Source organism: Cyanobium sp. Alchichica 3B3-8F6 (genome assembly GCF_024346435.1).
GTDB lineage: Bacteria > Cyanobacteriota > Cyanobacteriia > PCC-6307 > Cyanobiaceae > Cyanobium_A.
On sequence record NZ_JAGQCZ010000004.1, the window covers coordinates 54,073 to 108,076 of the forward strand.

Sequence of the window (54,004 nt, forward strand, 5' to 3'; positions counted from 1 at the left end):
CCTGGGGCTGCGGGTGGAGGTGCAGGACGGCTGGGTGGAGGATCTGATGGGCTTGTTCAACAGCGCCACGGTGGTGCTCTACGACTCCGCCGACCACTGGCGTTGCAGCGGTGTGAGCGAGGGATTCGGCCTGCCACCGGTCGAGGCGCTGGCCTGTGGCTGCGTGCTGTTCAGCAGCTTCAACCACGCCCTGGCCGACACGCTCGATCCCGGCGGCCTGGCCCACCAGATCGGGGCGGGCACCCTGGCTGCCGATGTGGCGCGGATCACGGCGGCTGTGGCTGATCCCGCGGCCTGGCTGCCGCCGCTGCGCCAGTTGGAGGAGCTGCTGGAGGAGCTCAGCGAACCGCGGCTGCGGGAGCGCTGGCGCCAGGCCCTCATCGCCATCAACGCCCATCTCGATCGCCTGCAGGCGGGAGAACCGCCGCTGCGAGCTCCCTCGCTGGCACGGTTGCGGCTGGAGCGCTGGCGGCAGCGGTTGGGCAAGCGGCTTCCCGCAGGACTGGCTCGCCGGCTTGCCTAGGGTCGGGCCCATGAGTGCTTTCCTCGCCGGCCTGAATGACGCCCAGCGCAAGGCGGTGGACCACCACACCGGCCCGCTGTTGGTGGTGGCCGGCGCCGGCAGCGGCAAGACGCGGGCCCTCACCCATCGCATCGCCCACCTGATCGGCCACCACGGCGCCGATCCCGCCCATCTGCTCGCCGTCACCTTCACCAACAAGGCGGCCCGCGAGATGAAGGAGCGGCTGGAGCTGCTGCTGGCCCAGAAGTTGGCCCAGAGCCAGTTCGGTCAGCCGTGGAGCACCTTGCCGGCGGTGGAGCAGCGCCAGCTGCGCTCGCGCATCTACCGCGAGGTGATCAAGGAGCTGTGGATCGGCACGTTCCACGCCCTGTTCGCGCGGCTGCTGCGCTTCGACATCGACAAGTTCAAGGATCCCGAGGGGCTCAGCTGGACCCGCCAGTTCTCGATCTACGACGAGAACGACGTGCAGAGCCTGATCAAGGAGATCGTCACCCAGGAGCTGCAACTCGATCCCAAGCGCTTTGAGCCCAAGAAGGTGCGCTGGGCGATCAGCAACGCCAAGAACCAGGGCTGGATGCCTGAGCAGCTCGAAGCCGATGCCGGCGGCCAGCGGGGCCGGTTGATGGCGGAGACGTACCGGCGCTATCGCCGAGCTCTGGCCGCCAACAACGCCCTCGATTTCGACGACCTGCTGCTGCTGCCGGTGCAGCTGCTGCGCCAGAACGAGCAGATCCGCGACTACTGGCACCGGCGTTTCCGCCACGTGCTCGTTGACGAATACCAGGACACCAACCGCACCCAGTACGACCTGATCAAGCTGCTGGTGACCAACGGTCGCGATCCGGCCGCCTACGACGACTGGGACGGGCGCTCGGTGTTTGTGGTGGGGGACGCCGACCAGAGCATCTACAGCTTCCGCGCCGCTGACTTCACCATCCTGATGGGCTTTCAGGACGACTTCGGCGATGGCGCCGCCGCCGATGCCACCGCCACGATGGTGAAGCTGGAGGAGAACTACCGCTCCACCGCCACGATCCTGGAGGCGGCCAACGCCCTGATCGCCCACAACTCCGAGCGCATCGACAAGGTGCTGCGGCCCACCCGCGGCGAAGGCGAGCTGATCTCCCTCACCCGCTGCGATGACGAGATCGCCGAGGCGGAAGCGGTGGTGCACCGCATGCGCATGCTGGAGGCTGCCCACCCCGATCTCAGCTGGGGCGACATGGCTGTGCTGTATCGCACCAATGCCCAGAGTCGGGCGATGGAGGAGTCGCTGGTGCGCTGGGGCATCCCCTACATCGTGGTGGGTGGGCTGCGCTTCTACGACCGGCGCGAGATCAAGGACGTGCTCGCCTACCTCAAGTTGCTGGTGAATCCGGCCGATACGGTCAGCCTGCTGCGGGTGCTCAACACCCCCAAGCGCGGCATCGGCAAAACCACGATCGAGCGGCTCACCGACGCCTCCAACCAGCTCGGCATTCCCCTTTGGGATGTGGTGAGCGATGCCGAGGCAGTGCGCTCCCTGGGGGGACGGTCGGCCAAGGGGCTGCTGCAGTTCTGCGAGCTGATCAATGGCCTGCAGGCCTGCGCCCAGGACATCGCCCCCTCCGAACTCGTGCAGCGGGTGATGGAGCAGAGCGGCTACGTGGCGGAGCTGATCGCCGATGGCACCGACGAAGCCGAAGATCGGCGCCGCAACCTCAACGAACTGGTGAACGCCGCCCTGCAATACCAGGAGGAAAACGAGGAGGGCTCCCTGGAGGATTTCCTGGCCTCCGCTGCCCTGGCCAGTGATGCCGACAGCAAGGACACGGAACAGGACAGGGTCACCCTGATGACCCTGCACGCCAGCAAGGGCCTGGAGTTTCCGGTGGTGTATCTGGTGGGGATGGAGCAGGGGCTATTCCCCAGCTACCGCTCCCTCGAGGATCCCTCCGCCCTTGAGGAGGAGCGCCGCCTCTGCTATGTGGGCCTCACCCGGGCTAAGGAGCGGTTGTTCCTCTCCCATGCCAGTGAGCGGCGCCTCTGGGGCGGCATGCGTGAGCCGGCGGTGCCGTCGGTGTTTCTCTCGGAGCTGCCCAGCGCCCTGATCCAGGGCGACATTCCCCACAGCGGCGGTGCCGCCATCCGCCGCGAGCAGCGCCTCGATCGCCTCACCCGCGTCGATCGCGACGAGGCCCGTCAGGTGGCCGCTGGCGGTGCAGCCGGGGCCCCCGCCAATGCGGTGCGGCGCCGGGCGGTCAGCAAAACCTGGGCCGTCGGCGATCGGTTGCGCCACAGCAGCTTTGGTGAGGGTCAGGTGACCCACCTGTTCGGCAGTGGTGAGAAGGTGTCGATTGCGGTGAAATTCCAGGGGATGGGGCCCAAAATCCTTGACCCGCGCCTGGCACCGATCGAACCCGTTTGATGCCCCTCGCCGCTGAGGCCTAGGTGGAGATTCCCGGCATCCCCGCCCCTGTGTTGCTGGCCCTGCGCGCGGCCCATGCGGGCCGGGTGGCGTTGGTGGGCGGTGCGGTGCGCGACCTGCAGCTGCACCGGGTGCACAACGATCCCTGGCGGGGCCTGCCCGATCTGGATCTGGTGGTGGAAGGCCGAGCCGCCGACCTGGTGGCGGCGCTGCTTGAGCAGCTGGGGCCCGGGGTGGTGCAGCGCTGCCAGGAGCACGGCGCCTACGGCACGGTGGAGCTGGAGCTCAGCGTGGCCGGCGAGCCGGTGCTGCTGGATGTGGCCACGGCCCGGCGGGAGACCTACCCGGTGCCGGCCGAAAATCCCCAGGTGAGCTTTGGCTGCCTGGCCGACGACTTGGCCCGCCGCGACTTCAGCATCAATGCCATGGCCCTGGAGCTGGCCAGTGGCACCCTGCTCGATCCCCACGGCGGCCGCGAGGATCTGGAGCGGCGCCAGCTGCGCTTCCTGCATGGCGGCAGCGTTCGCGACGATCCCACCCGCCTGGTGCGGGGTGCCCGCTATGCGGCCCGGCTCGGGCTGGAGCTGGAGCCCGCCAGCGCCGCGCAGGCCCGCGCCACCCTGGCCGCCTGGCCCTGGGGCTGGCGGCTGGGGGATCCGCCGGGTCAGGCTCCGGCGGCCCTGGGCACCCGGCTGCGGATGGAGCTGGAGCTGCTGTTGGAGCGGGAGCCCTGGTTGGCGGCGCTCACGGCCTTGCAGCGCTGGGGCGCGCTGGCGTTGCTGGATCCGGCCCTGCAGGCCGATGGGACGTGGCCGCGGCGGCTGCGCTGGGCCGAGCGGCTGGGGCTGCCTCCGCTGGCGGCACTGGTGGCCGCTGCACGCGATCCGCTGGCGCTAGCGGAGCGGCTGCAGCTGCCCCATCGCCAGCATCGGTTGCTGGTGCAGTGGCTGGAGCTGCGGCGCTGGCTGCAGGAGCGGCAGGGGGAGGCCCTGCCGGTGTTGGCAGAACACTGGTGTGCCCTGCTGGAGGCCCCGGGCTGCAGCCCTGACGCGGTGGCCCTGGCCCTCGCCTGCGGCACCGGCCCGCGCCGGCCCTTGCTGCGCTGGTGGCTGCGTTGGCGCCAGGTCAAGGCCGCGTCGACCGCCGCAGACCTGTTGGCAGCTGGCATGCGGCCAGGGCCTGAGCTGGGCCAGAAGCTGCGGGAGCTGCGGGCCGAGCGGCTGCGGCTGGAGCGCCTTTAGCGTGAGCAGATGACTGATCCGGTGCTTGATCCCTGCGTCGTGGTGGCCGTGCCAGCCCGCCTGGCATCAGCGCGGCTGCCGGGCAAGGTGCTGGCCGACATCGCCGGCAAACCGATGCTCCAGCACGTGCTCGAGCGCTGCAGCCAGGCCAAGGGCGTGGCGGCGGTGGTGGTGTGCACCGACAGTGATCAGGTGCGCGCTGACGCCGAAGCCTGGGGGTTTCCGGTGCTGATGACCTCCCCGGATTGCAGCTCGGGCAGTGAGCGCCTGGCCAGTGTGGTGAGGGAGTTGGTGGCCGCCGCGGGTGGCTTGCCTTCGGACCCTGCGCTCTCGGACACGCTGGTGATCAATGTGCAGGGCGATCAGCCCCTGCTGGATCCGGGTATCATCGAGGCAATGGTGGCCCAGTTTGTGGCGCTGCTGCGGCCGCCGGTGCTGACGCCGGTGTATCCGCTGATGGCCGACAAGCTTCACGATCCCAATGTGGTGAAGGTGCTGCGGGCCCGTGACGGCCGCGCCATCACCTTCTCCCGCAGTGCTCTGCCCCACCTGCGCGGCGTGCCGCCGGAGCAGTGGGCCGACCACACCACCTACTGGGGCCATGTGGGCCTCTACGGCTACCGGGCCGATGTGCTGGCCAGCTGGACGGCGCTGCCCGTCTCCCCCCTCGAGCAGCTGGAGAAATTGGAGCAGCTGCGGCTGATCGATGCCGGCATTCCCCTGCTCACCTTCGCGGTGGATCAGGACTGCCTCTCGGTGGACACCCCGGAGCAGCTGGAGCAGGCCCGGGCCCTGGCGCCTTAGGCGTTGCCGTCCCGCCAGCCCTCCCGGTTGAGCTCACGCCACAGCCCCCGGTGCTGCAGCAGCGACTCCGCCAGCTCGCGCACGGCGCCATCGCCCCCCCGGCGCCGCAGCACCCAGTCGGCCTGGCGCCGCAGGCCCGCGGCCCCATCGGCGGGGCTGATCAGCAGGCCTGTGGCGGGGCGCACCGTGAGGTCGTTGAGGTCGTCGCCGATGAAGGCGGTGTGCTCCCGCTCCAGCTGAAGCGTGGCCTGGAGTTGGCGCAGGGCGCTGAGTTTGTCGCCCACCCCCACCAGGCAGTGGCTCACCTGCAGGTGCCGGGCCCGCTGCTCGATCGCACCGCTGCGGCCGCCACTGAGAAAGGCCACCTCGATGTCAGCCCGCTGCAGCATCCGGATCGCCAGGCCGTCGCGCACGTCGAAGCGCTTCACCACCCGGCCCTGCTCGTCGTAGTGCAGCCCCCCGTCGGTGAGCACGCCATCCACATCGCACACCAGCAGTTGGATCTGGCGCAGGCGGGGGCTGAGCAGGCGCCGTTGCAGGCGAAACCGCAAACCAAGCCGGCTCACAGCGTGCTCACCGCCAGGCCATCGGCCACCGCTGCGCGGATGGCCAGCAGCTGGCTCAGCAGGGCCTCCAGGCGATGCAGCGGCACCATGTTGGGTCCGTCGCTGAGGGCTTTGTCCGGGTTGGGATGCACCTCCAGGAACAAGCCATCCACGCCCACCGCAACCGCTGCTCTGGCGAGGGGTGCCACGAATTCCCGCTGGCCGCCCGAGGTGGTGCCCTGGCCGCCGGGCTGCTGCACCGCGTGGGTGGCATCGAAGATCACCGGGCAACCCAGGGCCTGCATCTGGGGGATGCCGCGGTAATCCACCACCAGGGTGTTGTAGCCAAAGCTGCTGCCCCGCTCGGTGAGCCAGAGGTGGCCGCTGGCGGGATCCAGCCCGCATTCGCTGAGCTTGTTCACCACCTGGGCCATGTCCCAGGGCGCCAGGAATTGCCCCTTTTTCACATTCACCACCTTGTTGGTGCCGGCCACGGCCTTGGCCGCGGCCTCCAGCAGGTCGGTCTGGCGGCAGAGAAAGGCCGGGATCTGCAGCACGTCCACCGCCTGGGCGGCGGCGGCGGCCTGGTGGCTTTCGTGGATGTCGGTGAGCACCGGCAGGCCGAAGGTCTGCCCCACCTCCTGCAGGATCGCCAGGCCCTCCTCGGGGCCGGGCCCACGAAACGATTTGCCGGAGCTGCGGTTGGCCTTGTCGAAGCTGGCCTTGAACACATAGCGGATGCCGAGGCGATCGGTGATCGCTTTCACCTGCTCGGCCACCTGCAGCACCAGATCGCGACTTTCGATCACGCAGGGGCCGGCGATCAGGGTGAAGGGGATGGCCGTCATGGGCGCTCAGCGGCGGTGCTGGTGGTGAACCCAGCCTGCACCAGATCGTGCAGCCGCAGCAGACCCAGCAGCTGGCGGGGCCGGGTTGGATCCACCACCGGCAGCACCGAAATCGCCTGGCGGGGATTGCGCTCCATCAGCTCCAGCGCCGCGATGGCCAGGGTGTCGGGCGCCACCGTGATCGGGTTGGCGGTCGCCATGGCGCCGGCTCGCAGGGCAGCCCAGTGCTCGGGAGCATGGCGTTGCAGGGTGCGGCGCAGATCGCCATCGGTGATCAGCCCGGCCAGCTCGGCGGGGTTGTGAGCCGCCTGCACCCAGGCGGCGCCAAGGCTGCCCTTGCCGTTGCTGCCCTCGGTGAGCCGGCCGATCACCTCAGCTAGGGGAGCTTCGGGTGAGAGGCCCGCCAGATCGCTGGCCGGCACCATCAGATCGGCCACGGTGAGGGTGAGCTGGCGGCCGAGGGAGCCGGCGGGATGGTTGATGGCGAAGTCTTCCGGCGAGATGCCAGCCCGCTCCATCCACACGGCCGCCAGGGCATCGCCGATCGCCATCGCCACCGCCGTGCTCGCGGTGGGGGCCAGGTTCAGCGGGCACACCTCCCGATCCACCGCCCCATCGAGCACCACGTCGCAGCCCAGCGCCAGGCTGGAGGCCAGGCGACCCACCAGGGCGATGCGAGCGGTGCCGCGGCGGCGCAGGTGGGGAAGGATGGCCAGCAGCTCTTCGGTTTCGCCGCTGTTCGAGAGCAGCAGGGCCACGTCGTCGGAGGCGACGATGCCCAGGTCGCCATGCAGGGCGTCGACCGGGTTGAGAAACACGGCCGTCAGGCCGATCGAGGAGAAGGTGGCGGCGATCTTGCGGGCAACGATGCCGCTTTTGCCCACCCCCGTCAGCACCAGCTTGGCGCGGCGCTGCCGGCAGCCCTCCAGCAGCTCCAGGGCGGCTTCCACCTGCTCGCTGCTGAGGCGCTGGGCGACGGCGGCAATGGCAGCAGCCTCTTCCTCCAGGCAGCGGGTGAGGGCAGACAACAGGCGGGGATCAGCAGTGAAGCCATTCTCCCTGCCGGGTCGCTGTGGCGGTGCTCAGGTGTGCACCTGGCCGATCACGGCGGCCTGGGGGAAGCCCGCCTGCTGCAGCGCCCTGAGGGCGGCCTGGCATTGATCGGCGGGAATCGCTGCCAGGAGGGGGCCGCAGGTCTGGGGATCGATCAACAAGCCCTGCTGCGCCGCGCTGGCTATTCCCTGCAGCTGCACCCGTTCCCCCAATAGGGCCAGGGCGCTGGCGTTGGAGGGGGCCAGGCTGCTGGCCCAGCCCTGCTCCAGCAGCTGCAGCGCCCCGGGCAGGGCTGGGATCGCGGCAGCCTTCAGCGTCGCGCGGCAGGGGTCGGGGCTGGCGGCCAGCATCTCGCCCAGGTGGCCCAGCAGCCCGAAGCCGGTCACGTCGGTGCAGGCCCGGCAGCCGTGGCGGGCCAGGAGCTCCACCAGGGCCGCCTGGCTCTGCTGCATCTGGAGCAGGGCGGCGTCGATCCACTGGGGCGCGGCGGCCCCGGCCATGGCGGCGGCAAACAGCACGCCGCTGCCGATCGGCCGGCTCAGCAGCAGGCCATCGCCCGGGCGCAACGGCCCCTTGCCCCAGGGTTCACCGGCGCCAGTGCGGCCATTCACGCTCAGCACCAGGCACAGACCACCCCCTGCGGGCTCTGGCTGGTTTTGGGTGTCGCGGGCCTCCAGGGTGTGGCCGCCGATCAGCCGGGCCCCCAGCGGCGCCAGCACCGATTGGATCCCCGCCAGGGTGTCGCTGAGCAGGTCGGCCTGCACTGGAGCCGCCAGCTCGGGCAGGGTGACCACCGCCTGCACGCTCTCCACCCGGGCGCCGCAGGCCCAGAGGTCGCTGCAGGCGTGCAGGGTGGTGAGCCGGGCATTGAGCCAGGCGTCAGCCACCAGGGCCGGGAAGCCATCCACGCTCTGCAGCAGCAGCGTCCCATCCGGCGTGGGGCCGATCACGGCGGCGTCCTCGGCGCTCGCCGGTGTGCCGCCGCCCAGGCTGTTGCGTGCCAGGGCGTCCTGCAGCGGACTGGCGGCCAGCTTGGCGGCGCAGCCCCGGCAGGCCATCGGCGCGGCCCCGTTTTGATCCATGGCCTTCAGGCGGCTGAAGCGAGCCATGAAGCGCTGATCGAGGTGGTGCTTCCAGCGCCAGAGCAGGGGGCTCGGCCCGAAGGCCCAGGGGCCCCAGAAGGCCACGGCTTGGGGCTGCCGCATCAGGCTGCCGCCATCCCCCAGCAGTTGCAGGGCCCAGCGCTGGGGCCGCCAGGGCCGCAGCGGCCGGCCCGCCACTGCGGAGGTCAGGTTGCGGGCCAGGGTCGGGGCGCAGCGCACGGCCCAGACGCCGGCGGGAGGGCGTGGGTGGCCTGTGATGACGCCGCAGTCGCCGCTGGCAAACAGCCTGGGGTGGCCCTGCACCCGCAGGCTCGCTTCGGTGAGCAGCCGCCCCTGGGCGTCGCAGGGCAGTCCACTGGCGGCCAGCCAACGGGGCCCGCGGCTGCCGGTGCAGGCCAGGTCGGCCGCCGCACCTGCGGGGCTGTTCGTCTCAACGGTGATGCCTGCGCCCTGGAGCAGCCGTTCGCCGAGCCGGTTGGCCGCTGCCGAGCCCAGATGCAAAGCGTGCCCCCGCAACAGCAGCTCGGGTTGCAGCCCCCGGCCCCGCAGGGCCAAGGCCACCTCCACGGCCGCCGCGCCACCGCCCCGGATGCGCAGAGAGCCCTGCTCCTGCTGGGCGCACCACTGCAGGAAGGGCTCCAGGGGCTTGACGGCCACCGCCGCGTGCTCGCTGTCGACGGTTTCCGCCCCCACATCGAGGCTGAGCCAGTCCCAGCGCAGGCTGGGCCGGCCCTCCAGCTGCAGCTCCCGTGCCTGGACATCGAGGCCCGTGATCTCTGCCTGCATGAAGGTCACCTTGGCCAGCCGGCAGAGGCGACGCAGGTCGATGCTGCAGGCCTGGGTGTCGTAGAGGCCGGCCACCAGCCCCGGCACCATGCCCGAATACAGGGCGGTGCTGCACCGACTCACCAGCGTGATCTGGGCTGGTGGGCGCAGACTGGGCCGGCGCCTGGCCATGCCCCACATTCGCAGCAGCAGCGCATGGCTATGGCCGCCACCGGCCAGCACCAGTCGGGCATCAGCCGCCATAGCCCTGGGGGTTGGCCTGCTGCCAGCACCAGCCGTCGCGGCACATGTCGGACAGGCTGCGGCGGGTGCGCCAGCCAAGCCGCTCGGCGGCCAGGGCCGGATCGGCCACCGTGCTGGCGGCGTCGCCATCACGCCGCGGCACTACGCTGTAGGGCACCGGGCGGCCACTGGCCGCTTCGAATGCGTGTACCACCTCCAGCACGGAGTGACCCACCCCGCTGCCCAGGTTGAGGGTGAGCAGCTGGGGTGGCTCCGCCAGCAGCACATCGAGGGCGGCCCGGTGGCCGTCGGCCAGGTCCATCACGTGGATGTAGTCGCGGATGCCGCTGCCATCGGGGGTGGGCCAATCGCCGCCGAACACCTGCAGCCGCTCGCGCCGCCCCACCGCCACCTGGCTCACGAATGGGAACAGGTTGTTGGGGATGCCGCTGGGGTCTTCGCCGATCCGCCCGCTGGGGTGGGCTCCGACGGGGTTGAAGTAGCGCAGCCGGGCGATGCGCCAGCCGGGCTCACTGGCGGCCAGATCGGCCAGCAGCTGCTCCACGGCGGCTTTGCTGTGGCCGTAGGGATTGATCGGCTGAATCGGCGCTGTCTCCGGGATCGGCACCGCCTCGGGGTAGCCATAGAGAGTGGCGCTGCTGCTGAACACCAGGGTGCGGCAGCCGCGGGCCTGCATGGTCGCCAGCAATTGCCGCGAGCCCGCCAGGTTCACATCCCAATAGCGCAGCGGTTCGCGCACCGATTCCCCCACCGCCTTGAGCCCGGCGAAGTGGATCACAGCCGCGATGGGCTGGTCGCCGGGGGCGGCGGCGAAGGCCCGCTCCAAATCCCCAGCGGAACGGATGTCGCCCTCCACCACCGTGAGCCGGCCGGCTGCCTCAGGGCCGGCCAGCTCCTGCACCCGCCGCAGCGCTTCTGGGGAGCTGTTGGTGAAGTTGTCGAGCACCACCAGGCTGTGGCCGGCCTCCAGCAGCACCAGGGCGGTGTGGCTACCGATGAAGCCGGCGCCTCCCGTGATCAGCAGTTGGGCCAAGCGGGGCATCCCGTGCTTCAGGGATAGTCTCTCGCTATCGGCCTGCCGCGTTCCATGGCGTCATCAACCATTCGCAGCATTTGCTGTATCGGCGCGGGCTATGTGGGCGGTCCGACGATGGCGGTGATTGCTGATCGTTGCCCGCAGATCCAGGTGAGCGTGGTGGATCTCAATGCCGAGCGCATCGCCGCCTGGAACGATCCCGATCTCAGCCAGCTGCCGGTCTACGAGCCGGGTCTGGATGCGGTGGTGGGCCGCTGCCGTGGCCGCAATCTGCACTTCTCCACGGCGGTGGAGGCGGCGATCGCCGCGGCCGACATGGTGTTCCTGTCGGTGAACACGCCCACCAAGACCAAGGGTTTGGGCGCTGGTCAGGCCAGCGATCTCAAGTGGGTGGAGGCCAGCGCCCGCACGGTGGCCCAGGCGGCCCGGGGTCACACGATCGTGGTGGAGAAGAGCACCCTGCCCGTGCGCACCGCAGCGGCGGTGAAGGCGATCCTGGATGCGGGCCCGGCGGGCAAGAGCTTTGCGGTGCTCTCCAACCCCGAGTTTCTGGCGGAGGGCACGGCGATCGGTGATCTGGAGGGTCCCGATCGGGTGCTGATCGGTGGCGAGGATCCGGAGGCGATCGAGGCCCTGGCAGGGATCTATGGCCAGTGGGTGGCCCCCCAGAAGATCCTGCGCACCAACCTCTGGAGCAGCGAGCTCTCCAAGCTCACGGCCAATGCCTTTCTGGCCCAGCGGATCAGCTCGATCAACAGCATTGCGGCCATCTGCGAAGCCACGGGTGCCGATGTGCGCGAGGTGGCCAAAGCGATCGGTGCCGACAGCCGTATTGGCGCGAAGTTTCTGCAGGCGGGCCCTGGTTTTGGTGGCAGCTGCTTCCAGAAAGACATCCTTAACCTGGTGTATCTCTGCCGCCACTACGGCCTAGAGGAGGTGGCGGCCTACTGGGAGCAGGTGGTGCTGCTCAACACCTGGCAGCAGCACCGCATCGCCAAGCTGGTGGTCAACAAGCTGTTTGGCACGGTGACGGGGAAACGGATCGGGGTGCTGGGCTTTGCCTTCAAGGCCGACACCAACGACACGCGCGAATCGCCGGCGATCCGCATCTGCCGGGATCTGTTGGAGGAGGGGGCGGTACTGGCGATCATTGACCCCAAGGTGAGCGAGCGGCAGATGGCGCGCGACCTGGGTCAGCCGGCTGGCGCGGCAACCGGCGATCACACTGCCGAGGGGAGCTGGCACCCGGTGAGCGATGTGCAGCAGGCGGCCAGCGGAGCCGATGCCCTGCTGCTGCTCACCGAATGGCAGCAATTCGCAGCGATCGATTGGCCAGCGGTGGCGACGGGGATGCGACAGCCGGCCTGGCTGTTTGATGCCCGGGCTAAGGCGGACGCCAGCGCCGCCCGGGCGGCGGGTCTCAACGTCTGGACCGTGGGGGAGGGCTGAGCGATGCCGGCTTCGATCACGCGCAACCTGGTCACCGGCGGCGCCGGCTTCGTCGGCTCTCACCTCGTCGATCGCCTCATGCAGGCCGGTGAGGAGGTGATCTGCCTCGACAACATCTTCACCGGCCGCAAAGCGAACATCGCCCAATGGATCGGCCATCCGCGCTTTGAGCTGATCCGCCACGACGTCACCGAGCCGATCAAGCTGGAGGTGGACCGGATCTGGCACCTGGCCTGCCCGGCATCTCCGGTGCACTACCAGTTCAACCCGATCAAGACCGCCAAAACCAGCTTCCTGGGCACCTACAACATGCTGGGCCTGGCCCGCCGCGTTGGTGCCCGGCTGCTGCTCGCCAGCACTTCCGAGGTGTATGGCGATCCGGAGGTGCATCCCCAGCCCGAGAGCTACCGGGGCTGCGTCAACACCATCGGCCTGCGCAGCTGCTACGACGAGGGCAAGCGCATTGCCGAAACGCTCTGCTTCGACTACCGGCGCATGCATGGCACCGAGATTCGCGTGGCGCGGATCTTCAACACCTATGGCCCGCGCATGCTCCCCGACGACGGTCGGGTGGTGAGCAACTTCATCGTGCAGGCCTTGCGGGGCGAACCGCTCACCCTCTATGGCGACGGCAGCCAGACCCGCAGTTTTTGCTATGTGGATGACTTGGTGGAGGGCTTGATCCGGCTGATGAATGGCAGCCACACCGGCCCGATCAACATCGGCAACCCGGGAGAGTTCACGATCCGCCAGCTGGCCGAGCTGGTTCGCGCCCGCATCAATCCCGACCTGCCGTTGACCTGTGAACCGCTGCCGGCCGACGACCCGCTGCAGCGGCAACCGGTGATCGAGCTGGCCCAGCAGGAGCTGGGCTGGCAGCCCACGGTGCCGCTGGAGCAGGGCCTGGACCCCACGATCGCCTACTTCCGCGAGGCGATCGGCTGAATGTCCAAGGCCCCGTTCCGCAAGCTGCTCTCCCTGATTCCGTACTGGTTGTACAGAATCCGGCACAGGACGCCGTGGAGCTTGCAGGCCGTTCCCCCCGCAGGTCCGGAGCCCCTTCCGTGACTATTTTCTTGACTGGTGCTGCCGGCTTCATCGGTGCAGCCGTGTGCGAGCGCTTGTTGGCTCGCGGCGAGCGGGTGGTGGGGTTCGACAACTTCAATCCCTATTACGACCCCGCCCTGAAACGGGCCCGGATTGCCCAGCTCCAGGCCACGGCGGCCACCACGGGCACCTCCGGCACCCCCTTGGCGCTGATCGAAGCCGATCTGGAGGATCGGGCGGCGGTGGAAGCGGCCTTCGCGCAGCACAAGCCCACCACGGTGATCCATCTGGCGGCCCAGGCAGGGGTGCGCCACTCGATCGAAAACCCGGCCGCCTACATCCAGGCCAATCTGGTGGGCTTCGGCCACATCCTCGAGGGCTGCCGCCACCACGGCATTGAGCATCTCGTCTATGCCTCCAGCAGCTCGGTGTATGGCGGCAACACCAATCTGCCGTTTGCCGAGCATCAGCCGGTCAACCATCCGGTGAGCCTCTATGCGGCCACCAAGAAAGCCAATGAGCTGATGGCCCACACCTACAGCCACCTCTACGGGCTGCCCGCCACCGGCCTGCGCTTCTTCACGGTGTACGGCCCCTGGGGCCGGCCCGACATGGCGCCGATGCTGTTTGCCCGGGCGATCCTGGCGGGGAAGCCGATCCGGGTGTTCAACCAGGGGCGCATGCGCCGCGATTTCACCTACATCGACGACATCGTGGCCGGGGTGATCGCCTGCGCCGATAAGCCGGCGACCGCCAATCCCGCCTTCGACGCCACGGCGCCCGACCCAGCCACCAGCTGGGCGCCCCACCGCCTGTTCAACATCGGCAACAGCGAGCCGGTGGAGCTGCTGCGCTTCATCGAGCTGCTGGAGCAGGCCCTGGGCCGGCCGGCGATCCGGGATCTGCAGCCAATGCAGCCCGGCGATGTGGAAGCCACCGCCGCCGACACAGCTCTGCTGGAGGCCTGGGTGGGCTTCCGGCCCGCCACCCCGATCGCCGTGGGGGTGGAGCGCTTCGCCCGCTGGTACCGCGCTACCTACGCCGCCACCGACGGCTGAGCGCCGGCAGGCAGACTCACCCCACTCGCTCCTTTCGCCTTGGCGTCGCTGCAGAGCCTGCGTGGCATGGTCGATCTGCTGCCCGAGCAGATCGGCCTGTGGCAGCACGTGGAGGCCACGGCCCGGGAGCAGTTCCGCCGCGCGGGGATCGCCGAGATCCGAACGCCGCTGCTGGAGGTCACTGAGTTGTTTGCCCGCGGCATCGGCGAGGCCACCGATGTGGTGGGCAAGGAGATGTACACCTTTCTCGATCGCGGTGAGCGCAGCTGCACCCTGCGGCCGGAGGGCACCGCATCGGTGGTGCGGGCGGCGATCCAGCACGGTCTGTTGAGCCAGGGGCCGCAGCGGCTCTGGTATGGCGGGCCGATGTTCCGCTACGAGCGCCCCCAGGCGGGCCGCCAGCGCCAGTTCCACCAGATCGGACTGGAGCTGCTGGGCTTTGCCGATGCCTGCAGCGATGCGGAGGCCATTGCCGTGGCCTGGGATCTGCTGGCCGCGCTGGGCGTTGGTGGCTTGGCCCTGGAGCTCAATTCCCTCGGCAGCGCTGAGGATCGGGCGCGCTACCGCGAGCTGCTGGTGGCTTGGCTTGAGCAGCGGCGCGAGCTGCTCGATGCCGATTCCCAGGCCCGTATCCACAGCAACCCCCTGAGGGTGCTGGATTCCAAACACCCAGGCACCCAGGCGCTGCTGGCGGAGGCCCCCAGCCTGGCGTCAGCCCTCAGCGACGACAGCCAGGCCCGCTTCGCCGCCGTGCAGCAAGCCCTCGCGGCCCTGGGGATCCCCTTTGTGCTCAATCCCCGCCTGGTGCGGGGCCTCGACTACTACAGCCATACGGCCTTCGAGATCACCAGCGGCCAGCTGGGCGCCCAGGCCACCGTGTGTGGCGGCGGCCGTTACGACGGCCTGGTGCAGCAGCTGGGCGGGCCGGCCACTCCCGCGATCGGTTGGGCCCTCGGCATGGAGCGACTGGTGCTGCTGCTCAGCCAGCTCGAGCGGCCGCTGGCGGCCGCTCCGGCGTTGGATCTCTACGTGGTGAGTCGTGGAGAGGCGGCGGCCACGCAGGCGCTGGCGCTAGCGCGGCTCTGCCGTCAGGCTGGCCTGGCGGTGGAGCGCGATGCCAGTGGCGCGGCCTTTGGCAAGCAGTTCAAACGGGCCGACCGCTCCGGGGCCCGCTGGGCGGCGGTGATCGGTGAGCAGGAGGCGGTTGATGGCCTGGTGGGGCTCAAGGATCTGCGCGCCGCAGCCAGCGGTCAGGAGGGTGCCCAGCCCGATCAGCGGCTCAGCCCCGCGGCCCTGCTCCAGGCGCTGCAGGCTGCCCTGAAGAGGCCATGACGCCGCAGGACCTGTCCACCACAGCCAGCCACTCCAGGGTGTTGGGCCTTTGACTGCCCATACCACTGAGCGCGGAGCAGTTTCGGCCCTGATGGGTGATCCGACCCTCGCGATCATTGCCGGTGAGGGCGCGCTGCCGAGGATGCTCTCGCAGGCCCTCGCCCGGGCGGGCCGCTCCCACATCGCCTGCTACCCCCATGGGTTGGAGGTGGATGTACCAGCGGCGGAGGAATTCTTCTTCGAGCGCTCGATCGCTTTCATCAAGTCGCTGCAGCAGCGGGGCATCGAGCAGATCGTGATGGTGGGCAAGTTTGTGCGGCCGCGCTCGCTCAACCTGCTGCGCTTCGAGGGTTCCACCTTGATGGCCGCTCCGCGCATCCTGGCATCGCTGCGCAACGGCGATGACGCCTCCCTGCGGGCCCTGGCCCAGATCATCGAGGAGCACGGTTTGCGGGTGGTGGGCATCGAGGATGTGGCGCCGAACCTGCTGCCGGAGCCCGGGCTCTACGCCAGCACCGTGCCCAGCGACATGGACCGGGCTGATGTGGAGCGCGCCGCTTACATCGTGGAGGCCATCTCCCAGGTGGATGTGGGGCAGGGAGCGGTGGTGGCCAAGGGGCTGTGCCTGGCCACCGAAGCCCTGCCGGGCACGGACGCCATGCTCGAGTGGGTGGCGGCCACGCGCACCGATCGGCCGGATACGGGCCGCTCCGGCGTGCTCTACAAGGCCCCCAAGCTCAACCAGGACAGGCGCATGGACCTCCCCGGCATCGGTCCCACCACCGTGGCCAAGGCCGCGGCGGCGGGCCTGGCCGGCATCGCCTGGGAAGCGCGCAGCGCCCTGTTGCTCGATGCGGAGCAAACGATGGCGGATGCCGAGCGGCTGGGGCTGTTTCTGTGGTCGCGGGAGTCGGATCCGGGCTAGTGGGCTAGTGGTCCCGGCAGTGGCCTTCCTCAGCTCCCTGCCTGCTCCAGCACGCCTTTGCTGCTCGGCACGGCGCCGGCGCGGCGTGGATCCACTTCCACGGCCAGGCGCAGCGCCCGCGCAAACGCCTTGAAGCAGGCCTCCACGATGTGGTGGGAGTTCACCCCATCCAGCTGGCGGATGTGCAGGGTGAGGCCACTGTTGTTGGCCACGGCCACGAAGAACTCCTTCACCAGCTCCGTGTCGTAGCTGCCGATCTTCTGGGCCGGGATCTGCAGCCCGTAGCTGAGGTGGGGCCGGCCGGAGCAGTCGAGCGCCACCTGCACCAGCGCTTCATCGAGGGGCGCCACGAAGTGGCCGAAGCGGTGGATGCCGCGCCGGTCGCCCAAGGCCTGGGCCAGGGCCTGGCCCACGGCGATGCCCACGTCTTCGTTGGTGTGGTGGTCGTCGATGTGGGTGTCACCCCTGGCGCTGATCTCCAGGTCCACCAGGCCGTGGCTGGCCAGCTGGTGGAGCATGTGGTCGAGAAACGGCACGCCGGTGTTCACCGTGCAGCGGCCGCTGCCGTCGAGCCCCAGCGTCACGCGCACGTCGGTTTCGCCGGTAACGCGGTGGATGGTGCCGGTGCGCATGGGACAACCGCGCCTGCGGGCGCCTGAGCAAGATGAACCGATCATGCCGAAGCCAGGCCCTTCGCCGCCAAGCATCTTGATGCCATGATGTCTTAGGCGTAAGCACTTTGATGCCATGCGCACCACGCTCACCATTGACGACCGCCTGCTCCGCCAGCTGCGTCAGAAGGCGCTCGACAGCGGCAGGCCTTTCAAGCAGGTGGTCAACGAGGTCCTCCAGGCCGGTCTCAACGCGCCTCCGGTGGGTATGCGGGAGCCCTATCGCTGCCCCACGTTTTCCATCGGTGCCCTGGCTCCAGGGGTGGATCTCACCAGGGCCAATCAACTGGCGGCAGCCCTGGAGGATGAACTCCTGATCGAGAAACTGCGGCAGGGCCGGTGATCCTGATCGACACCAACCTGTGGCTGTATGCCGCCCTGCAGGAGAGTTCCCAGCACCAGCAAGCCAAGGCCTGGCTGGAGGCCAGCTTCAACGGCGATGAAGCGATTGCCCTGCCCTGGAGTGTGGTGTTGGCCGTGCTGCGGATCAGCACCCAGAGCCGGTTGATGCAATCGCCGCTCACTGCCGTCCAGGCCCTGGAGCTGGTTGAGGGCTGGCGGCAGCATGCCCTGGTGGCGGAGCTGCAGCCGGGCCCGAGCCATTGGAGTGTGCTGCGATTGCTGCTCGAGGAGGCTGGAACGGCCGGCAATCTCACCAGCGATGCCCATCTGGCCGCCTTGGCCATTGAGCACAACTGCACGCTCTGCTCGGCCGACAGCGACTTCCTCCGCTTTCCAGGCCTGCGCTACCGCAATCCGTTGCGCTGAGGCCCAGCCCTCACATGCCGGTGATGCAGTAGCCGGCATCCACGTAGATCACTTGGCCGGTGATGCCGGAGGCCAGCGGGCTGGCCAGGAAGGCGGCGGTACTGCCCACCTCCTCCTGGGTGACCGTGCGCTGCAGGGGAGCCTTGGCCTCCACGTTGTGGATCATGTCGAGGATGCCGCCGATGGCGCTGCTGGCCAGGGTGCGGATCGGGCCGGCGCTGATCGCATTGACGCGCACTTGCTTTTCCGGGCCCAGCTCGGCGGCCAGGTAGCGCACCGAGGCCTCCAGGGCCGCCTTGGCCACGCCCATCACGTTGTAGTTGGGGATGGCCCGCTCAGCCCCCAGATAGCTGAGCGTGATCACGCTGCCTCCTTCGTTGAACAGGGGCTTGGCCCAGCGGCACAGCGGCGCCAGGGAGTAGGCGCTCACCTCCAGGGCCCGGGCGAAGCCCTCGGGGCTGATGGCGGAGTAGTCGCCGATCAGTTCGTCCTTGCCGGCAAAGGCCAGGCAGTGCACCAGCACATCGATCGAACCCCACTGCTGCTTCACCCGGTTGAACACGGCCTCGATCTGGGCCGGCTCCTGCACGTTGAGGGGCTCAAACAGGGTGGGTGCAAGCGGAGCGGTGAGTTCGCGCACCTTGGCTTCGAAGCGGCCCTTCTCATCGGGCAGGTAGGTGACGCCCAGCTCAGCGCCGGCGGCATGCAGCTGTTGGGCGATGCCCCAGGCGATCGACTTGTTGTTGGCAATACCCGTGACCAGGGCCTTCTTGCCGCGCAGATCGAGGAGCATGGGAGAAATGGCCAGGAGCCGAAGTGATGCGATCGGGGGATTCTCTCCCACCCGGGGATCTGCCCCGCCAGTTCGCCAGCCGCGCCGAGCTGGAAACCACCCTGCGGCAGCTGTTTCCTGAGGCCCCTGGCGGGTTGAGCCCGATCCCAGGTGGGCGCCGGGCGGCTGAAACGGCGCTCGCCGCCATCGATCCGCTGGCCTATGGCCGTAGCCGCAACCACCTCGATGGGGCTGTAACGCGCCTCTCGCCCTGGATCCGCCACGGCGTGCTCAGCCTGGTGGAGGTGCGCGAGGCGGTGTTTGCCTGGCTGGAGCGCAGCGGCCAGCCTCCGGCAGCGGCCCAAAAATTAATCAATGAGCTGGGTTGGCGCGACTATTGGCAACGGCTCTGGCGCCAGCTGGGCGATGGCATCTGGCATGACCGCGAACCGCTCAAGACCGGCCATGCCCCCGAGCGCTACGCCGCCGCGCTGCCGGCCGACCTGCTCGAGGCCCGCACCGGCCTGGCCTGCATCGACGGCTTCGCCCACGAGCTGCACGCCACCGGCTGGCTGCACAACCATGCCCGGATGTGGCTGGCCAGCTACGTGGTGCATTGGCGCCGGGTGCGCTGGCAGGCCGGCGCCCGTTGGTTTCTGCAACACCTGCTCGATGGCGACCCCGCCAGCAACAACCTCAGCTGGCAGTGGGTGGCCAGCAGCTTCAGCAGCAAGCCCTACCTGTTCAACCGCGACAACCTGGAGCGCTTCAGCTCCGGGCGCTACTGCCGCACCTGCGTTGCCGCCACAGACGGCACCTGCCCGTTTGACGCCAGCTACGAGCAGCTGCAGGCCCAGTTGCTGGCGGTCGAATCGGGTTCTGAATCGGAGATCGCGCCGTGAATCCCGTGCTCTGGATTCATGGCGAGGCCCTGGGGCCGGCCAATCCAGCTCTGCTGGCCCATCCGGGGGCGCCGGCGGTGTTTGTGTTTGATCGGCAGCTAATCGCCCAGGCGGGCCTCAGCCTCAAGCGCCTGGGCTTTCTGTATGAGTGCCTGCTGGAGCTGCCGGTGACCCTGCGCCACGGCGATGTGGCCGAGGAGGTGCTGGCCTTCGCCCGTCGCCATGGGGCCGATGGCGTGGTGACCAGCGCTGGCGTGGATCCGCGTTTCGCCCTGCTGTGTGATCGGATCGCCGCCCAGCTGCCGCTGCAGGTGCTGGAGCCCGAGCCCTTCGTGGCGTTGCCGGAGCCGGTCGATCTACGCCGTTTCAGTCGCTACTGGCGCCGGGCTGAGCCGGTGCTGTGGGCGCGGACTGAAGCAGGCGCTCCTCCTGCTCGAGCACGGCGTTGGGATCGCTGAGCAGGTCGGGCTCCTCCAGCAGCGGATAGGTCTCCAGCTTGACCTCGCCGGCATTGCGGGGGGGCTCCACCCAGCTGAAGCTGCTGCGGGGTGCCCGCGCACGGCAGAGGGCTTCGCTCTGCTGGCGCAGGGCGCGGTGCACATCGGCGCGGGCCACGGCCTCGAAGAACTCCTGGCGCGGGGCCAGGCCCGAGCTGAACGGCGCCGTGCCGTTGCCGTTGAAGAGCCGGGCCGTATCGACGCTCCAGCGGGGCTGGCAGCGGCCGCTCTGGCGCGTGTCGGTGTCGAGCCAGATGTGCAGGCCGTAGCCATCGGGTTGGCTCACCACGGCCAGGCCGTCGTTGGGCACCACCCGCTGCAGGGGGTAGATCGCCCAGCTCGCGTGGCGGTGGGCCGGCACGCAGGCGCTCAGCAGGGCAGCGCCGAGGGCGATGGCAAGGGCAGGACGTCTCCGGAATGGGGTCAAAATTGCTGGCACATGGCGGAGCCGCAGGAATCATGGCCCTCACCCCCTCCACGATGCTGCCGCTGGGCACACCGTTGCCGCTCGAGTTGATCCGCTCTGAACTGGCCGCCGGCAGCACCCAGCAGGTGAGCGGCAGCCCTCTGGATCTTCAGGCGCTGGCGGGTCGGCCGGTGCTGGTGCTGTTTCTCTGTGCCCACTGTCCGTTTGTGAAGCAGATCGAGCCGGAGCTGACCCGGCTGGCGGGCGAGCACGCGGGAGGCGCGGGCGTCTCCGGGTTGCAGCTGATCGGCATCTCCAGCAACAGCACCCTCACCCATCCCCAGGACGGCCCAGAGGGTCTGCGGGCTCAGGCCGCTGCCCATCACTGGAGCTTCCCGTACCTGTTCGACGCCGACCAGGCCCTGGCCCGGGCTTTTCAGGCCGCCTGCACGCCCGATCTGTTTCTGTTTGGCGCCGACCATCGCCTCGCCTATCGCGGCCAGTTGGACGACAGCCGACCTGGCAATGACCTGCCTTGCAATGGCCGCGACCTGCGGGCTGCCATCGCCGCCGTGCTGGCCGGCGATCCGGTGCCTGGGGAGCAGCGGCCGGCCATCGGCTGCAACATCAAGTGGCATCCCGAGCGCGGGCCGGTGGTGCGGGCGACTTAAGTTGCTCCGATGCAAGTGCCTCCGTTCAGCCTCAGCGAGCAGATCCATGAGCTGGGTGCGGCTCTTGATCAGGCCGTTCTGGAGGTGTTGCGCAGTGGTCAGTACATCGGTGGCGCCACGATTGGCCGCTTTGAGGATGACTTTGCCAGGGCCTGTGGCGTGCCCCACGCCATCGGCTGCAACAGCGGCACCGATGCCCTGATCCTGGCCCTGCGCGGCCTGGGCATCGGCCCCGGGGATGAGGTGATCACGGCCTCGTTCAGCTTTTTTGCCACCGCCGAAGCGATCAGCGCCGTGGGCGCCACGCCGGTGTTTGTGGATGTGGAGGAGAGCAGCTACCTGATCGATCTCGATCAGCTCGAAGCGGCCATCAACCCCGCTACCAAGGCGCTGCTGCCGGTGCACCTGTTCGGCCGCCCGGTGGATATGGAGCGGGTGTGCGCCATCGCCGAGCGCCATGGCCTCCGGGTGATCGAAGATTGCGCCCAGGCCACCGGGGCCAGCTGGGCCGGTCGGCCGGTGGGCAGCTGGGGCGATGCCGGCTGCTTCAGCTTTTTCCCCACCAAGAACCTCGGCGCCGCCGGCGATGGCGGGGCGGTCACCTGCCGCGATGCCGGCCTGGCCCAGGCCATCCGCGAGCTGGCCGTGCATGGCATGCCGCGCCGCTACCTGCACACAGCCCTGGGCTACAACAGCCGCCTCGATTCCATCCAGGCTGCCGTTCTCAACGTCAAGCTGCCCCACCTGCCGCGCTGGGTGGAGCGCCGCGGCGCCATCGCCCGCCACTACCGCGATTACCTGGTGGCCCTGGGTGGGGTGGCGTTGCCGGAAGCCGGACCCGCCGGCCACAGCTGGAACCAGTTCGTGCTGCGCGTGCCCCAATGCCCCGGCGCCTGCGCCTGCGAAGGGGCTTCTGCGGCCTGCGTGCCCTCCCCTGATAGTGCCAGTTTTGGCCTGCCCGAGGCCTGCTGCCGCGACTGGCTCAAGCAGCAGCTGCAGGATGCCGGCGTCAGCACGATCATTTACTACCCCATCCCGATCCACCGTCAGCCGGCCTACGCCGATCTGGGTTATGGCGCGGGATCCCTGCCGATCACCGAACGCCTCTGCACGGAGGTGCTCAGCCTGCCGATCTTCCCCGAGCTCACTGACGAGCAGCAGCAGCGGGTGATCGCGGTGCTGCGCAGCGTCGTGGCTCAGCCCTTGATCGTGGCGTAGAGGGCCTTGAAGCGGGCCTGCTGGAGTTTGTGGTTCACCAGGGGTGCTGGGTAGCCGCGGCGTTCCAGCGGTGCAATCTCGCCGCTGATCAGGTCGCGGCTGCTCACGTGCTTGAGCTCCGGCAGCCAGGTGCGGATGTAGCTGGCGTCGGCATCGAACTTGGCCGCCTGGGTCGCCGGGTTGAAGATGCGCAGCGGCTTGGGGTCCATGCCGCTGCTGGCGCTCCACTGCCAGCCGCCGTTGTTGGCGGCCAGGTCGCCATCCACCAGGCGTGCCATGAAGGCCGCCTCGCCCCAGCGCCAGTCGCAGATCAGGTCCTTCACCAGGAAGGAGGCCACGATCATGCGGCAGCGGTTGTGCATCCAGCCGCTTTCGTTGAGCTGGCGCATGGCGGCGTCGATGATCGGCATCCCGGTGAGACCGTCGCGCCAGGCCTCAAACCAGGCGTCGTTGTTGTCCCAGGGGAAGGCGCGCCATTGGGGCCGGTAGGGGCCGCCTGCCAACTCCGGGAAGTGAAACAGCGCCTGTTGGTAAAACTCGCGCCAGGCCAGCTCCTGCTCCCACACCTGAATCGACTGGCGCTCCTCCTCGCTGCGGGCCAGCGGACGGGCCTGCTGGGCGGCGGCCCAGGCCTGGCGCGGGCTGAGCGTGCCGAACTTGAGGGCGGCGCTGAGGCCTGAGGTGCCTGCCTCGCCGGGGATGTTGCGGCCTGGTTCGTAGCTCAGCAGGGGAGTCTGGCGGCCATCCCCATCGCAGAAGGCCTGGAGCTGCTGCTGGGCAGCGTGTTCGCCGGGGCGGCAGGGGCAGAGTTCGGCGCAGGAGAAGCCGTGCTCCAGCTCGGGGCTCACCAGTGGCAGCCCTTTGAGCTGGGTGGACTCGCAATCCATCAGGGCGCTCGGCGCCGACAGGGGATCCAGGCCACCCGAGGCGGCCGAACCCAGGGCGCTGGCTTGCTCCACCTGGCCGCGCCAGTTGCGCCAGAAGGGCCCGTAGACCCGGTAAGGGTCGCCGCTGCCGGTTTTAAGGGCCTCGGGGGGGATCAACAGCTGGTCCCAGTCGGCAAGCACCTTGCGGCCATCCGCCTGCAGGGCCCGTGCCACCCGCCGGTCGCGCTCGCGCCCGAACGGCTCCACGTCCCGGTTCCAGGCCACCACTTCGGCGCCCAGGCCAGCGGCCAGGCGGGGTAATAGCTCGGCGGGGTCGCCGTTCAGGATCACCAGCCGGCTGCCGGCCTGCTGCCAGGCCTGCTGCAGCTCCCGCAGGCTCTCAGACAGAAACCACAGCCGCGCCGGGGCCATGCTGGGGTCCGTGAGGATGGCGGGATCCAACACGAACACCCCCGTCACCGCTGGAGTGGCGGCGGCGGCCGCCGCCAGGCCCCGGTTGTCGGCCAGGCGCAGATCGCGGCGATGCCAGAACAGCCAGCGCTCCGGAGCCATCAGATCCCCAGCAGTTGCTTGGCCCGCAGCCAGGCGGTGACGCTCTTGCCATCCAGATATTCGTCGCCGCTGGCCAGGGCCCCATCCAGCTCGCCGGGTTCCATCAGCAGCACCTCCAGGTCCTCGTCGTCGTCGCCGGCGGGGGGCTCGGCCAGGGGGCTGAGGTCGCGGGCCAGGAACAGGTGAATCACCTCATCGGAGTAGCCCGGGCAGGGCAACATCGCCCCCAGGGGATCCCAGCGGCTGGCGCTGTAGCCGGCCTCCTCCTGCAGCTCCCGCTGCATGGTGCTGAGGGGATCTTCACCCTCATCGAGGGTGCCGGCCGGAAATTCCAGCAGGCGGGTGGCCACGGCGAAGCGGTATTGGCGCAGCACCACCACGCGGCCGTCCTCGAGCACGGGCACTGCCAGGGAGGCGCCGGGGTGGCGGATCAGGCCGAAGCTGCCCACCACACCCATCGGCAGCTCGACGCGGTTGACCTCAAAGCGGATCTTGCGGGCGTCCAGGGTGGCAGTGGTTTCCAGGTGGCGCGCAGGCTCGGGAGCGGGGAGGGGCGCCATGGGCGAGCGGTGGCTGCAGCAGTGCTATCAGCATCGCGCAGGGATAGCGCGCGGGGTGGTTTTCGCTGGCCGTATTGGCGGGTCGCCGTCTGATCCAGCCCTGCCCGGTCGGGATTTTGTCCTGTCCTGGCCTGTCCGAAATGTGGTCACACTTGTGACTACATGGCTAACACTCGGAACAAGCGGTTCCTGGTAGCCCATGGATGCAGAGGTTATGGATGCACCAGTTCAAGTCAGCCTGCGGGATGCCAAGGCCCAGCTCTCGCGCTTGGCGGATGCTGCCCATCAGGGCGAAACCGTGCTCCTCACCAAACACGGTCGGCCCTGGGCGCGGTTGGTGCCTCTGGAGGCTGGCCCGGTGCCGCGGCGGTGCCCTGGGCGGTTGCTGCGGGAGGGGCTCGAGGTGGATCCCTACGGCCTGGTGCCCGGCGCCCGGTTTGCCCGACCATGACACCGCGACCGCTGGCTTCAGGCTTTCTGCTCGATACCCATGCGCTGCAGTGGTGGTGGTGTTCGCCCCGATTGCTTTCGGAGCCCGCTGGGCGGGAGGTGCTGCGCGATCCCGCCCAGCGGGTGGTGGTGAGTGCGGCCAGTTGGTTTGAGTTGGCGGAGGCCCATCGGGCAGGTCAGCTGCCGGGTTTGGAGGTGGCCCTGGAGCGCTTTCCCCAGTTGCTGGAGGCCGATGGTCTGGACTACTTGCCGGTGTGGCCCAACCACCTGCAGCGGGCTGGCAGGACTGCCCAGTCTCCGGTTGATCCAGGCTGCGTGGATCGGGTGGATGCCCTGTTGGTGGCCCAGGCCGAGCTGGAGAACCTGTTGCTGATCAGCGTGGATTCGGGGCTGGTCCGGCTGGGGGCTCGGCTGTTCTGGTGAGCGAAGCGGCTTCCAGCTGCTCGGGCCAGCCGGGTTGGCCGGCCAGGGCTACAGCCGTGCAGCCGGGGCCTGGGGCCGTTCTTTCCAGAGCCGCCAGTGGGGCCAGCACGAAGTCTCGCTCTCGCCAGAGGGGATGGGGCAGCTGCAAGCGGGGGGTGTGGCAGCGCAGGTCCCCCCACCAGAGCAGGTCGAGGTCGAGGCTGCGGGGTCCCCAGCGTTCCTGGCGCTCCCGGCCAAAGCGCTGCTCCAGCTCCTGCAAGTCCTCCAGCAGGTCCTCGGCAGCATCTGCGCTGGCCTCGAAGGCAACGCTTGCGCCCTCCACCAGCACGACGGCATTGACGTAGTTGGGTTGGCCGGGGGGGCCACCCACAGCTTGGGTTTCAAACAGCGGAGACCAGCGGAAGGCAGTCGTCTCTCCTGGGCGCCGCAGATCCTGGCTCCATCCCCGCACGCTCGCTTCCAGCAAAGGCCGCACCGCGATCAGGGTGGCGATTGGGTTGCCGCAGCGGCTGGGCAGGTTGGCGCCGAGGGCGATGGCCAGGCTCGGCGTGGCACCGCCGCCGGTCTGATCAGCGAGACTGGCTCTCACGTGAATCGGCTCTGGGCCCCTCCATGGTTGCAAGCGAATCGGTTGCAAGCGGATCGCCCACCACCAGTGATGCCGCGGCCCGTGCCTTCCCCCTGGCGGCGATCACCGGCCACGGCACCCTCAAGCTGGCCCTGCTGCTGGCTGCGGTCGATCCCGGCCTGGGCGGGGTCGTGATCGCCGGAGGGCGTGGCACCGGCAAGTCGGTGCTGGCCAGGGGTTTGCACGCCCTGCTGCCGCCGATCGATGTGCTCGATGTGGGCGGTACGGCCCTCAACATCGATCCCCAGCGCCCCGACGACTGGGACGCCGCCACCTGTGCACGCCTCACCGAGCTGGGCGCCGACCCCACCGGCGCCGATGCCAACGCCCTGCTGCCCACCACAGTGGTACCGGCGCCGTTCGTGCAGGTGCCTCTGGGCATCACCGAAGACCGGCTGGTGGGCTCCGTGGATGTGACCGCCTCGCTGGCCAGCGGCCAGGCGGTGTTCCAGCCGGGCTTGCTGGCGGAAGCCCACCGGGGCGTGCTCTATGTGGACGAGCTCAACCTGCTCGACGACAACATCACCAACCTGCTCCTGGCGGCGGTGGGCTCGGGCGAAAACCGGATCGAGCGGGAGGGCCTGAGCCTGTCGCACCCCTGCCGCTGCCTCCTGATCGCCACCTACAACCCCGAGGAGGGGGCCGTGCGCGATCACCTGCTGGATCGCTTCGCCATCGCGCTGTCAGCCAACCAGGTGCTGGAGCTGGATCAGCGGGTGGAGATCACCCGCAGCGCCATGGCCCAGGCCGAATCGAGCCAGGCCTTCCGGCAGAAGTGGCAGGACGACACCGATGCCCTGGCCACCCAGCTGCTGCTGGCGCGTCAGTGGCTGCCCGATGTGCAGATCTCCCGCGAGCAGATGGCCTACCTGGTGAACGAGGCCCTTCGGGGCGGCGTGGAGGGACACCGCAGTGAGCTCTATGCGGTGCGGGTGGCCAGGGCCCATGCGGCCCTCAGCGGCCGCGATCGGGTCGAGGCCGACGACCTCCAGGTGGCGGTGCGGCTGGTGATCGCGCCGCGGGCGCTGCAGCTGCCGCCCCCCGATCCCGATCAGCCGATGGAGCCGCCGCCACCCCCCCCACCGCAGGGCGAGCAGCCGCCGGAGGATCCGGAGCCGCCCGAAAACGAGCAGAATCCGGACGAATCGGACCAGGACGACACCGAGGACGAACAAGAGGACGACACCCCCGAAGACCAGGCGCCTCCCCAGGTGCCGGAGGAGTTCCTGCTGGATCCCGAGGCCATCGCCATCGACCCCGACCTGCTGCTGTTCTCCTCGGCCAAGGCCAAGACCGGCGGCAGCGGCAGCCGGGCGGTGGTGTTTAGCGATTCGCGCGGCCGCTACGTCAAGCCGATGCTGCCGAGGGGCCCGGTGAAGCGCATCGCTGTGGATGCCACGCTTCGGGCTGCGGCGCCTTATCAGAAATCCCGCCGTGAGCGCGAACCGCACCGCACCGTGATCGTCCAGGACGGCGACCTGCGGGCCAAGCAGCTGCAGCGCAAGGCTGGTGCCCTGGTGATCTTCCTGGTGGATGCCAGCGGCTCGATGGCTCTCAACCGCATGCAGAGCGCCAAGGGGGCCGTGATCCGGTTGCTCACCGAGGCCTATGAAAACCGTGATGAGGTGGCCTTGATCCCCTTCCGCGGTGAGCAGGCCGAGGTGCTGCTGCCCCCCACCCGTTCGATCACCGCCGCCCGCCGGCGGCTGGAATCCATGCCCTGTGGCGGTGGTTCACCGCTGGCCCACGGCCTTTCCCAGGCCGCCCGCGTGGGGGCCAACGCTCTGGCCACCGGTGATCTGGGCCAGGTGGTCGTGGTGGCGATCACCGATGGCCGCGGCAACGTGCCCCTCAGCCGCTCCCTGGGGCAACCGCAGCTGGAGGGCGAGGAGCCGGTGGACCTCAAGGAGGAGGTGAAGCAGGTGGCCAGCAAGTACCGGGCCCTGGGCATCAAGCTGCTGGTGATCGACACCGAGCGCAAGTTCATCGGCAGCGGCATGGGCAAGGACCTGGCCGAGGCCGCCGGTGGCAAATACGTGCAACTGCCCAAGGCCAGCGATCAGGCCATCGCCGCCATCGCCATGGAGGCGATCAGCGGGGTGTAGTGGCCTTCTCTCGTGCCGCTTTGTCGCGGGCGGCACCGGTCTGGGCGGGGTAGAGCTCTTCGAAGAATTTGCCGAGCCCCACGGCCACGCTGCGGATGCCGTCCATGAAGCGGGGGTCGTCGGTCAGCTTGGTCACATCACCGCCCACGGCATTCCATTTGGCGGTGAGCTGCTCGGCATTGCTGACGGTGGACTGGAGCTCGTGCAGGGTTTTCGGGTTGTCGAGGGCTGCGATGACGCGGCGCAGGTGGGCCGTGCTGCTGTTCAGGTTGGTGATCGTGGGGTGGGCCGCTTTTACCGTGGCCTCCAGCTCCCGGGCCAGGGCCTGGCCGTCCTTCATGAAGGCGGAGGTGTCCTTGGCGGTGCGCTCGAAGTTGCCGGTGGCTGTCGACACCTTGCTCAGCAGCTGCATCTGGTCGGCTTCCACCAGCAGCTTGTGCATCAGGGTGGTGACGCTGGTGAGGCTCGGCCCCTGCAGTCCTGTGATCGTGGAGCCATTGCACAGGGCCAGGCTGGGATTGCAGGCCTTGGAGCGCGGATTCGGAGCGCTCGGAGGCATCGGTTTGCCGCTGCTGACCAGGGACACCTGCGCGTCCCCGCCCAGGAGGGACGCCTCGCCGATCTGGGCGAAGGCCGGCCGAGCCAGCTTGAGGTCGGGATGGTTGATTTCCAGCTCGGCGACCACGGCCTGCGGGGTGACCCGCACCTTCCGCACGCTGCCAACCAGCACTCCTCGATAGACGACCGGTGAGCGCTCGGCCAAGCCCGCGGCTTCATCGAAGTTGGCCTTCACGGTCCAGTTCTGACGGCCCAGGGAGATGCCGCGTAGCCAGAAGGACAGTCCCATGGCACTGGCAATGGCCGCCAGCAGGGAGAAGCCAACGATCGCCTCACGAATACTGCGGCGCATGGACCTAAGACTCCGCCGGCTGCATCGGTCCGCGCAGGCTACCGCTCCTGAACTGCACCACGTAAGGATCGCTGCAATGGCGGTAGTCCTCAACCGTGCCACTCCAGCGAAACTGTCCGTCGTAAAGCAGCACCACCCGCTCGGCTGAGCGTTCGATGGTGCTGTGCACGTGGCTGACCACCACCGACGTGGCCTGCGCCACATCGGTGGTGCGCACGATCAGATCTTCAATCCGGGTGCAGGCCACCGGATCGAGGCCGGCGGTGGGTTCATCGAACAACAGCAGCGGCATCTGATCGCCGGCTTTGCCCGGATCGTTGATCAGGGCCCTGGCAAAGCTGACCCGCTTCTGCATGCCGCCGCTCAGCTCCCCGGGAAGTTGCTCTTCGGTGCCATGCAGTCCGACGGCATCGAGGGCGGCGCCCACCCGGTCGCGAATCTCCCGTTCGCTGAGGCGGCCGAAGCGATACAGCAGGAAGCCGACGTTTTCGCGCACGGTCAGCGAACCCAGCAGAGCAGGGTTCTGAAACACCAGGCGCACATCGGGAGGGTTGCGCTGATCAAGGCGCAGGTAGGTCTGGGGAACGCCGTAGAGGCTGAGCTGGCCGCTGCTGGGCAACTGCAGCCCGGCCAGCAGCCGCAGGATCGTGGATTTGCCGGCTCCAGACGGACCCACCACCACCAGGCGTTCCCCCGGCGCGATCTGCAGGTTCACCCCGTCCAGCACCCGCCGGCTGCCCCAGCGCACGCTGAGGTTGTCCATCACAGCCAGCGGCGGGGCCTGGAGCGGTGCTGAGGAAGCCAGGGGCGGCGCGGCAAAGCTGGATCCCATCCTGACCCTTTCCGCCCGCGAACAGCCTCCGTAAAGTTCAGCCAGTTGCGGCAGCGTCCTCCCCCGCCCTTTGCGCCCCCCCGCTCCGGCTTCCCGATTGCGGCGCTCCCGCCGACCGCTGCCGAAGCCGGGCTGGCTGGGCCGCGGCGATCTGCGCCAGAAGGATCTGATGAGCCGCTCCAGGCGGGCGGCCCGCTGGCTGCAGCCCGGTTTGGTGGTGAAGCGCTGGGTGCTCACCTCCGGCCTGGGCTTGCTGGTGGCCCTGCTGGGGGCAGCGGTGTGGGCCGATCTGCAGCCGATCTACTGGATGCTCTCCAGCATCCAGTGGCTGCTGGCCCAGGTCACCGGGGTGCTGCCCCGCAAGATCACCGGCCCCCTGGTGCTGCTGGTTGGCGCCGTCTTGATCTGGCTCGGCCAGAGCCGCAGTTTTGGCTCGATCCAGCAGGCCCTGGCCCCGGAAAAGGACACCTTGTTAGTGGATGCCCTGCTGGCCCAGCGGCGCCTCAACCGGGGGCCCAACATCGTGGCGATTGGGGGTGGCACCGGGCTTTCCACCCTGCTCAGCGGCCTGAAGCGCTACAGCAGCAACCTCACCGCCATCGTCACGGTGGCGGATGACGGAGGCAGCAGTGGGGTGCTGCGCCGGGAGCTCGGGGTGCAGCCGCCCGGCGACATCCGCAACTGCCTGGCCGCCCTGGCCAGGGAGGAGCCTCTGCTCACGCGTTTGTTCCAATACCGCTTCAAGGCTGGCAGCGGCCTGGAGGGGCACAGCTTCGGCAACCTGTTTCTCTCGGCCCTGACGGCCATCACCGGCAACCTGGAATCGGCGATCACGGCCAGCAGCCGGGTGCTGGCCGTGCAGGGGCAGGTGGTGCCCGCCACCAATGCCGACGTGCGTCTCTGGGCGGAGCTCGAAAACGGTGAGCGCATTGAAGGTGAATCGAAGATTGGCCATGCCGCCAGCCCGATCGTGCGGTTGGGTTGCATCCCGGAGCGGCCCCCAGCCCTGCCCAGGGCCCTGGAGGCCATTGCCAACGCCGATCTGATCGTGCTGGGCCCCGGCAGCCTTTACACCTCGCTGCTGCCCAACCTGTTGGTGCCCGCATTGGTCGAGGCCATCCGCCGCAGCAAGGCCCCCCGCCTCTACATCTGCAATCTGATGACCCAACCCGGTGAAACCGATGGGCTCGACGTGGAGGGGCATGTGCGGGCCATCGAGGCCCAGCTCGCCAGCCTCGGCGTGGATGAACGCCTGTTCACGGCGGTGTTGGCCCAGGAGGATCTGGGTGATTCCGCCCTCGTGGCCCACTACCGCCATCAGGGGGCCGAGCCCGTGACCTGCGACGCGCGCCAGCTGCGCCGCCAGGGGTACGACGTCACCCTGGCCCCACTTCAGGGGGCCAAGCCCACCGCCACCCTGCGCCACGACCCCCGTAGCGTTGCCCTGGCGGTGATGCGCTTCTTCCGCAAGCACCAGCGCGGCGCCTGAACAAACGCCTTCAGTAAGCGTCCTGCATTTCGTAAAAGTCGGGCTGCACGTAGTCCTTGCGCAGCGGGAAGCCCTTCCAGTCTTCGGGCATCAGCAAGCGCTTGGGGTGGGGGTGGCCGGCGAATTGGATGCCGTACATGTCGAAGGTTTCCCGTTCCTGCCAGTCGGCGCCACGAAACAGCCCGTAGAGGGTGGGAATGGTGAGCTCGCCGTTGCGCTCCAGGAACACCTTGAGCCGCACCTCTTCAGGGCTTTGATCGGCAGCCACCACGCCGGCGCTGGAGTGATCGGCCAGGGCTGCCAGTTTCACCAGGTGGTAGAAGCACACCAGCCGGCCGCCCGGCCCTTCGTCGTAGCCGCCCTGGCATTGCAAGTAGTCGAAGCCCTGGGTTTTGAGGGCGGTGGCGATCACGGGCAGAAACGCCGCTTCCACCCCGATCATCTCGACGCCCAGGTGGTCGCTGCCGAGGGCCAGCTGCTCAAAACCCTGGCTGGCCAGCCACTGGCCCACGGGGCCCGGTGTTGGGCTGTCAAGCGCTCCGCTGTCGCTGGCGTCGGTCTGGGGGGTGGGGGTGTCTGCAGGCATGGCGGGCGCGCTCAGGCGTTGGCTTGGGCAGGGATGGCGGTTGCCGGGGCGGGCATGGGCAGGGCGCTGGCAGCCGCCAGGGCCTGCTTCTGGGTTTCGGCCGCCAGATACTGACCGTTAACGATGGGGGCCACGGCCTTCATCTGGTGGGAGACGGTGCAGTAACGGTGTATCTGCTGCACGTTGCCACGCTCGGCCAGGGCCTCATTGCCCACCTTCTTGCGCAGCTTGATCACAGCATCGAAGATCGCCTCAGGCCGCGGCGGGCAGCCGGGCAGGTAGAGGTCCACCGGGATCAGCTTGTCCACGCCGCGCACGGCTGTGGTGGAGTCGGCGGAAAACATGCCGCCGGTGATCGTGCAGGCCCCCATGGCGATCACATACTTGGGCTCCGGCATCTGTTCGTAGAGACGCACCAGGGCTGGCCCCATCTTCATCGTCACGGTGCCTGCCACGATCAGCAGGTCGGCTTGGCGCGGGCTGGAGCGCGGCACCAGGCCGAAGCGGTCGAAGTCGAAGCGAGAGCCGAGCAGCGCCGCAAATTCGATGAAGCAGCAAGCGGTGCCGTAGAGCAGCGGCCAGAGGCTGCTGAGCCGAGACCAGTTGTGCAGATCGTCGAGGGTGGTGAGGATCACGTTCTCGGACAGATCCGAGGTGACCGTGGGAGCACCCACCGGATTGCAGCTGGCAGCGCGCAGATCCTTGAGGGCGTCGATGGAGAGGCTTTCGATTGATGGGGTGTTGGTCACGGGATCAGCTCCACTCGAGGGCGCCCTTGCGCCAGGCATAGGCCAGCGCCACCACCAGGATGGCAATAAAGACGAGGGCTTCGATGAAGGCCAGCAGGCCGAGCCGGTGGAACGCCACGGCCCAGGGATACAGGAACACGGTCTCAACGTCGAAGATGACGAAGACCAGGGCAAACATGTAGTAGCGGATGTTGAACTGAATCCAAGCGCCGCCGATCGGCTCCATGCCGGACTCATAGGTGAGCTCCCGCTCGCCCATGCGGCTCTTCGGCGAGAGCAGCTTGTTGGCCACCAACGCCAACACGGGCACCACTGCTGAGATCAGCAGGAAGCCCAGAAAGGCGTCGTAGCCGGAGAGCACAAACACGCGAGCCAGGCCAAGCTGTGGCGCAGTCTGGCATCCGCGCCCGCAGCCCCGTCGATAAACTGCCCCCACCACCTGAGGCCCAGGGATGAGCTCCACGTCCACACCTGAGCTCACGCCTGAGCCCCCACCCGAGCCCGCAACCGAGCCCACACCCGAGGCCCAGAGCGAAACCGGTGGCGCACCGGAGCCAGATCCGGTGGCCAAAGTTGATTCGGCCACCGAGCCGGACGTTGATCCAGCCACCCACCGTTTCGAGTGCCGCAGCTGCGGTTTCGTTTATGACCCGGCTGAAGGGGTGCGCAAGCTCGCGATTGAGCCCGGCACGCCCTTTGTGGAGCTGGATCCGATCGCGTTCCGCTGCCCGGTGTGCCGCAGTCGGGTCGGGGCCTTCAAGGACATTGGCCCGCGCAACAAGCCCAGTGGCTTCGAGGAGAACCTCAATTTCGGCCTGGGCGTCAACCGGCTCACCCCCGGCCAGAAGAATGTGTTGATCTTCGGGGGCTTTGCTTTGGCTTTCGCCTTCTTCCTCTCCCTCTACTCCCTGCGCTGATGACTGGCTCACCCTTGCCCCGTCTGCTCCAGGCCCTGCTGCGGCCCCTGCTCAGCCTGGTGCTGGTGGTGGGCCTTGGCTTCGGTCTCTCCGGCTGTGTCACCACGGGATTGCCCGTGGCCGCGTCCAGCCCTTGGCAGCCGGTGCCCTTGGCCACCAAGGCCAATCCCCTTGATGTGGCCTTCACCGACGACCGCCATGGCTTCCTGGTGGGCAGCAACCGTCTGATTCTGGAAACCAACGACGGCGGTGCCAGTTGGGAGGAGCGGGCCCTGGATCTGCCGGAGGAGGAAAACTTCCGTCTGATCAGCATCGACTTCCGCGGCGACGAGGGTTGGATCGCCGGTCAGCCCGGGCTGCTGCTCCACACCACCGACGGTGGTCAGAACTGGAGCCGCCTCTTTCTTGACACCAAGCTGCCCGGTGAGCCTTACCTGATCACGGCTCTGGGCACCAACCAGGCAGAGCTGGCCACCAATGTTGGTGCCGTTTATGAAACCCGTGATGGCGGCATCAACTGGCAGTCCGAGGTGGAGGATGCCGCCGGTGCCGTGCGGGAGCTGCGCCGCTTCAACGATGGCCGCTACGTGAGCGTCAGCAGCCTGGGCAATTTCTTTTCCACCTGGGATCCCGGCCAGGGCACCTGGCAACCCCACCAGCGCATGAGCAGCCAGCGGCTGCAGTCGATGGGCTTCCAGCCCGATGGCTCGCTGTGGATGCTGGCCCGCGGCGCCCAGATCCGTTTCAATCCCGACGCCAGCAATGTGGAGGACTGGGGCAAGGCCGTGATCCCCATCACCAACGGCTACGGCTACCTCGACATGGCCTGGGCGCCTGATGGCTCGATCTGGACCGGTGGCGGCAGCGGCACCCTGCTGGTGTCCGGCGACGGTGGCAAGAGCTGGCAGAAGGACCCAGTGGGCGCCCAGCAGCCCTCCAACTTCACTCGCATCAGCTTCAGTCCCGATGGCAAGGGCTTCGTGCTGGGCGAGCGGGGCTCCCTGCTGCGCTGGGTGGGCTGAGGCCGATGGCCTGCCGCCTGCTCGGTCGCCAACTTCTGTAACCAAGCGCGCTTCCGCCTCCCATCCACCCAAGCCCGACCCCTAGGATCTCTGGGCTGAACGCTTGTCGCTATGGCTGCCGGCTCAACAGGAGAACGCCCGTTCTTCGAAATCATCACGAGCATTCGTTACTGGGTGATCCATGCGGTCACCCTGCCCTCCATTTTCTTGGCCGGCTTTCTGTTCGTGTCCACGGGCCTGGCTTATGACGCCTTTGGCACGCCCCGCCCCGATGCCTACTTCCAGGCCCAAGAAAGCAAGGCTCCAGTCGTGAGCCAGCGCTATGAGGGCAAGAGCCAGCTTGATCTGCGCCTGCAATAAGCCATGACCCAGACACCCATTTCCACCACGCCGCGCAACTACCCGATCTTCACGGTCCGGTGGTTGTCGGTTCATGCTCTCGGCATCCCCACGGTGTTCTTCCTGGGCGCCTTGGCGGCCATGCAATTCGTTCGCCGCTGAGCCGGTCACTCCCCATCAGCCATGCAACGCTCTCCCAATCCCAACAACCTGCCAGTTGAACTCAACCGCACCAGTTTGTTTCTCGGGCTGCTGTTCGTGTTCACGATCGGCATTCTGTTTTCGAGCTACTTCTTTAACTAAGTCCTCTTCACGTCACCAGGAGAGCCCCCGATGAGCGGCAAGAAATCCAACCTGCCTGACGGCCGGATTCCGGATCGCCTTCCCGACGGTCGTCCAGCTGTGGCCTGGCGCTCCCGCTGGACCGAAGGGGTGTTGCCCCTCTGGCTCGTGGCTACCGCCGGCGGCATGGCTGTGATCTTTGTGGTGGGGCTGTTTTTCTACGGCTCCTACGTGGGCGTCGGTTCCGCCTGAGTCCGGGCAGGTTTGTTTAGGGGTGCCCCCGTTGGCTCGTCTTGTGGCGGCCTTCGGGGGTTTTTGATGGAACGGCTCTGCGGAGCGTGGTACTGCGAAGACGCTGGGGTCACCGGTTTGGCGAAGAAGCGAACCCTGCTCAACAATCGGCTCCTGGCCACGGTCGCGGGGTTCCTTCTCAATGCCTATGGGGAGGTGTTTCGCCTCAGCTCACGGATCCAGATCCAGGCCCATCCCGAGGTGGATCGGCTGGTCAAGGAGCAGGGCATCGCCGTGATTTACGCCCTCTGGCATCGCCATGCCTTTTTTGTGCCGCTGTTGCGCAGCTATGGCGGCAGGTCTATGGCGGTGCTGCTGAGCACCCATCGGGATGCCCAGATCGTTGCGGTGGCGGTGCGGCTGCGGGGCCTCGCGGTGGTGTCCGGCTCATCGACCCGCGGCGGCCTCAAGGCCTACCGCCTGCTGCGGCGCTTGCTGGAGCAGCGCCAGTCGGTCTGCATCACACCGGACGGGCCCAAGGGGCCGCCGGAGTCGGTGAAGAGCGGGGTGATCCACTTGGCCCAGCAATCGGGCTGCGCGATCGTGCCGGTGTCGGTGTTCTGTTCCCGCGCCCATCGGCTGCGCTCCTGGGATCGCTCGGTGTTGCCCCTGCCCTTCGCGCGGGTGGTGCTGCAGTTGGGCGAGCCTCTATTTCCGCCATCGGGCTTGGCGGAGGGGCAGGCCCTGTTGGCGGGGCGGTTGCACGCGACCGCTGCGCTGGTCGGTGAGGGATCGCCATGACTGGTCGCGGCTGGTTGCTGCTTGGCGGTTATCGGCTGCTGGCCCTGGCGCTCACCCCCGTCTGGCTGGCCCTGTTGCTGATGCGGCTGGTGCAGGGCAAGGAGGATCCACGGCGGCTGGTCGAGCGCCTGGGCTGGCCGACGCGGCGGCGGCCTCCGGGGCCCTTGGTGTGGTTTCACTGCGCCAGCGTCGGCGAGCTCAACAGCCTGCTGCCGGTCTTGCGGCAGCTGGGCCCCCTGCCGGTTGTGTTGGTCACCACGGTGACGTGCACCTCGGCGGCCCTCGCGGCCCGGGTGTTGCCCGCCGGGGTGATCCACCAATACGTGCCCATCGACCACTGGCTGGCGATGCTGCTGTTTCGCAGCTATTGGCGCCCCCGGCTTGGCGTGCTGGCGGAGGCGGAGCTCTGGCCTGAGCTCATGCTGGCGATGCCCCATCTCCTGTTGATCAACGCCCGCATGAGCGAGCGCTCCTATCAGCGCCACCGCCGCCATCCCTGGTATGCCGCGTGGTTGCTGGCTGCTGTGGAGATGTGCCTGGCCCAATCGCAGGCTGATGCGGAGCGATTTAGGCGCCTGGGTGTTTGCGATGCCCGTGCCCTGGGATCCACCAAGCTCGATGCCGAACCGCTGCCGGTTAATGCGGTCCATCTGAGCCGATTGCGCCAGGCTTTTGCCGGCCGCCTGGTGTTGCTGCTGGCCAGCAGTCACCCCGGCGAAGAGCAGCAGTGGTTGGAGGCGTGGGCTGGCTGCGACGCTGCGGCCCGGCCCGTGGCGCTGCTGCTGGCACCACGCCATCCCCAGCGGGCCCTCGGGGTGCGAGAGCAGGCTGCCGCCTTGGGGTTCACGGTGGCCCTGTGGAGTGAGCTGTTGGCAGGAGCGACCCCGCTCCACCCGGATGTGGTGGTGGCGGATGTGATCGGGGAGATGGGCGTCTGGATTCGAGCGGCGACTGTGGTGGTGATGGGCGGCAGTTTCCATCCGATGGGCAGGCCCCACGGCGGCCAGAATCCCCTCGAACCCGTCGCCCTGGGGCGCCCGGTGTTGTGTGGCCCTGATATGGCCAATTTTTCCGATCTGATCGAGCCGTTGATCGAGGCCGGTTGCTTGCAGCAGCACCCCGACATGGCAACGACCTTGGCGGCGGCCTTGGCACTGCTTGTGTCGGCGCCGCGGCCTGTTCGCCCCCAGCTGCGGGGGCCGTCCCAGCTGGTGGCGTCGTTGGTACGGGATCGATGCCGCTGACCACTCCCCGTTTCTGGTATCAAAGCCGCCGCGGTTGGCAGGCCTGGTTGCTGTTGCCGCTGGGTTGGCTCTACGGCGCCGCCGTCGGGCTGCACCGCCGCAGCACCCGCTCCTGGCGGTGCGGTGTGCCGGTGCTCTCGATTGGCAATCTCACCCTGGGGGGAACGGGCAAGACGCCGCTCGGGATCGCCCTGGCCCAGGGACTGGCCGCGCGTGGCTGGCGGGTGGCGGTGTTGCTGCGGGGGTACGGAGCCCGGCGCCGCCAGGCGTGTTTGGTCACCGCCGCCAGTCGCTTCGAAGAGGTGGGCGATGAGGCCCTCGAATACGGCCAGAGCCTGGGCGAAGACGTGGTGTGGGTTGGTTCCAACCGCCGTCAGAGCGCCAAGCTGGCCGTGGCCGCCGGCGCCGATTTGATCCTGCTCGACGATGGCCTGCAGCATTGGCCTCTGGCCCGGGATCTTGATGTCTCGGTGTTGGATGCCCGCCACGGCCTTGGCAACCGTTGGGTGTTTCCGGCGGGTCCCCTGCGCGAGCCGCTCCGCCAGTTGGCCCGGGCCGATGTGTTGGTGCTGACCGGATCTGCTGGCCCGCTGGCCTCGCCGGCTGCGTCGCAGCTTGCCCCACCAGGTTGGCCTGCGGGTAAACCCTGGTTTGCGGTGCGCTTCTGCCTGGAGCCGCCGGCCCATCTGTTGGACTCCCGTCTGCTGGCCTTCTGCGGCATCGGGTTGCCGGAGAAATTCTTTGCGGCCCTGCGGGCCTGCGGCCTGCAGGTGGTGGCCACGGAATCCTTCCCAGATCACCACGTCTATGCTGAATCAGATCTGCAGCGCCTGTTGGATTTGGCCCACGCCAATGGCGCCCGCTTGGTCACCACGGTCAAGGATGGGCAACGATTGCCGCCCCGTTTCCGCGATGGCGTGAGCCTTGTGCCTTTGAGGGTTGAGCCGGCCAGCCTCGAGCCGTTGCTGCTTTGGCTCGATCGACGCCTAGTACCCCTCGCCGGGCGGTTGCACCATGGTTGAGGTGGTCCCGAAGCGGGTCTTGCTTGTGGCTGGAGAGGCCTCCGGCGACCTCCACGGAGGTTTTCTGGTTCAGGAGCTCCAGCGCCAGTTGCCTGGTGTGGAGATTGCCGGTGTCGGCGGCGATCACCTGCGCGCCCGAAGCATCGACATCCTGGCGGATGTGCGACTGCTCTCGGCAGCGGGATTGGTGGAGATCATCAGCAGCCTGCGCCGTCACCACCGGGTGATGGAGCTGCTCAAGCACCAGATGGACCATCAGCGCCCGGATGTGGTGGTGTTGATCGATTACCCGGGCTTCAATCTGTTTGTGGCCAAGGAAGCCAAGAAGCGCGGCATCCCAGTGTTTTTTTACATCGCGCCCCAGGTGTGGGCGTGGGGCAAAGGCCGCGCCAAAAAGATGGAGCGGTTGATCGAGCGCCTGGCCGTGATCTTCCCGTTTGAAGAGGCGATCTTCAATGCCCATGGCCGGGATTTCGCCCGCTATGTCGGCCATCCGCTGGTGGATGAGCTGCATGTCAGCGGCACCCGCGAGCAGATTCGCCATCGCCATGGCCTCGCGCCCGATCAGTCCCTGCTGGTGTTGATGCCTGGCAGCCGGCGGGCCGAGGTGCGGCTGCTGCTGCCTGCGATGCTGCAGGCCGCCCAGCAGCTCAAACGCGACGGTTGGCAGGTGGTGCTGCTCAAGGCTTCCACGATCGATCGCTCCTATCTGGAGCAGGTCAGTGGCAACCGGGCACTGCCCGTTCCCTTGATCGAGGCAGATGCCTACAACCTGCTGCATGCCGCCGATGCTGGCGTGATCGCTTCTGGCACAGCGACCCTGGAGGCGGCTTTGCTGGGCTGCCCCCATGTGATTCTCTATCGCTTCTCGCTGCTCACCTATCTGATTGCCAAACTTGTTATTGGCCGGCGCATTCTTGGCTTGCCTAATGTGATCCTCGGCCGCCAGCTCTTCCCGGAGCTGATTCAACGCGATGTCACGGCAGCCAACATTGTCCGGTCGGTGCAGCGCATTCGGGATCATCGGGTGTTGTTTGATCAGGCTGTGAAGGAGCTGCAGGCTGCGATGGGGTCTCCCGGGGCATCTCGCAGAGCGGCTGCGGAGTTGGTGGATTTGATGCGATGAAGACGGGAATCTATGCGCGTTTGGCGGCCTATGGGCGCCGCCATCTGTGGCCAGCCTTTTCTTTGGCCCTGTTCTTTAATTTTCTCTATGGTGCCTCCACGGGCTTTGTGCCCCTGGTGATTCGCTATCTGTTTGATGATATTTTGCCGTCAAGTGATCGCGACCGTCTGTATATGGCGCCGGTTGTGATTGTGCTGGTGATTCTGCTCAGAGCGGTTTCCCAGTATTTGGGCTCCTATCTCACCGAATGCGTTGGTCAGTCGATTACGGCCGATCTGCGTCACGATCTTGCTGAGCGCGTTCTCGATCTGCCCCAGTCTTACGTGGATCGCAATCCTTCAACGGTTTTGGTGTCGCGGGTTCTCACCGATGTGACGCTCGTCAAAACCGGAATTGTGGATGGCTTTTCATCGATGTTCAAGGACGGCCTAACCCTGACCGTGTTGGTTTCCGTTGCCTTTTATCAGGACTGGTTCTTGTCGTTGATTGCATTCATTTTGTTTCCTGTTGCGATTGCTCCGATTCTCAATTCGTCTAAAAAAGTAAGGCGCCACTCCAGTCAAGGGCAGCTCAGTTTGGCGCGTTTGGCCTCCTTTTTGCAGGAGTCGGTGGTTGGGTTGCGCGTTGTCAAAATCTTTGGCATGCAGGCCTACGAGCTGGAGCGCTTTGATGAGGAAAATCAATCAGTGTTGCGGGCTGCTCTCAAGACCACGCGTGCCAAGCTGGCCAATCAGCCCTTGATGGAAATCCTGGGCGCGATGGGGTTCAGCGCGGTGCTGGTATACGGCGGTGAAAATGTGATCGCAGGCACCCGAACGACGGGTAACTTCTTCGCCTTCCTCACTTCTCTCTACTTGTGCTATGCCCCCTTTAAGGGGATTGCCCGTTCCAATTCCACCCTGCAGCAGGGTGTCTCGGCGGCTAAGGATCTGTTTGGCATTTTGGATACCCAGCCTGATCCCCAGGAAGCTGCGCAGCCCTGGGAGCTGGGTGGTGTCTCGAAAGGTCTCAAGGCTGCCCATGTGTGCTTTGGTTATGACGATGAGCGGGTGATTGATGATCTCAATTTAGAGGTTCCCTGCGGGCGCACGGTGGCACTGGTGGGCTCGAGTGGCGGCGGTAAAAGTACAATCATCGATCTGTTCTGCCGATTTTATGATCCCTGTTCGGGGGTGATCAGCATTGATGGAGTTGACCTTCGGGATCTATCGCTTCAGTCGTTGCGCCGCTTGATTTCGGTGGTGGACCAGAACACGTTTCTGTTTAACGATACGGTTGCCAGCAACATTGCCTATGGGTTGGCGACTGCTTCTGCGGGCCAGATTGAGCAGGCTGCTCGGGCGGCCAATGCCCACGATTTTATTTCCCAGCTACCGGATGGTTATGCCACGGTGATCGGTGAAAACGGCACCATGCTGTCGGGTGGTCAGCGCCAGCGGATTGCGATTGCCCGCGCCCTGATCAAAAACGCACCCATTCTGTTCCTTGATGAAGCCACTTCCGCGCTCGATTCGGCTTCGGAGCAGGTGGTGCAGCAGGCCTTGGATCGGCTGATGGCCAATCGCACCACTTTGGTGGTGGCCCACCGTCTATCCACGGTGGTGAATGCCGATTGCATCTGCGTCATTTCTGCCGGACGCGTTGTTGAGTCGGGCAGCCACGCCGAGCTGCTGGCTCGCGGTGGATGCTATGCCGACCTATTTTTAAATCAATTCGCTTGCGCTGAAGCGGGATCTCCTGGATGACCACCACCACCTCCCCGCAGCCGACAGGCCATCAGGCCGCCTACGCCCGTCACGACTGGTCCAGCGCCTTTCGCAACGTGGGAGTTGAACTCACGGATGTGCCTCTGGTTGCAGCGCGGGGCAGCATTCCCGCTGACCTGGCTGGCACCCTCTACCGCAACGGGCCCGGACGCTTGGAGCGAGGTGGCCGCTGGGTGCATCATCCCTTCGATGGCGACGGGATGATTGCAGCATTTCGGTTTGATGCCGGACAGGCCTATCTGACCAATCGTTTTGTTCGCACCGAAGGTTGGTTGGCTGAAGAGGATGCCGGCAAGTTTGTCTACCGGGGGGTGTTCGGCACCCAGAAACCCGGCGGCCCTCTGGCCAATGCTTTTGATCTGCGGCTCAAGAACATCGCCAACACCCATGTGGTGCAGCTCGGCGATCAGCTGCTGGCGCTCTGGGAAGCGGCTGAGCCCCATGCCCTCGATCCCCGCAGCCTGGAGACCCGGGAACTGTCGCGACTGTCCGGGGTGCTCAAGCCCGGTGAGGCGTTCAGCGCCCATCCCCATTTTGATCCCGGGCACCATGGCGAACCCCGCATGGTCACCTTTGGCGTTAAGGCGGGACCCACCAGCACCATCCGGCTGATGGAGTTTGCGACAGAGGATCAGCCCGGTGGCGTGCGGGCTGGTGATCTAGTGGCGGACAGCCGCCACAGCTTTAAAGGCTTCGCCTTCCTCCACGATTTCGCCATCACCCCCAGTTGGGCGGTGTTCCTGCAGAACGCTGTGGCGTTCAACCCCCTGCCGTTCGTGCTCGGTCAGAAGGGTGCGGCCCAATGTCTGGCGTCCAAGCCCGGTGAAGCGGGTCAATTTTGGTTGGTGCCGCGCCAAGGCGGCCACCATGCCGGTGCCAGCCCGGTTCTGGTGCCAGCACCCGAGGGGTTTGTGTTTCACCACCTCAATGCTTTCGAAGATGCGGCGACCGGCGAGGTGGTGGTGGATTCGATCTACTACGACGATTTCCCGTCGATCGGCCCCGAGGTGGATTTTCGTGAGATCGACTTTGGTGCGATTCCAGAAGGACAGCTGCGGCGTTGCCGGATTGATCCCCGCACCGGTGCCGTGCAGAGCGAGTGGCTGGAGCAGCGCTGCTGTGAGTTCGCCATGGTGAACCCCGCACGCCAGGGACTGGAGGCCCGCTTTGCCTGGATGGCGGTGGCCGAGCGGGAGCGGGGCAACGATCCCCTGCAGGCCATTGAGAAGCTTGATCTGCACACCGGCGAGCGGCTGGTCTGGAGTGCGGCCCCCCGCGGGTTCGTTACGGAGCCGGTGATGGTGCCCCGCTCTGCCCCTGCCAAAGAGCACTCCGCCGAAGAGCACTCTGCCGAAGAGCACTCCGCCGAAGACAGTGGTTGGGTGCTGGTGCCGGTGTGGAACGGCGCCCGCTGCGCCACGGATCTGGTCATCCTCAACGCTGCCGATATGAGCGAACAGGCGGTGCTGGAGTTGCCCCTGGCCATTCCCTACGGCCTGCACGGCAGTTGGGCCCCCGGCGGCTGATCAGCGCCCGAGCAGTTGTCGCAGGGCCGGTTCGAGTTTGGCGAAGGCCCGGCCGCGGTGCCCCAGCTTGGCTTTGAGGTTTGACGGCATCTCCGCAAAGGTGAGGCCTGCTTCCGGCACCAGGAACACCGGGTCGTAGCCGAATCCTCCCGTGCCCCGCGGCGCCTTGAGAATTACCCCCGGGCAGCGGCCTTCCACCTCCAGGCGGATGGTGCCGTTCGGGTCGGCCAGGGCCAGGGCGGCCGCGAAATGGGCCTGGCGGCTGGGGTTGCTGCTGCTGGCCTGGGCCTGCTCCAGTTCGCGCAGCAGCCGGGCAATGCGGGCGCTGTCGCTGTCGGCGTAGCGGGCGGAGTGCACGCCGGGGGCGCCGCCCAGGGCGTCGACGCTGAGACCGGAGTCGTCGGCCAGGGCCCACGCGCCGCTCGCTCTGGCAACGGCACTGGCCTTGAGGCGCGCGTTCTCGGCAAAGGTGGCGCCCGTTTCCTCCACCTCCAGCCCATCGGGCTGGGGTTGGATCTCCAGGCCCAGGCCAGCCAGCAAGTGGCCGAATTCACGCACTTTGCCGGCGTTGCCGCTGGCGATCACCAAACGGGTCATGGCTCAGGCCGCCTCCGCCTGCGCCCGAGCCCAGCCCAGCACCTCAGCCACGCGGGCCTCACTGGGGGCTTCGCAGTAGAGGCGCAGCAGCGGCTCGGTGCCGGAAAAGCGCAGCATCAGCCAGTGGCTGGGGCCCAGGCGCAGCTTCACGCCATCGGTGGTGATCACCTCCAGCACGGGGCTGCCGGCGACCGCGCTGGGGGGTGCGGCGGCCAGCTTGGCCTCCAGTCGCCGCCGGGCTTCCATATCGGGCAAGCGCAGGTCGAGCCGGTTGTAGGCGGCGGCACCGCCGCAGCGCTGCTGCAGGGCATCGATCCGCTCGCCCAGGGGCACCCCACCCTCCACAAGCGCTTCGATCAGCAGCAGGGCCGCGAAGGGTGCATCGCGCTCGGGCAGGTGCATGCCGAAGCCCACACCGCCTGATTCCTCGCCGCCCACCAGCACCTCGCTCGCCAGCATTTCGGCGGCGATGTATTTGAAGCCCACGGGCTTCTCCAGCACCCGGCGGCCCAGGCCTTCGGCCACCAGCTGCATCAGGTCGGAGCCGCTCACGGTTTTGACCACAGAGCCCGGCAGCTGGCGGGCCCGGGCCAGGTGGTCGATGAACAGGGGCATCAGCAGCTGGGTGCTGCAGAAGCGGCCGCGCTCATCCACCGCGGCGATGCGGTCGCCGTCGCCGTCGAACACGATCCCCACCGCTGGTCGGCCAGCGGCCGTGCTGGCCTGCACCGCGGCGATCAACTCGCCTAGGTAGGGGGCGAGGGGTTCGGGTGGGTTGCCCCCAAACAACGGATCCCGCTGCGCCCGAATTTCGCGGATGGCACCACTCGCCGTGGCCCGCTCGCCCAGCAGGGCCGGCAGCACCCCGGCCGCCGAGCCGTGCATTGGGTCGACGATCACCGTCAGCCCCAGGCGCTCGAGCCCTTCGGCCAGGGCAGCGGTGTCCACCTTGGCCTGGAGCCCTGCCACGTAAGCGTTCAGGGCCGCAAGCCGCCGCACCTCACCCGGAATCGGCACACTGATGCCGCCGGCGGCCAGCCGGGTTTCGACGCGGTGGGTGAAGTCGCCCTCCACCGAGCCGCCGAAGGGGCCCTTGATCTTCAGACCCAGCCATTCCGGTGGGTTGTGGCTGGCGGTGATCACCAGGGCGCCGAGGGCCTGGCGTTGCACCACTGCCCAACTGGAGGCCGGTGTGGGGGTGGGGGTGTCGCAGAGCAGGGGTTCGAGGCCACAGCCCCGCACGGCGCTGCAGATCGCTTCGGCCAGTTCAGGGGCCAGGAAGCGGCGGTCGTAGCCGATCACCACTTCGCGGCTCTCCAGGCCCTGCGGGGCGGAATGAGCCAGCTCCTGGGCCGAGGCCGCAGCCACCGGCAGCAGGCGCTCCATGGTGATGTCGACCCCGAGGATGCCGCGCCAGCCATCGGTGCCGAAGGCGATCGGACTGGCCGCCAGGGGCAGGGGGGCTGAGGCCATGGGGGCGGAAACGCCGAGCTGGGTCGATTCTGCTGTGCCGCCGGCGCTCCAGCCCTAGCGTTTGCGCTGGTGGATGCTCTCCTTGACGCCCCAGCCCCCAACGTCGCAGCCCCTGACGCCAGCTCCCCTGACCGATCGCCTGCTGCGCAGCTGGTTGCGCTGCCGGCGTCGTGCCTGGCTCGATCGGTTTGGCGAGCCAGGAGAGCGTCAGTGGAATGCCCACCGCGCCCTGGCCCTGAGCGACCAGCTGCGCAGTTTTCAAACCCTGCTCCCCCAGCGCCCCGGCCATGGCGAGGCGGCCTGCGCCGACGGGGCGCCTGGGGTGGTGGGCTTGCGTCTGCGGGGACGCGGCCCCCAGGGACTGCAGGTCGAATCCCATCCAGCCCTGCTGGAGCGCATTGAGGGCCAGAGCCGTTGGGGCGAGTTTGCCTACCGGCCGGTGCTGGCCCGTCAGGGGCGGCGGTTGACCCGCGAAGCCCGGGTGGTGCTGGCCCTGTGGGGGCGCTTGTTGGCCGAGCACCAGCAGGCGCCGGTGCCCCATGGCCTGGTGCTGGCGGGTGAGGGCCGGGCCCTGCAGCGGGAGCGCCTGGCCCTCGGTGGTGGCCTGCAGCACCAGCTCGATGAAAGCCTGCAGCGCTTGGCCGCCGACCTCGACCCGGCCACGCCCCCTCCGCTGGTGAGTGATCGCAAGAAGTGCACCCTGTGCAGCTGGCGGGGTCTCTGCGATCAGGAGGCCGCAGCGATGGGACACCTCAGCGAGGTGAGCGGCATCGGTGGCAAGCGCCGCGAGATGTTGCTGGAGCAGGGGGTGACCAGCCTGGTGGCCCTGGCAGGCCGGGACCCGGAGCAGCTGGCCGAGGCACTCTCTGTGTATGGCGAGCAACACCGCGAGATTGCCGCTGAGCTGGTGGCCCAGGCCCGGGTGCAGGCCTCAGGAATCCCCGAGCCGCTGGGGGAGGGGTCGGCCTTGCCTGAGCTCGCCGGTGCCCCTGGGGTGTTGCTCTACGACATCGAATCCGATCCCGATGCCCGCGATGATTTCCTGCACGGCTTCCTGGTGCTGGAGCGCGATGAGGCCGGCGGTTGGAACGAGGCCGGGGCCCGGTATCAGCCGCTGCTGGCCCTGCAGGAGCACGGCGAGCAGCGGCTGTGGCAGCGGCTGCAGCGGTTGCTCGTGCGCTACCCCGGCTGGCCGGTGCTGCACTACGGCGAAACCGAGGTGATTGGTCTGGTGCGCCTGGCCCAGCGCCAGGGGGCCACTGAGGCCGAGGTGCAGCAGTTGCGCGGGCGGATGCTGGACGTGCACGCCCGACTGCGCCGCCACTGGCGGCTGCCGGTGAGCAGCTATGGCCTCAAGGCGGTGGCCGGTTGGCTGGGCTTTGCCTGGAGCCAGAAGGGCGTTGATGGCGCCCGCTGCCTGCTCTGGTGGCGCCAGTGGCGGCACTGGCACCGGGACGCCGGACGCCGGGGCCAGGCCAGTCGCCACCAGCTGCAGCGGATTTTTCTCTACAACCGCGACGACAGCCTGGCCACCTGGGCGGTGGTGCGCTGGTTGTTGGCCCAGGACTGACGCTGGAGAGCTGACGCGTCAGCCCTGACGGCCGGCCCCGACGGGCGGATCCACGAAGGCCGGTGGTTTCGATAGGTGCAGCGCCGGGGCCTGGGAGCCCTCACCGGCACGGAGCTCGGAATCCTGCAGGGCCTGGCGACGCACCAGGGCCAACCCGATCCACATCCCATCCTCAAGGGCCAGGGCCGAGGTGATCTGGCCCGCCCGGCTGCTGCCGGAAGTGCCGGAAGAGCCGTTGTTGGCCCCCTCCAGCCGGAACAGGGCCGTGCCCTGGGCCGGCGCCGCTGCGGACCCCTCGGGCGCGGGCCCGTGCCAGCGCCGCAGCTGCTGTTTGACCCCGTCGTAGGTGGCGAGCTTGGCCAGGGTTTCCTGGCCCACATAGCAGCCCTTGCTCAGGCTCACCCGATCGGCCAGCCCCGCTTCAAAGGGGTTGGTGTCGTCGTTGATTTCCCCTGGGGCAGCCGGCCAGCCCTGCTGGAGGCGCCAGCGCTCCTGCTCCAGGGCGGTGAGTGGGGTGCGCTCGGCTAGCCACGGGGGCAGCTCGGCCTCCGCCAGCAGCACCACCTGCCGGCCCAGTAGCCAGCCGCTGCCGTTCTCCAGAGCCTGCCACTGGCCAGCTGGGGCCTGGGGCAGGGCCGCGAGGGCGTCACCCAGCGGTGTGATCCAGCGCGCTGGTGTCACGGGGCCCAGCCGCACCTGATCGGCGGGGAACAGCACCCGGTCGAGACTGTGCCAAACGGCTTCGGCATCGCCGCTGCTCAGCAGCAGCCAGGCACCGCAATCATCCACCAGCACTTCGGCCAGGGCCCGCAGGCGGCCGGTGGCGGTGATGCAGCAGGTGGGGATCCAGCTGCCGGGCGTGCTGCTTTCGATGGCGGCACTGGTTTGGCCATGCAGGAAGCGTCGTGTGTCGGCTCCACCGAGCCGAATCAGGTTGGTGGCTTGCTCCCAGCGGCGCGGCCCGGCTGGTTGCCAACTCCAGGGGTCGGGGCTCATGACGCGGCCTGGCTGGCGGCGATGGCCGAAGCGGCAGCGGCCACCTCCTCCAGCAGAAACAGGCTGCGCAGCTCCAGGCCGGCGGCGGCCATGGCTTCCAGGCCCCCTTCCTGGCGATCCACGATCGTGACCACCCGTTCCACCCGAAAGCCCGCCTCCCGGAGCTGGTGCACGGCCTTGAGCGAGGAGCCGCCGGTGGTCACCACATCCTCCAGAACGGTGATGGCGCTCCCGGGTTCCGGCAGCGGACCCTCCAGCCAGGCGCCGGTGCCGTGGCCCTTGGCCTCCTTGCGCACGATCAGGGCATCGAGCCCGCGGCCCCCCAGGGCGGCCCGCATCGCCACGGCGCTCACCAGCGGGTCGGCCCCGAGGGTGAGGCCGGCCACGGCCCGGGCCTCCGGCTCCACCTGCTCCAGCATCAAGGCCCCCAGCAGGGCCAGCCCGGTGCCGCTGAGGCTGACGGGCTTGCAGTTGACGTAGTGGTGACTGGTGCGTCCCGACGCCAGGGTGAAGCTGCCGTGGCGATAGGCCTTGGTGGCGAGTAGAGGCAGCAGCGCCATCCGCATCTCGGCGGGTGAGGCCGCCAGGGACGTTGCAGCTGGGGAAACGGTCGACAAGAGCTGGTGCAGACGCAATTGGTTGTCTAGTTTGCGGCCAACATGACAACAGCCGCTGCTGGCTGGACTGGATCGATGGTGATTGCCACCTCTTCCACTTCCAATTCCCCCCCACGCCGCAACGTCGTCTGGGCTGTGGCGGCCAGTTCGGCAGTCGCTGGTTTGCTGATCGCTCCAGCCTGGGCGGGGCCGGTGGTGTGCACCACAACCCTCGAGGCCCCTGTGGTTGGTGGCCGGCCGAGGGGTGGCGATGCCACGGGGCCGGTGGAGGTGACCCGCTGCGGCGTGGTGCAGACCACGCCCGAGCTGATGGAGAGGCGGTTTTATAGCTACACCGCGCCCTACGCCCGCGGCGTCAGCCTCACCAACCAGATCACCGATTTGTTCGGAATTGCCATGGGGGGTGGCGATGGAACCAAGGTGATGGGCTTCGGCTTCCCCGACCAGACGATCATCTGGGACGGCACCGCCGTGGAGAACACCTATCAGGTGCTGCTGGAGCAGCAGAGCGACCCCATGCCTTGGCGCACAGGAGATGTGTCCAATGGCTATTCCGGCAGCCTCGGATCCGGCGCTGGTGGTTCGGGGGGTGCGGCTGCTCAGGGCACTGGCTGGCAGGACGGGGGCGCGAGCTACGGCAAGCCGGTGCGGGGCCTCTGGTAAGTCTGGGTGAACGGGCTCCGGCCCCTGGGGGGTCTAGCAATCTGGTGAATGCAGCGAACTCATAATTCGCCTTAGCCGGGTTCGATCCCCGGGACCCCCATCCATCACCCATCCCGACAGCCAGCCCGATTCGGTGGCTGCTTCTATCCTCGGCTCATTGATGGCTCCCCTTGTGGGGCTTCCCGTGATCCAACTCCTGGCGTTGGCCATCCTGCTGGCCCTGCTGGCGTTCTTTGCCGCTGGGGAATTCGCCCTGATTCGCCTGCGGCCAAGCCGGGTGCAGCAGTTGCAGGAGTCTGGCGAGCCCGGGGCCCAGGCCGTGGCGAAATTGCAGCATCGGCTGCGGCGGGTGCTCGTGGCCACCCAGTTGGGTGCGGCCCTGGCCCTGGTCGCCCTGGGTTGGGCGGGGCGCGGTCTGGCCGAGCGCTTGGGGGTCTGGCTGGGAAGCCAGAACGGGATGGGTACCGCTCCCCAGGGATGGCTGGATGCGGGCGTTTTTCTGCTGTTGGTGTTGCTGGCAACCGTGCTGGGCGGGCTGCTGCCCAAGGCCTGGGTGTTGCACCGGCCGGAGGTCTCAGCCCTGCGGCTGGCACCCCTGCTGGATTCCGTGATCCGTAGCCTGGCCCCGCTGCTGTCGTTGCTGGAGCGCTTCAGCGGCACCCTGTTGCGTCTGTTGGGGCTTCCCCGCAACTGGGATGAGCTGGTGCCGGTGCTCTCCGCCGGAGAGCTCGAAACCCTGATTGAAACCGGCAGTGTCACGGGTCTGATGCCCGATGAACGCAACATCCTGGAGGGGGTGTTTTCGTTGCGCGACACCCTGGTGCGTGAAGTGATGGTGCCGCGCTCCGGCATGGTCACCCTGCCGCTGGATGTGAGCTTTGCGGAGCTGATGCGGGAAGTGCACGACACGGCCCATGCCCGCTTTCCGGTGATCGGCAGCTCCCTTGACGACGTGCGTGGCCTGCTGGACCTGCGGCGTCTGGCCGATCCGATGGCCCGGGGCCTGCTTAGTGCCGACACGCCCCTGGCCCCTTACATCACCCCGGTGGCCCGGGTGCAGGAGAGCACCCCCCTGGCCGAGCTGTTGCCGCTGATTCGCAGTGGTCAGCCCCTGCTGGTGGTGGTGGACGAGCACGGCGGCACCGAGGGCCTGGTGACCGTGGTCGACCTCACCAGTGAGATCGTTGGAGATGAGGACGATTCCCTCGAGGCGGCTCAGGATCTGCAGCAACTGGGCGAGGGCTGCTGGTCGGTGGCGGGTGATCTCGAGATCTTTGAACTCAACCGGCAGCTGGGCCTGCAGTTGCCCGAGGCGGAAGGCCATCACACCCTGGCGGGCTTCCTGTTGGAGCGTCTCCAGCACATCCCTGCCCCGGGCGAGGGCCTGCGCTGGAAGGGGCATCAGTTTCGGGTGCTGGCCATGGATGGGCCCCGCATCGAACGGGTGCAGATCGAGCGCCCGGTGGCGGAGCCGATCCCTGATAATGCGCCCAGCCGTGAGCCCCAGCCATGAACCCTGTGCGCGTGGGTGTCATCGGCATCGGCAACATGGGCTGGCACCACGCCCGGGTGCTGAGCCTGATCAAGGATGCCCAGTTGGTCGGCGTGGCCGACCCGGATGCGGTCCGCGGTGAGCTGGCGACCCAGCAGTTCGGCTGTCGCTGGTTCCCGTCCTATGAGGCGATGCTGCCGGAGGTGGACGCGGTCTGCATTGCCGTGCCCACCCTGCTGCATCACCGGGTGGGCCTGGCCTGCCTCAAGGCGGGCGTGCACGTGCTGATCGAGAAGCCGATTGCCGCCAGCCAGGAGGAAGCCTCGGAGTTGATCCAGGCGGCCGAAGCGGCTGGGCGGCTGCTGCAGGTGGGCCACATTGAGCGGTTCAACCCCGCCTTCCGCGAGTTGGTGAAGGTGGTGGCCAATGAGGAGGTGGTGGTGCTGGAGGCCCGGCGCCACAGTCCCAACGCCGATCGGGCCAACGACGTGTCGGTGGTGCTCGACCTGATGATCCACGACATCGATCTGGTGCTGGAACTGGCCGGGGCCCCGGTGATTCGGTTGGCGGCCGCCGGCGGGCGCAGCGCTGAAGGTCCGATCGATTACGTCAACGCCACCCTGGCCTTTGCCAACGGGGTGGTGGCGAGCCTCACGGCCAGCAAGATGGCCCACCGCAAGATCCGCAGCCTCTCGGCCCACTGCCGGAGCAGCCTGGTGGAAACCGACTTTCTCAACCGCACCCTGCACATTCACCGCCGTGCCCATGAATCGGTGAGCGCCGACCATGGCGAGTTGGTGTATCGCTCCGATGGCGTGATCGAGGAGGTGAGCACCACGTCCATCGAGCCCCTCTACGCCGAGCTTGAGCACTTTCTGCAGTGTGTGCGCGGCGTGGACACTCCTGCGGTGGGTGGTTTGCAGGCCTCCCGGGCCCTGCTGCTCGCCGATCTGATCGAGCAGTGTGTGGAGCAGCCCAACCTCTGCATGAGTCTTGAGGTGCCGATCTAGGTCGCTTTGGCTGGGTCGGTGAGCTGGCGTAGGGCTTCGAGTTGCCAGCGGCGGCAGTCGCCAGGCGACGCCAGGTAGAAGGCATCCCAGGCTTCCGCCTTGTGCAGGCCGTACTGCTCTGCTGCGATGTCGGGATGGCGTTGTTGCCAGCCCACCCGCACGGCATGCCCGATCACCACGTCCAGCACCAGGTCGTCGTCAAACACCACCTCGGGGTTGGCGCCCACGAACGCGATCAAGGTGATCAGGGTTTCGGTGCAGAGCTGGCGGTAGTCGGGGGCTTCGATTTTGCTCAGCAGGTGATCGACGAGGGCGGCGAAGTTGCGTTCGCCGGGGGTCTTTTCGCTCAGCAGCGGCGCACTGTCGAGGCGGTTGCGCTTCTCGAGTTTGTCGCCGATCACGATGCCGCGGCAGTGGTGCAGCAGATCCCAGATGCCGGGGTAGAAATCGCGGGGTACACGGCCCAGGGCCCCAAGCCGCAGTCGGTGTTGCAACCAGCAGCCCTCCTTCGGCAGTTCCTCAAGCGGATCGGGCACGTCCCAGCGCACCCGGCCGCTCATATGCAATTGCTCCTTGCGCTGCAGGGCGGCCTTGGCGTGCTCCAGGTCGGCCAGCACCGCCCGCAGGCGGCGTTGGATGGCGTGGGGAGGCTGGTCGCAGAGGGCCTCAAAGGCATCGATCGGGCTTCGATCGGTTTCGGTGGCCAGTTCACTGGTGAGCAGCAGCAGCAGTTGACCCAGTTGCAGGGTGAGGCTGCCGCTGAGCAGCGCTGGCTCGTGGCGGGCCAGGCCATCGAGGGCGAGCAGCAGCTCCTGCTGCAGCATCCATTCCCGGCCGTCTTCACCGCTGAAGCGCTTGATCATGGCGGCGATGCTGGCGCTGCCCTGGGGTTCGCTGATGCGGGAGTCGCTGGTGTAGTTGCGCCCCACCACCACCTGCTTCTGGCGCACCAGCAGGTCGGTGAGGGCGTCCTCCAGCTGGGGATGCACCAGATCGAGGGCCCCGGCGACGCGCCGCACCACATTCCAGTCGGCTTCGGCCAGGGCCCGGCGGTACACCTCTTCCAGCAGCGCCTGCAGGCGCACCGGCTGGTTGCCGGCGGGCCCCTGCAGGCGTGAATCGGGGCCCAGGCGACGCACCAGCTGTTCGAGCACTTCGCCCTGCTCTTCCAGAGAGGAACTGCGCCAGAGCCGTTCGGCGAGGTCGCCGATGCTGATGTCTTGGCGCTCGAGGTCCTGCTCTTCGCGGGCCGACAGCGGCGCCTGGCTGGTGCTGGCCCGCAGCAGGGTGGGGGCCGGGGGCTGGGGCAGCGTTGCCAGGCCCGCCTGGGGTGGTAGCTCCACCCAGCTGCCCTGGTCCAGCAGGTCCGTCAGGCTGCCCAGTTGCACCGGCACGCCGTCCAGTAGGCCAGTCTGCAACTCCCTCCCTAGCCGCAGAAAGGCCTCCGGGTTGGCCTGGAAGGCCCCTTCGGCCACCGGGATCAGCAGCAAGGGCGCGCCGCTGCCCCGCCAGTGGCGCTGCAGCAGCCGCAGCTCGGCTATCACGGCATCCACCAGTTGTTCCGGATCGTCGGCGAGGTAGAAGGTGTCCTCCTCCAGCACGGCCGGCAGGAAGGCCAGCCTGGTGTCGCCCTGGCGGTAGAGCCGGGCCGTGGCCATGGTTTCCATCCGCACTGGCGGGTGGCCGCTCAGCCCTAGGGCCGGGTTGGCGCCCACCTGGGCCATGCGCTGGGCCAGCTCCTGGGAGCTGCCGATCCGTATGGCCGTGGCGTGCTCAGCGCCGTGGGCCAGCGGCAGGCCAGCGGCTTGCAGGGCCGCGGCGATGCCGGCATGGGCCGGCACCAGGGCCACCAGCACCTGGTCGGCCCCGAAGGGGCTGGGCCGGCGGCGGCCGATGGGGTCGAGGTCGTCCGGGCTGATCAGCCCGTGCAGGAGCAGGTCGGCGAGCCAGGTGAGGCTCTGGGTCCAGAGCAGCGGCACGTTGGGATTGGCCACCCGGGGCTGGCTGCCCGGCTGGCGCCGTTCGGCCTCGATCGCCTTCTCGGGCACCAGATAGAGCTCGGGAAGCAGCGCTCCCCCCTCCTGCTCCAGGCTCACCTCCGCCAGGCGCTGCCGCCACTGACGGGCCTCATCCCAGCGCTCCTCGCAACAGGCGGTGACCAGCTCGTAGGCCCAGAACAGGGGCCACTCGCATTCGATGTGCTCGAACTGGGCCAGCTCCTCCCGCTCGTAGTGCAGGCGGGTGTGGTCTTCGACCACGGTCTGGTGGCCATCGCGGCGGAAGCGCTTGTAGCCGTATGTGCCGCCTAGCTCGGCGCGGATCTTGGCGCGGGTGCGCTCCGCCAGCTGGGGATCTTCCACCGCCCAGGCGGGGTAGCCGATCACCGAAAGACAGGCGCTGTCCACCTCCTTGCTGGCCGACTCGCGCGGCAGTAGGCCGCGCAGCGCCCGCCGCAGCCGCACGATGGCGTCGTGGGGGATCACCAGGCAGCAGCTTCCATCGCCGTGGGGGCCGTAGAGATCAAGGCCTTCGAGGGCTTCCAGGGCCGCCTTCACCAGGCCGATGGAACTGGCATTGCGCTCCGGCAGACCGTGGTTGCCCTTGTCACCGCGCTCCCAGATGCCGTAGTCGGCCACGCGGTAGGCGCGAGCCACGTAGTACACCAGGTTTTGCACGAAGTCGCATTCGTGGCTGCTCTGCACCACCACCAGCCCCGAGCGGGTCAGCTGAGCCAGCTGCAACAGAAACAGCGCCGTGGCGTCGAGCTGCAGATGCCCCCAGCCGTCGTCGGCCACCACGGGGCCACCGCTGGCTGTGTCGAACTTGGCGTGGAT

At 68.0% G+C, this 54,004-nt stretch carries 56 protein-coding genes and 1 tRNA gene (2 of these 57 running past the window's edge); 36 read left to right on the forward strand and 21 right to left on the reverse strand.

Features of this window, described 5'->3' with window-relative positions; all coding sequences use genetic code 11:
- The 4 genes in view from KBY65_RS04595 to kdsB are tightly spaced (at most 23 nt apart) and all read left to right on the forward strand, a layout consistent with a single transcriptional unit that may run on beyond the window.
- Positions 1-523 carry the 3' end of a glycosyltransferase family 1 protein gene (locus tag KBY65_RS04595; RefSeq protein WP_255000682.1) on the forward strand. It extends 548 nt beyond the left edge of the window, so the window shows 523 of its 1,071 coding nt (coding positions 549-1,071); the start codon falls outside the window, past its left edge; it ends in the stop codon at positions 521-523.
- A gap of 10 nt (positions 524-533) precedes the next feature.
- Entirely contained in the window at positions 534-2,930 is a 2,397-nt protein-coding gene (locus KBY65_RS04600) for a UvrD-helicase domain-containing protein (protein WP_255000684.1), read from the forward strand.
- Positions 2,931-2,953: 23 nt separating this feature from the next.
- Positions 2,954-4,171 (forward strand): CCA tRNA nucleotidyltransferase, encoded by a 1,218-nt coding sequence (locus KBY65_RS04605; RefSeq protein WP_255000685.1) that lies wholly within the window; start codon positions 2,954-2,956, stop codon positions 4,169-4,171.
- Between the two features lie 9 nt (positions 4,172-4,180).
- The gene (kdsB, locus tag KBY65_RS04610) at positions 4,181-4,975 is read left to right on the forward strand and encodes a 3-deoxy-manno-octulosonate cytidylyltransferase (protein WP_255000686.1); all 795 of its coding nucleotides are present in this window, start codon (positions 4,181-4,183) and stop codon (positions 4,973-4,975) included.
- Here the strand turns inward: kdsB and KBY65_RS04615 are convergent.
- Genes KBY65_RS04615 through galE form a run of 5 tightly spaced genes read right to left on the reverse strand, consistent with a single transcriptional unit; the run spans position 4,972 to position 10,586 of the window.
- The gene (locus tag KBY65_RS04615) at positions 4,972-5,526 is read right to left on the reverse strand and encodes a KdsC family phosphatase (RefSeq protein ID WP_255000687.1); all 555 of its coding nucleotides are present in this window, start codon (positions 5,524-5,526) and stop codon (positions 4,972-4,974) included. The two genes, kdsB and KBY65_RS04615, sit on opposite strands and share 4 nt — an antisense overlap.
- 11 nt (positions 5,527-5,537) lie before the next feature.
- Positions 5,538-6,368, reverse strand: a complete 831-nt coding sequence (gene kdsA, locus KBY65_RS04620) for a 3-deoxy-8-phosphooctulonate synthase (RefSeq protein WP_255000688.1) — start codon at positions 6,366-6,368, stop codon at positions 5,538-5,540.
- Entirely contained in the window at positions 6,365-7,396 is a 1,032-nt protein-coding gene (locus KBY65_RS04625) for an SIS domain-containing protein (RefSeq protein ID WP_254988044.1), read from the reverse strand. Before KBY65_RS04625 ends, kdsA begins: the two co-directional genes overlap by 4 nt.
- A gap of 54 nt (positions 7,397-7,450) precedes the next feature.
- Positions 7,451-9,553 carry a selenide, water dikinase SelD gene (gene selD / locus KBY65_RS04630; protein WP_255000689.1) on the reverse strand — a complete coding sequence of 701 codons (2,103 nt, stop codon included), beginning with the start codon at positions 9,551-9,553 and terminating at the stop codon, positions 7,451-7,453.
- Positions 9,543-10,586: a UDP-glucose 4-epimerase GalE gene (gene galE / locus KBY65_RS04635; protein ID WP_254988042.1), complete on the reverse strand. Its 1,044-nt coding sequence runs from the start codon at positions 10,584-10,586 to the stop codon at positions 9,543-9,545. Before galE ends, selD begins: the two co-directional genes overlap by 11 nt.
- Before the next feature lie 54 nt (positions 10,587-10,640).
- Here galE and KBY65_RS04640 point away from each other — a divergent pair, with 54 nt between their 5' ends.
- The 5 genes from KBY65_RS04640 to KBY65_RS04660 all read left to right on the forward strand — a co-directional run bounded on the left by KBY65_RS04640 (position 10,641) and on the right by KBY65_RS04660 (position 16,400).
- Positions 10,641-12,038, forward strand: coding sequence for a nucleotide sugar dehydrogenase (locus KBY65_RS04640; RefSeq protein ID WP_255000690.1), 1,398 nt, complete (start codon positions 10,641-10,643; stop codon positions 12,036-12,038).
- 3 nt (positions 12,039-12,041) lie between these two features.
- Positions 12,042-12,983: a UDP-glucuronic acid decarboxylase family protein gene (locus tag KBY65_RS04645; protein ID WP_255000691.1), complete on the forward strand. Its 942-nt coding sequence runs from the start codon at positions 12,042-12,044 to the stop codon at positions 12,981-12,983.
- Positions 12,984-13,108: 125 nt separating this feature from the next.
- On the forward strand, positions 13,109-14,143 hold the full coding sequence (locus tag KBY65_RS04650) for an NAD-dependent epimerase (protein ID WP_255000756.1): 1,035 nt from the start codon (positions 13,109-13,111) through the stop codon (positions 14,141-14,143).
- Positions 14,144-14,182: 39 nt separating this feature from the next.
- Positions 14,183-15,475 (forward strand): histidine--tRNA ligase, encoded by a 1,293-nt coding sequence (hisS, locus tag KBY65_RS04655; RefSeq protein WP_255000692.1) that lies wholly within the window; start codon positions 14,183-14,185, stop codon positions 15,473-15,475.
- A gap of 91 nt (positions 15,476-15,566) precedes the next feature.
- Positions 15,567-16,400 carry an LpxI family protein gene (locus KBY65_RS04660; protein WP_094559088.1) on the forward strand — a complete coding sequence of 278 codons (834 nt, stop codon included), beginning with the start codon at positions 15,567-15,569 and terminating at the stop codon, positions 16,398-16,400.
- A 29-nt stretch (positions 16,401-16,429) separates the two neighbouring features.
- On the opposite strand, the gene hisB is transcribed toward KBY65_RS04660, so the two are convergent.
- Positions 16,430-17,032 carry an imidazoleglycerol-phosphate dehydratase HisB gene (gene hisB, locus KBY65_RS04665; protein WP_094559089.1) on the reverse strand — a complete coding sequence of 201 codons (603 nt, stop codon included), beginning with the start codon at positions 17,030-17,032 and terminating at the stop codon, positions 16,430-16,432.
- Positions 17,033-17,147: 115 nt separating this feature from the next.
- Here hisB and KBY65_RS04670 point away from each other — a divergent pair, with 115 nt between their 5' ends.
- Both KBY65_RS04670 and KBY65_RS04675 read left to right on the forward strand, forming a co-directional pair.
- Complete coding sequence (locus KBY65_RS04670) at positions 17,148-17,414, forward strand: hypothetical protein (RefSeq protein ID WP_094559090.1); 267 nt, start codon at positions 17,148-17,150, stop codon at positions 17,412-17,414.
- On the forward strand, positions 17,411-17,839 hold the full coding sequence (locus KBY65_RS04675) for a type II toxin-antitoxin system VapC family toxin (protein WP_094559091.1): 429 nt from the start codon (positions 17,411-17,413) through the stop codon (positions 17,837-17,839). Before KBY65_RS04670 ends, KBY65_RS04675 begins: the two co-directional genes overlap by 4 nt.
- 10 nt (positions 17,840-17,849) lie before the next feature.
- Here the strand turns inward: KBY65_RS04675 and fabI are convergent, their stop codons facing one another.
- Positions 17,850-18,632 (reverse strand): enoyl-ACP reductase FabI, encoded by a 783-nt coding sequence (gene fabI / locus KBY65_RS04680; RefSeq protein ID WP_255000693.1) that lies wholly within the window; start codon positions 18,630-18,632, stop codon positions 17,850-17,852.
- 26 nt (positions 18,633-18,658) lie between these two features.
- Here fabI and KBY65_RS04685 point away from each other — a divergent pair, with 26 nt between their 5' ends.
- Both KBY65_RS04685 and KBY65_RS04690 read left to right on the forward strand, forming a co-directional pair.
- Positions 18,659-19,513 carry an FAD-binding domain-containing protein gene (locus tag KBY65_RS04685; protein ID WP_254988037.1) on the forward strand — a complete coding sequence of 285 codons (855 nt, stop codon included), beginning with the start codon at positions 18,659-18,661 and terminating at the stop codon, positions 19,511-19,513.
- Positions 19,510-19,971 carry a hypothetical protein gene (locus KBY65_RS04690; RefSeq protein ID WP_094559094.1) on the forward strand — a complete coding sequence of 154 codons (462 nt, stop codon included), beginning with the start codon at positions 19,510-19,512 and terminating at the stop codon, positions 19,969-19,971. The genes KBY65_RS04685 and KBY65_RS04690 overlap by 4 nt, the downstream gene beginning before the upstream one ends.
- Here the strand turns inward: KBY65_RS04690 and KBY65_RS04695 are convergent.
- The gene (locus KBY65_RS04695; protein ID WP_255000694.1) at positions 19,880-20,437 is read right to left on the reverse strand and encodes a hypothetical protein; all 558 of its coding nucleotides are present in this window, start codon (positions 20,435-20,437) and stop codon (positions 19,880-19,882) included. The genes KBY65_RS04690 and KBY65_RS04695 overlap by 92 nt on opposite strands.
- A 32-nt stretch (positions 20,438-20,469) precedes the next feature.
- On the opposite strand from KBY65_RS04695, the gene KBY65_RS04700 reads away from it, so the two are divergent.
- Together KBY65_RS04700 and KBY65_RS04705 are read left to right on the forward strand one after the other, a co-directional pair.
- Complete coding sequence (locus KBY65_RS04700) at positions 20,470-21,087, forward strand: thioredoxin family protein (RefSeq protein ID WP_094559095.1); 618 nt, start codon at positions 20,470-20,472, stop codon at positions 21,085-21,087.
- 9 nt (positions 21,088-21,096) lie between these two features.
- Positions 21,097-22,305 (forward strand): DegT/DnrJ/EryC1/StrS family aminotransferase, encoded by a 1,209-nt coding sequence (locus KBY65_RS04705; RefSeq protein ID WP_255000695.1) that lies wholly within the window; start codon positions 21,097-21,099, stop codon positions 22,303-22,305.
- Here KBY65_RS04705 and KBY65_RS04710 read toward each other — a convergent pair.
- Complete coding sequence (locus KBY65_RS04710) at positions 22,284-23,744, reverse strand: FAD-binding domain-containing protein (RefSeq protein WP_255000696.1); 1,461 nt, start codon at positions 23,742-23,744, stop codon at positions 22,284-22,286. The genes KBY65_RS04705 and KBY65_RS04710 overlap by 22 nt on opposite strands.
- The gene (locus KBY65_RS04715; RefSeq protein WP_255000697.1) at positions 23,744-24,304 is read right to left on the reverse strand and encodes an NUDIX hydrolase; all 561 of its coding nucleotides are present in this window, start codon (positions 24,302-24,304) and stop codon (positions 23,744-23,746) included. Before KBY65_RS04715 ends, KBY65_RS04710 begins: the two co-directional genes overlap by 1 nt.
- Positions 24,305-24,503: 199 nt before the next feature.
- On the opposite strand from KBY65_RS04715, the gene KBY65_RS04720 reads away from it, so the two are divergent.
- Both KBY65_RS04720 and KBY65_RS04725 read left to right on the forward strand, forming a co-directional pair.
- Positions 24,504-24,755, forward strand: coding sequence for a type II toxin-antitoxin system Phd/YefM family antitoxin (locus KBY65_RS04720; protein WP_254988026.1), 252 nt, complete (start codon positions 24,504-24,506; stop codon positions 24,753-24,755).
- Complete coding sequence (locus KBY65_RS04725; RefSeq protein WP_255000698.1) at positions 24,752-25,177, forward strand: type II toxin-antitoxin system VapC family toxin; 426 nt, start codon at positions 24,752-24,754, stop codon at positions 25,175-25,177. The genes KBY65_RS04720 and KBY65_RS04725 overlap by 4 nt, the downstream gene beginning before the upstream one ends.
- Here KBY65_RS04725 and folK read toward each other — a convergent pair.
- Positions 25,128-25,766 (reverse strand): 2-amino-4-hydroxy-6-hydroxymethyldihydropteridine diphosphokinase, encoded by a 639-nt coding sequence (gene folK / locus KBY65_RS04730; protein WP_255000699.1) that lies wholly within the window; start codon positions 25,764-25,766, stop codon positions 25,128-25,130. The two genes, KBY65_RS04725 and folK, sit on opposite strands and share 50 nt — an antisense overlap.
- Before the next feature lie 23 nt (positions 25,767-25,789).
- Between folK and bchD the strand changes: the two genes are divergently transcribed.
- On the forward strand, positions 25,790-27,910 hold the full coding sequence (gene bchD, locus KBY65_RS04735) for a magnesium chelatase ATPase subunit D (RefSeq protein WP_094559101.1): 2,121 nt from the start codon (positions 25,790-25,792) through the stop codon (positions 27,908-27,910).
- Here the strand turns inward: bchD and KBY65_RS04740 are convergent.
- Together KBY65_RS04740 and KBY65_RS04745 are read right to left on the reverse strand one after the other, a co-directional pair.
- Entirely contained in the window at positions 27,897-28,820 is a 924-nt protein-coding gene (locus KBY65_RS04740) for an MlaD family protein (RefSeq protein ID WP_255000700.1), read from the reverse strand. The two genes, bchD and KBY65_RS04740, sit on opposite strands and share 14 nt — an antisense overlap.
- A 4-nt stretch (positions 28,821-28,824) precedes the next feature.
- On the reverse strand, positions 28,825-29,583 hold the full coding sequence (locus KBY65_RS04745; RefSeq protein WP_409996422.1) for an ABC transporter ATP-binding protein: 759 nt from the start codon (positions 29,581-29,583) through the stop codon (positions 28,825-28,827).
- Between the two features lie 238 nt (positions 29,584-29,821).
- Between KBY65_RS04745 and yvcK the strand changes: the two genes are divergently transcribed.
- Positions 29,822-31,141: a uridine diphosphate-N-acetylglucosamine-binding protein YvcK gene (gene yvcK, locus KBY65_RS04750; protein ID WP_255000757.1), complete on the forward strand. Its 1,320-nt coding sequence runs from the start codon at positions 29,822-29,824 to the stop codon at positions 31,139-31,141.
- A gap of 10 nt (positions 31,142-31,151) precedes the next feature.
- On the opposite strand, the gene KBY65_RS04755 is transcribed toward yvcK, so the two are convergent.
- The 3 genes from KBY65_RS04755 to ndhC are packed head-to-tail and all read right to left on the reverse strand — an operon-like array spanning position 31,152 to position 32,843.
- Positions 31,152-31,727 carry an NAD(P)H-quinone oxidoreductase subunit J gene (locus KBY65_RS04755; protein WP_094559104.1) on the reverse strand — a complete coding sequence of 192 codons (576 nt, stop codon included), beginning with the start codon at positions 31,725-31,727 and terminating at the stop codon, positions 31,152-31,154.
- Between the two features lie 11 nt (positions 31,728-31,738).
- Positions 31,739-32,515, reverse strand: coding sequence for an NADH dehydrogenase subunit K (locus tag KBY65_RS04760; RefSeq protein WP_094559105.1), 777 nt, complete (start codon positions 32,513-32,515; stop codon positions 31,739-31,741).
- The gene (gene ndhC / locus KBY65_RS04765; protein ID WP_094559106.1) at positions 32,481-32,843 is read right to left on the reverse strand and encodes a photosynthetic/respiratory NAD(P)H-quinone oxidoreductase subunit C; all 363 of its coding nucleotides are present in this window, start codon (positions 32,841-32,843) and stop codon (positions 32,481-32,483) included. Before ndhC ends, KBY65_RS04760 begins: the two co-directional genes overlap by 35 nt.
- 85 nt (positions 32,844-32,928) lie before the next feature.
- Between ndhC and KBY65_RS04770 the strand changes: the two genes are divergently transcribed.
- The 12 genes from KBY65_RS04770 to KBY65_RS04825 all read left to right on the forward strand — a co-directional run bounded on the left by KBY65_RS04770 (position 32,929) and on the right by KBY65_RS04825 (position 42,752).
- Entirely contained in the window at positions 32,929-33,393 is a 465-nt protein-coding gene (locus tag KBY65_RS04770) for a rubredoxin (protein WP_255000701.1), read from the forward strand.
- Positions 33,393-34,415: a photosynthesis system II assembly factor Ycf48 gene (locus tag KBY65_RS04775; protein WP_255000702.1), complete on the forward strand. Its 1,023-nt coding sequence runs from the start codon at positions 33,393-33,395 to the stop codon at positions 34,413-34,415. Before KBY65_RS04770 ends, KBY65_RS04775 begins: the two co-directional genes overlap by 1 nt.
- Positions 34,416-34,526: 111 nt before the next feature.
- On the forward strand, positions 34,527-34,775 hold the full coding sequence (gene psbE / locus KBY65_RS04780) for a cytochrome b559 subunit alpha (RefSeq protein WP_094559109.1): 249 nt from the start codon (positions 34,527-34,529) through the stop codon (positions 34,773-34,775).
- A 3-nt stretch (positions 34,776-34,778) separates the two neighbouring features.
- The gene (gene psbF, locus KBY65_RS04785) at positions 34,779-34,916 is read left to right on the forward strand and encodes a cytochrome b559 subunit beta (protein WP_094559110.1); all 138 of its coding nucleotides are present in this window, start codon (positions 34,779-34,781) and stop codon (positions 34,914-34,916) included.
- A gap of 21 nt (positions 34,917-34,937) precedes the next feature.
- The gene (locus KBY65_RS04790) at positions 34,938-35,057 is read left to right on the forward strand and encodes a photosystem II reaction center protein L (RefSeq protein ID WP_094559111.1); all 120 of its coding nucleotides are present in this window, start codon (positions 34,938-34,940) and stop codon (positions 35,055-35,057) included.
- A 30-nt stretch (positions 35,058-35,087) separates the two neighbouring features.
- Entirely contained in the window at positions 35,088-35,288 is a 201-nt protein-coding gene (locus tag KBY65_RS04795; protein WP_094559112.1) for a photosystem II reaction center protein J, read from the forward strand.
- Positions 35,289-35,405: 117 nt separating this feature from the next.
- Complete coding sequence (locus KBY65_RS04800; protein WP_158217014.1) at positions 35,406-36,068, forward strand: lysophospholipid acyltransferase family protein; 663 nt, start codon at positions 35,406-35,408, stop codon at positions 36,066-36,068.
- Positions 36,065-37,312: a 3-deoxy-D-manno-octulosonic acid transferase gene (locus KBY65_RS04805; RefSeq protein ID WP_255000703.1), complete on the forward strand. Its 1,248-nt coding sequence runs from the start codon at positions 36,065-36,067 to the stop codon at positions 37,310-37,312. Before KBY65_RS04800 ends, KBY65_RS04805 begins: the two co-directional genes overlap by 4 nt.
- Complete coding sequence (gene lpxK, locus KBY65_RS04810; RefSeq protein ID WP_255000704.1) at positions 37,303-38,334, forward strand: tetraacyldisaccharide 4'-kinase; 1,032 nt, start codon at positions 37,303-37,305, stop codon at positions 38,332-38,334. Before KBY65_RS04805 ends, lpxK begins: the two co-directional genes overlap by 10 nt.
- The gene (gene lpxB / locus KBY65_RS04815) at positions 38,327-39,460 is read left to right on the forward strand and encodes a lipid-A-disaccharide synthase (RefSeq protein WP_255000705.1); all 1,134 of its coding nucleotides are present in this window, start codon (positions 38,327-38,329) and stop codon (positions 39,458-39,460) included. The genes lpxK and lpxB overlap by 8 nt, the downstream gene beginning before the upstream one ends.
- The gene (locus KBY65_RS04820) at positions 39,457-41,205 is read left to right on the forward strand and encodes an ABC transporter ATP-binding protein (protein ID WP_255000706.1); all 1,749 of its coding nucleotides are present in this window, start codon (positions 39,457-39,459) and stop codon (positions 41,203-41,205) included. Before lpxB ends, KBY65_RS04820 begins: the two co-directional genes overlap by 4 nt.
- A complete protein-coding gene (locus tag KBY65_RS04825) occupies positions 41,202-42,752 on the forward strand; it encodes a carotenoid oxygenase family protein (protein WP_255000708.1) in 1,551 nt (516 codons plus the stop codon). The genes KBY65_RS04820 and KBY65_RS04825 overlap by 4 nt, the downstream gene beginning before the upstream one ends.
- Here KBY65_RS04825 and rdgB read toward each other — a convergent pair whose 3' ends face one another.
- Positions 42,753-43,349, reverse strand: a complete 597-nt coding sequence (rdgB, locus tag KBY65_RS04830) for an RdgB/HAM1 family non-canonical purine NTP pyrophosphatase (RefSeq protein WP_255000709.1) — start codon at positions 43,347-43,349, stop codon at positions 42,753-42,755. It lies immediately after the preceding gene.
- A 3-nt stretch (positions 43,350-43,352) separates the two neighbouring features.
- Positions 43,353-44,822: a phosphoglucosamine mutase gene (locus KBY65_RS04835; protein WP_094559120.1), complete on the reverse strand. Its 1,470-nt coding sequence runs from the start codon at positions 44,820-44,822 to the stop codon at positions 43,353-43,355.
- A gap of 82 nt (positions 44,823-44,904) precedes the next feature.
- Between KBY65_RS04835 and KBY65_RS04840 the strand changes: the two genes are divergently transcribed.
- Complete coding sequence (locus KBY65_RS04840; protein WP_255000710.1) at positions 44,905-46,392, forward strand: TM0106 family RecB-like putative nuclease; 1,488 nt, start codon at positions 44,905-44,907, stop codon at positions 46,390-46,392.
- An 18-nt stretch (positions 46,393-46,410) separates the two neighbouring features.
- Here KBY65_RS04840 and KBY65_RS04845 read toward each other — a convergent pair whose 3' ends face one another.
- Positions 46,411-47,388, reverse strand: a complete 978-nt coding sequence (locus KBY65_RS04845; RefSeq protein WP_255000711.1) for a YgfZ/GcvT domain-containing protein — start codon at positions 47,386-47,388, stop codon at positions 46,411-46,413.
- Positions 47,385-47,954 carry an orotate phosphoribosyltransferase gene (gene pyrE / locus KBY65_RS04850; protein ID WP_255000758.1) on the reverse strand — a complete coding sequence of 190 codons (570 nt, stop codon included), beginning with the start codon at positions 47,952-47,954 and terminating at the stop codon, positions 47,385-47,387. Before pyrE ends, KBY65_RS04845 begins: the two co-directional genes overlap by 4 nt.
- A gap of 126 nt (positions 47,955-48,080) precedes the next feature.
- Between pyrE and KBY65_RS04855 the strand changes: the two genes are divergently transcribed.
- From KBY65_RS04855 to KBY65_RS04870, 4 genes are all read left to right on the forward strand, one after another.
- Positions 48,081-48,668 carry an Occludin/ELL family protein gene (locus KBY65_RS04855; protein ID WP_255000712.1) on the forward strand — a complete coding sequence of 196 codons (588 nt, stop codon included), beginning with the start codon at positions 48,081-48,083 and terminating at the stop codon, positions 48,666-48,668.
- 27 nt (positions 48,669-48,695) lie between these two features.
- A tRNA-Ile gene (locus KBY65_RS04860) sits at positions 48,696-48,768 on the forward strand.
- A gap of 87 nt (positions 48,769-48,855) precedes the next feature.
- Complete coding sequence (locus KBY65_RS04865) at positions 48,856-50,181, forward strand: hemolysin family protein (RefSeq protein ID WP_094559230.1); 1,326 nt, start codon at positions 48,856-48,858, stop codon at positions 50,179-50,181.
- A complete protein-coding gene (locus KBY65_RS04870) occupies positions 50,178-51,170 on the forward strand; it encodes a Gfo/Idh/MocA family protein (RefSeq protein WP_254988009.1) in 993 nt (330 codons plus the stop codon). The genes KBY65_RS04865 and KBY65_RS04870 overlap by 4 nt, the downstream gene beginning before the upstream one ends.
- Here KBY65_RS04870 and KBY65_RS04875 read toward each other — a convergent pair.
- On the reverse strand, positions 51,167-54,004 hold the 3' portion of the coding sequence (locus tag KBY65_RS04875; RefSeq protein ID WP_255000713.1) for a glycoside hydrolase family 15 protein. Its footprint extends 405 nt past the window's final position; the window shows 2,838 of its 3,243 coding nt (coding positions 406-3,243); the start codon falls outside the window, past its right edge; its stop codon occupies positions 51,167-51,169. The two genes, KBY65_RS04870 and KBY65_RS04875, sit on opposite strands and share 4 nt — an antisense overlap.

What these genes read in the sequence shown, in the direction of transcription:
- KBY65_RS04600 (WP_255000684.1), top strand. Translation starts at nt 534, where the DNA reads ATGAGTGCTTTCCTCGCCGGCCTGAATGACGCCCAGCGCAAGGCGGTG.
- kdsB (WP_255000686.1), top strand. Translation starts at nt 4,181, where the DNA reads ATGACTGATCCGGTGCTTGATCCCTGCGTCGTGGTGGCCGTGCCAGCC.
- kdsA (WP_255000688.1), bottom strand. Translation starts at nt 6,368, where the DNA reads ATGACGGCCATCCCCTTCACCCTGATCGCCGGCCCCTGCGTGATCGAA.
- selD (WP_255000689.1), bottom strand. Translation starts at nt 9,553, where the DNA reads ATGGCGGCTGATGCCCGACTGGTGCTGGCCGGTGGCGGCCATAGCCAT.
- KBY65_RS04640 (WP_255000690.1), top strand. Translation starts at nt 10,641, where the DNA reads ATGGCGTCATCAACCATTCGCAGCATTTGCTGTATCGGCGCGGGCTAT.
- KBY65_RS04645 (WP_255000691.1), top strand. Translation starts at nt 12,042, where the DNA reads ATGCCGGCTTCGATCACGCGCAACCTGGTCACCGGCGGCGCCGGCTTC.
- KBY65_RS04660 (WP_094559088.1), top strand. Translation starts at nt 15,567, where the DNA reads ATGGGTGATCCGACCCTCGCGATCATTGCCGGTGAGGGCGCGCTGCCG.
- hisB (WP_094559089.1), bottom strand. Translation starts at nt 17,032, where the DNA reads ATGCGCACCGGCACCATCCACCGCGTTACCGGCGAAACCGACGTGCGC.
- KBY65_RS04670 (WP_094559090.1), top strand. Translation starts at nt 17,148, where the DNA reads ATGCGCACCACGCTCACCATTGACGACCGCCTGCTCCGCCAGCTGCGT.
- fabI (WP_255000693.1), bottom strand. Translation starts at nt 18,632, where the DNA reads ATGCTCCTCGATCTGCGCGGCAAGAAGGCCCTGGTCACGGGTATTGCC.
- KBY65_RS04685 (WP_254988037.1), top strand. Translation starts at nt 18,659, where the DNA reads ATGCGATCGGGGGATTCTCTCCCACCCGGGGATCTGCCCCGCCAGTTC.
- KBY65_RS04700 (WP_094559095.1), top strand. Translation starts at nt 20,470, where the DNA reads ATGGCCCTCACCCCCTCCACGATGCTGCCGCTGGGCACACCGTTGCCG.
- KBY65_RS04705 (WP_255000695.1), top strand. Translation starts at nt 21,097, where the DNA reads ATGCAAGTGCCTCCGTTCAGCCTCAGCGAGCAGATCCATGAGCTGGGT.
- KBY65_RS04710 (WP_255000696.1), bottom strand. Translation starts at nt 23,744, where the DNA reads ATGGCTCCGGAGCGCTGGCTGTTCTGGCATCGCCGCGATCTGCGCCTG.
- KBY65_RS04715 (WP_255000697.1), bottom strand. Translation starts at nt 24,304, where the DNA reads ATGGCGCCCCTCCCCGCTCCCGAGCCTGCGCGCCACCTGGAAACCACT.
- KBY65_RS04720 (WP_254988026.1), top strand. Translation starts at nt 24,504, where the DNA reads ATGGATGCAGAGGTTATGGATGCACCAGTTCAAGTCAGCCTGCGGGAT.
- KBY65_RS04725 (WP_255000698.1), top strand. Translation starts at nt 24,752, where the DNA reads ATGACACCGCGACCGCTGGCTTCAGGCTTTCTGCTCGATACCCATGCG.
- bchD (WP_094559101.1), top strand. Translation starts at nt 25,790, where the DNA reads ATGGTTGCAAGCGAATCGGTTGCAAGCGGATCGCCCACCACCAGTGAT.
- KBY65_RS04740 (WP_255000700.1), bottom strand. Translation starts at nt 28,820, where the DNA reads ATGCGCCGCAGTATTCGTGAGGCGATCGTTGGCTTCTCCCTGCTGGCG.
- KBY65_RS04745 (WP_409996422.1), bottom strand. Translation starts at nt 29,583, where the DNA reads ATGGACAACCTCAGCGTGCGCTGGGGCAGCCGGCGGGTGCTGGACGGG.
- yvcK (WP_255000757.1), top strand. Translation starts at nt 29,822, where the DNA reads ATGAGCCGCTCCAGGCGGGCGGCCCGCTGGCTGCAGCCCGGTTTGGTG.
- KBY65_RS04755 (WP_094559104.1), bottom strand. Translation starts at nt 31,727, where the DNA reads ATGCCTGCAGACACCCCCACCCCCCAGACCGACGCCAGCGACAGCGGA.
- KBY65_RS04760 (WP_094559105.1), bottom strand. Translation starts at nt 32,515, where the DNA reads ATGCCTGGCGCAAGGGCGCCCTCGAGTGGAGCTGATCCCGTGACCAAC.
- KBY65_RS04770 (WP_255000701.1), top strand. Translation starts at nt 32,929, where the DNA reads ATGAGCTCCACGTCCACACCTGAGCTCACGCCTGAGCCCCCACCCGAG.
- KBY65_RS04775 (WP_255000702.1), top strand. Translation starts at nt 33,393, where the DNA reads ATGACTGGCTCACCCTTGCCCCGTCTGCTCCAGGCCCTGCTGCGGCCC.
- psbE (WP_094559109.1), top strand. Translation starts at nt 34,527, where the DNA reads ATGGCTGCCGGCTCAACAGGAGAACGCCCGTTCTTCGAAATCATCACG.
- psbF (WP_094559110.1), top strand. Translation starts at nt 34,779, where the DNA reads ATGACCCAGACACCCATTTCCACCACGCCGCGCAACTACCCGATCTTC.
- KBY65_RS04790 (WP_094559111.1), top strand. Translation starts at nt 34,938, where the DNA reads ATGCAACGCTCTCCCAATCCCAACAACCTGCCAGTTGAACTCAACCGC.
- KBY65_RS04795 (WP_094559112.1), top strand. Translation starts at nt 35,088, where the DNA reads ATGAGCGGCAAGAAATCCAACCTGCCTGACGGCCGGATTCCGGATCGC.
- KBY65_RS04805 (WP_255000703.1), top strand. Translation starts at nt 36,065, where the DNA reads ATGACTGGTCGCGGCTGGTTGCTGCTTGGCGGTTATCGGCTGCTGGCC.
- lpxK (WP_255000704.1), top strand. Translation starts at nt 37,303, where the DNA reads ATGCCGCTGACCACTCCCCGTTTCTGGTATCAAAGCCGCCGCGGTTGG.
- lpxB (WP_255000705.1), top strand. Translation starts at nt 38,327, where the DNA reads ATGGTTGAGGTGGTCCCGAAGCGGGTCTTGCTTGTGGCTGGAGAGGCC.
- KBY65_RS04820 (WP_255000706.1), top strand. Translation starts at nt 39,457, where the DNA reads ATGAAGACGGGAATCTATGCGCGTTTGGCGGCCTATGGGCGCCGCCAT.
- KBY65_RS04825 (WP_255000708.1), top strand. Translation starts at nt 41,202, where the DNA reads ATGACCACCACCACCTCCCCGCAGCCGACAGGCCATCAGGCCGCCTAC.
- rdgB (WP_255000709.1), bottom strand. Translation starts at nt 43,349, where the DNA reads ATGACCCGTTTGGTGATCGCCAGCGGCAACGCCGGCAAAGTGCGTGAA.
- KBY65_RS04835 (WP_094559120.1), bottom strand. Translation starts at nt 44,822, where the DNA reads ATGGCCTCAGCCCCCCTGCCCCTGGCGGCCAGTCCGATCGCCTTCGGC.
- KBY65_RS04845 (WP_255000711.1), bottom strand. Translation starts at nt 47,388, where the DNA reads ATGAGCCCCGACCCCTGGAGTTGGCAACCAGCCGGGCCGCGCCGCTGG.
- pyrE (WP_255000758.1), bottom strand. Translation starts at nt 47,954, where the DNA reads ATGCGGATGGCGCTGCTGCCTCTACTCGCCACCAAGGCCTATCGCCAC.
- KBY65_RS04855 (WP_255000712.1), top strand. Translation starts at nt 48,081, where the DNA reads ATGGTGATTGCCACCTCTTCCACTTCCAATTCCCCCCCACGCCGCAAC.
- KBY65_RS04870 (WP_254988009.1), top strand. Translation starts at nt 50,178, where the DNA reads ATGAACCCTGTGCGCGTGGGTGTCATCGGCATCGGCAACATGGGCTGG.